This window comes from Haloferax sulfurifontis (assembly GCF_014635105.1).
GTDB lineage: Archaea > Halobacteriota > Halobacteria > Halobacteriales > Haloferacaceae > Haloferax > Haloferax denitrificans.
Map to the genome: position 1 here is coordinate 54,657 of NZ_BMCI01000001.1, position 54,647 is coordinate 109,303.

Genomic DNA, 54,647 nt, shown 5'->3' on the forward strand with positions numbered 1-54,647 from the left:
CCGGCAGACGGGCTACATCCGCGGGGGCGAACTGCTCCCGCTCGGTGACACCCCGCTCGCGGCCCACGAACTCCTCCACGCGGTCGACGTGGTCGCCCGGTCGAACCGCCCCACCGACGACGAACAGCTCTACGTCATCACCCTGCTCCGCCGCGCCGACGAGGGAGAGCGCCCCGACCCCGACGCCGTCCCGGACTCGATGGTCGACGCCCGCGGCCTCGCCTACGCCGAGGCCATCGACGCCTACTGCCGCGACCTCTCGACGTGGCTCGACGACAACCCGAACCCCGAGGGCAGGACGACGCTCGAAACCCTCTCGAACCACCGCAAGCGCGTCGAGGCGCTCGACGGAGCCGTCTCGCTTGCGGAGTCCGAGGCGCTCGTCGAGGCCGCCCGCGAGCTACACACCGCGGTCGTCGACGACGACCTCGACGCGCTCGCGTCGGCCCGCGACACGCTCGCGGCGCTGTTTTGAGGCCGCCCGACCACCGCGCTCACCGAACGTTTTTGCCTCGCGGCGACCCTTCGCCGACGATGACTGCCGGGTTCGACATCCACGAGGTGCGCCATCGGGTGAAACTGCTCCGCGACGACGGCGACACGATGCTCGTCGAGAACCGCGACGACGTGGCCTGTCCGGCCTGCGGCGACGGCTTCTCGCAACTGCTCATCTCCGACCGGGACGCGCACAGCTTCGACGTGGACGCCGGCACTCGATTCTGCGTCCGGCGAGACGGCGATCGACTGCTCGTGGCGACTCACGAGTGAGAAAAAAGCGGGTCGGACGCGCGGCCGGTCAGCGCCCGCGAAGGAACCGAATCAGCCCGCGGTCGAGCGTGTCCGCGGGGAGCGTCTCGAACCACGACACGTCGGCGATGGCCTCGTCTTCGAGGCCGGGGTCGTCGGTGAGGTCGCCCGCGACGGCTGTGTCGTAGATGGCGAAGTGGAACGTCGCGTGGTCGTCGCCGTGTGTGAACGTCTGTTCTGTGACGACCAGCAGTGACCCGACAGTCGCGTCGAGGCCAGTCTCTTCTCGCATCTCTCGGACAAGTGCCTCGGTCTTCGACTCACCGGCTTCGACCCCGCCACCGGGCAGGACCCACTTGCCGTCCTGGCGGACGAGGAGCACCGCCCCGTCCCGTTCGCAGAGGCCCGCGACGCCCCAGTCGAGGCCGTTTCGAATGCGGGACGCGAGGCGGTCGAACGTCTCGCTGTCGAGGTCACGGCGGTTTCGACGCCGGACGACGCCGTCGTTGTCGACGGTCCACTCGCCGTCAATGCCTGGTGGTGCACCCATCTGTCTCTCCATCCGATTCAGGGGAGGTCCACGTCGACGTCCTCGGCCTCGGCGGCGGCCTTCACGGTGTTCCAGAGGAGCATCGCGCGGGTCATCGGGCCGACGCCGCCGGGGACGGGCGTGATGGCGCTGGCCTTCTCCTTCGCGGAGTCGAACTCCACGTCGCCGACGAGTTCGTAGCCCTTCTCGTTGTCCGCGTCGACGCGGTTGACGCCCACGTCGATGACGACGACGCCCTCCGAGAGCATGTCGCCGGTGACGAGTTCGGGAACGCCCGCGGCGGCGACGACGATGTCGGCCTCGCGGGTCTTCGCGGCGAGGTCGTCCGTGCGCGAGTGGCAGACCGTGACCGTGGCGTTGCCGCCCTCGGCCTTCTGGATGAGCAGGTTCGCCATCGGCTTGCCGACGATGTCCGAGCGGCCGACGACGACCACGTCCGCGCCCTCGGTCTCCACGTCGGCGGCGGCGAGGAGCTTCTGGACGCCGTGGGGCGTACAGGGCTTGAAGCGGGCGTCGCCGGCGACGAGGCGGCCCACGTTCTCGGGGTGGAAGCCGTCGACGTCCTTGGCGGGGTCGATGCGGCGGAGGACCGTCCGGTCGTCGACGTGGTCGGGGACGGGCATCTGGACGAGGATGCCGTGGACCTCGTCGTCGTCGTTGAGGTCGTCGACGAGCGAGTACAGCTCGTCGGCGGGCGTCTCGGGGTCGAGCCCGTAGTCGAACGCCTCGATGCCGACCTCCTCGCAGTCGCGCTGTTTCATCGAGACGTACGTCTCGCTGGCGGGGTCGTCGCTCATCAGGACGGTCGCGAGACCCGGCTTCACGCCCGCCTCGTCGAGGGCGTCGATGGCGTCGGCCAGCCCGTCTCGAATCTCCTCGGCGACGGCGTTGCCGTCGATGATGGTCGTCATTGTCTCAGACAGCGCGCCCAGCCCATTTCAAAGATTCGGATTCGTGCGTATTCTCGGCTGAGAATAGACCAAAATATACATCTATGTGCCTATACATTCTCACCCGAACAGCAGGTTCACGGCGGCCACCGCGACGCCCGCCAGCGCCATCCGCAGGCCGGCGACGTACCACCGCTGGTCCGATATCGACCCCATGTACGCGCCGAACGCAAAGAGGATGGCCGTCCCGAGGGCGACCGAGGCGAGCGTCGCCCACGTCATCGACAGGAGGGTGCCGACCGCGAGAAACGGGAGGAGCGGGATGACGATGCCGACGAGCGGGCCGAGCCCGCTGGCGACCGCGTTGATTCCCCGCGCCGCGACCTTGTCGCGTTCGACCGCGGTCCCGTCGAGGTCGGTCAGCATGGCGTCCTCGATGCGGCCCAGTTCGGCCCGCTTCTCGGCGCGCTCTATCTCCCAGACGCTCCAGACGCCGGAGGTGGTCAGCCCCACCGCCGCGCCGACGCCGATTTCGACGACCGTCACCCCGTCCGTGACGCCGGTGAGGTACGCGCCGATGACGAGGCCGATGCAGGTCAGCGCGCCGTCGAAGCCGTTCGAGACGAAGTACCGACGGGAGATGGCGCGGACGCGGTCGTCGCGCAGGAGCGAGGCGAGCCGAGCCGACATCACGACGGCGACGGGTCCTGCGGTTGAGTTCGGTACTCCACCAGCGTCTCGCCGGCGACGACTTCGTCCACCGAGTGGACTGTCCCGCCGAGGTCGCGGACGCGGCGCTCGACCTCGTCGGCGTCGACGGCCTCGCCCTCCACGACGAGTCTGAGGTTCTGCACCTCGCGGTCGGTTTCGAGGAGCGTCGCGTTCACGCCGGCCACGCCGGGCGCGTCGGCGACCTCGCGGGCGACCGCCACCGTCGAGGGGCTGTGCGGTTTCAACACGTCGAGAACGAGCCGACGAATCGGAGCCATGTCGGTCGACGATACGGCGGCGCGGCTAATAGTGTTACTCGGCAGAGGGGTTTGAAAAACCGAACGCGCCGGCCGCCGAACCGCGGCGGTCGCCCGCGGGCGTCGCCTACTCGTACAGCGGGTTGGCGTCGCAGAGTTCCTGCACGCGCTCGGAGACCTCCGCGAGCACGTCGTCGTCCTCGGGGGCGTCGACGACCTTCACGATGAGTTCGCCGACTTCGCGGATTTCGTCTTCGCCGAAGCCGCGGGTGGTGAGCCCGGGCGTGCCGGCGCGGATACCGCTCGGGTTGAACGCCGAGCGCGTCTCGCCGGGGACGGTGTTCGCGTTGAGGACGATACCCGTCGATTCGAGCGCCTCCTCGGCGGTGCCGCCGGTGAGGTCGGGGTGCGAGTCGCGGAGGTCGACGAGCACGAGGTGCGTGTCGGTGCCGCCGGAGACGACGCTGAGACCGTGGTCCTGGAACGTCTCCGCGAGGACCTTCGCGTTGTCGACGACCTGCTGGGCGTACTCCTCGAACTCGGGTTCGAGCGCCTCTTTGAATCCGACCGCCTTGCCGGCGATGTTGTGCATGAGGGGACCGCCCTGCGCGCCGGGGAAGACGGCGCTGTCGATGTCGGAGGCGTACTCCTCGTCGCACATGATGATGCCGCCGCGACCGGCGCGGATGGTCTTGTGTGTCGAGCCGGTGACGAAGTCGGCGACGCCGACCGGCGAGGGGTGGACGCCGGCGGCAACGAGGCCCGTGATGTGGGCGATGTCGGCGAGGTGGAGCGCGTCCACGTCGTCGGCGACCTCCTGAATCGTCTCCCACTCGACGGCCCGCGGGTACGCGGAGTAGCCGGAGACGATGATGTCCGGCTCGAACTCCGCGGCCTTCTCGGCGAGCTGGTCGTAGTCGATGTAGCCGCTTTCGGCGTCGACCTCGTACTGCTCGACGTCGTAGAGCTTGCCCGTGAAGTTCGCGGGGTGACCGTGGCTCAGGTGGCCGCCGTGGGTCAGGTCCAGCGAGAGGATCTTGTCGCCGGGGTCGAGCATGGCGAGGTAGACGCCCATGTTGGCCTGCGTGCCGGAGTGGGGTTGGACGTTGACGTGCTCTGCGCCCCAGAGTTCCTTCGCGCGCTCGACGGCGAGGTTCTCCACGTCGTCGGCGTACTCACAGCCAGCGTAGTAGCGCTTGCCGGGGTAGCCCTCGGCGTACTTGTTCGTCAGCGCGCTCCCCTGTGCTTCGAGGACCGCTTCGCTGACGTGGTTCTCCGAGGCGATCATCGCGAGCGTGTCGCGCTGGCGTTCGACCTCGCCGTCGAGGGCGTCTGCCACGGCGGGGTCGACGTCGCGGACGTGGCTGTAGTCCATACGTAGTATCCGGGCCAATTACGGCATAAATGTGTCCCATTTGGCTACGCCTGCCGGTGTTGTGTTGCACACCCGTGTATATTCTGTGGCGTGCTACCGTGAACAGATACACGAACGCGTGATGCCACCCGTCGCGGACGTGTCTCCGACCCGAGTCGACCGCTCGGGGCGACTCTCGCGGGCGACGACTCCTTCCCGACCGAGTCAGCCGGTTCGAATTCGATTTTCCCACTCTTCTCTTGGAGTAAAATTTCTGAAACGTATCGCTCAATTCGCTCGGTACAGCGTTGGTACAACTCGATTTCGAATACGTTCTGCCGGTCGTCTTGCGTTAATATTAAATATATTACTGGCGATATTCAAGCTATGGCTATTCGTTCTAATCTACTCGCTGAGGGGGTAGAAGACATCATCCAGTCCGTCCTCTCCTCGTCGGAAGACGAGGTGCTGGTCGCGAATCCGACCGCCGAAGTCATCGAGGGGCTCGTCGCCGTGGCGACCGACGTCGACGACGACCTCCCGGAAATCCGTCTCGTCGCCGACGAGGGCATCCTGAAAGACGTCCTCGACGACTTCATCGTCGCCTCGAACGCCGCGAACCTCGTCGCCGACGGCGCGCTCTCGATGCGGACCGCCGCCGACGAGGTCGAGAACACGCTGTTCGTCACGCCGAACTCGGTCGTCGCGCTCGTCGCCGCCGGGGGCAAGGTCGCCGGCCTCGTCACCGACGACGAGGCGTTCGTCGAGACGGCGTTCGAGGCCCATCAGACCCACTGGGAGAACGCGCCCGAGTTCAAGCTCCGGACCCCGCCGCTGTCGCGCGTCCGCGAGACGCTCGGCGAGGACATCGGCGAGGAGACGCTCGCCGACTTCGACGCCATGCTCGCCTCGCTGTCGTCGGCCCGCGGCGACGGCGACGGCCTCGACGAGGTGACCATCTCGCTTCTCGTCGCCGCCCGCAACGAGGTCCTCCTCTACGACATCTCGAAGTGGGGCGAGGACGTGGGCATCGCCAGCAAGGCGACGTTCTCCCGGACGAAGACGAAGCTCGAAGAACTCGGCCTCATCGATACCGAGAAAGTCCCCATCGACGTCGGCCGCCCGCGGCTCCGTCTGAAGCTCGGCGCGGACGAACTCGTCGCCGCCAGCGCGGACGAACTGGCCGACGAGGCCCAGAAACTGCTCGACGCGTAGCCGACCGCGACCCCCTCGCTTTTTCCCTCCGCCTCCCCTCGTCGCGCGCATGGATATCGGACTCGTCGGGAGCGGTCCCGCCGCCGAGTCGATTCGCGCGGCGTGCGCCGACATCGACGCGACGGTCGCAGAGACGGCCCCCGACTCGCTCGGTTCGTTCGACCTCGGCTTCGTCGTCGCCGCGGCCGGAAGCGACGCCTTCGACGCGGCCGACGAAGCCGCCTCGCGCTGGCTCGCGGTCGAAATCGGCGGCGTCGGCGGTCACGCCGTGGCCGACCTCGACGCGGCTGTCTCGGCGTTCGACCCCGGGAGCGCCGACTTCGCGGACCTCCAGGCGCGCGTCGCGTCCACCACGGAGTCGGGCGGCCGGCCCGGGGGCGACCGCGCGGCCGTTCGACTCGCCGGCGCTATCGCCGGACGACGGGGTATCGCGCTCCTCGCGGGCGACGACGTGGCCGGGACCGTCGTCGAAGTCCCGGGTCCCGAGCGGTCGGTTCTCCCGACGCCGTCGCCGACGGAGCGAGACCGGACCCTCGACCGCGACTTCCGCGCCGTCGAGTTAGACGACGCGCTCGCGCGGGCCGAGTCGGCCGTGGACGACCGGGTCGGCATCGTCACGCAGGTCGGCGAGCGCGAGTCGTTCCCGCTTCCGTACTACGTCGCGCAGACGGCGGACACGACGGTGTACGCCGACACTCGGGCGGCCGAACTCGCCGGCGGCGCGGCCGCCGGCTGGGACGAGGCCTACATGAAGGCGCTCGGCGAGGCGCTGGAACGCTACTCGGCGGGCGTCTACCGAACCAGCGAGTTCGCCGTCGCGCCCGCGGCGTCCCGACCGGCCGCGGTGCCGCCGAGTCGCTTCGTCAGGCCCGACTCGTTCCGCGACCCCGACCCCGAAGAGCCGATTCAGTGGGTCGAAGGCGAGGACCTCGCCACCGGGGCGACCGTCTCGCTCCCGGCGGAGTTCGTCCACTACCCGCCGCCGTCGGAGCGGCACAAGCCGTCGATTACGACCGGCCTCGGCCTCGGCAACTCCGGGACCGAGGCGGTTCTCTCGGGGCTGTACGAGGTCGTCGAGCGCGACGCGACGATGCTCGCGTGGTACTCGACGTTCGACCCGCTCGGACTGGACGTGACCGACGAGACGTTCGAGACGCTGGCGGCCCGCGCCCGTTCCGAGTCCTTGGAAGTGACTGCGCTCCTCGTGACGCAGGACGTGGACGTGCCCGTCGTGGCGGTGGCGGTCCACCGCGACGGCGAGTGGCCGGAGTTCGCCATGGGCTCCGGCGCGGCCCTCGACGCGAACCGCGCCGCTCGCTCCGCGCTGGCCGAGGCGCTTCAGAACTGGACCGAACTGCGCGCCATGGGACCGGAGCAGGCCGCGACGCAGGGCGGCGCGATTGCGACTTACGCCGACTTCCCGAAGCCCGCACAGACGTTCGTCTCGCCGGACGCGACCATCCCCGCGGACTCGGTCGGCCCCGACGAGGTTCCGGCGGGCGCGGCCGAACTCGACGCAGTCGTCTCGGCGGTCGCCGACGCCGGCCTCGACGCCTACGCGGCGCGGACCACGCCGCGCGACGTGGAGCGCCTCGGATTCGAGGGGGTCCGCGTGCTCGTTCCGGCGGCGCAACCGCTGTTTATCGGCGAGCCGTACTTCGCCGACCGCGCCGAGTCGGTGCCGCGTGACCTCGGCTTCGAGCCGCGACTGGACCGGGAGTTCCACCCGTTCCCGTAGCTGGCGGGTCACGGGATTCGTGGGGTTCGTGGCTGACAGCCGGCACGGGCGGCCGCGTGGCAGGCGGGCCGAATCGGGTCCGCGCGGCGGTGTGCCGGACACCCGCGAGCCGTCGCGCGGCGTGAGTCACAGAATAGCGATGTTGGCCGCGGCTCCGTACTTGAAGCTTCGTCGGGAGTGCGACCTGAACAAGCGGTTGGAGCGGAAGAGACGGCGGGCCGGTTAGACGCCGAACGTCGCGCGGAGCATGTCGCGGCTCCCCGGTCCGAGCCCGACCGCGAGGACGGCGATGAGAAGCAGAATCGCGTAGCGCGGGCTGTCCTCGAATATCTGCTCGTCGAACACCCAGACGACGGCCGTCGCGGCCACGAGCTTGACGAGCAGGAACGGCCACGCGTCGCCCGTGACCGCGAGCACCGACGCGGGGAGCGTGGAGGCAGTGAAATCGACGACCGCCTGATTCACCGGGTGCTTCGGGACGAGGTTGTTCCCCGCGCCGAGCGCGGTCATCCAGTCGAGGCCGATGACGTTCGCCACGCCGTCGACGGCGTGGCCCCAGATGACGACGAGACCGATGTAGCCGGTCCCCTCGTTGATTTCGGGGGCAAAGCGCTCGACGAGCCACCACGTCGCGGCGGCGGTGAGCGTCGCGCCGACGAGGATGACGACGAGCACCTGCGGGTAGAACGTCGCGCCCTGCGCGCCGGTGAGACCGGCCCACAGGAGATAGCCGAGGGTGACCGCGAGCACCGCGAGGCCGGCTCCGAACAGCGGTTTCACGTAGTCGTCGACGAGGCCCCGACGCTCGGCGAGGACGCTCCCGACGACGGCGACGAGCGTGATTGCGAAGACGGTCACGTAGATGACCGGGCTGATGACGAGCGTGTTCAGCGGGTAGGTGATGAGCGCGTCGGCGACGCCGGGGGCGTCGTTGGCGTCCTCGACCACGCGGAACGCGCCGCCGAACAGCATGAACGGAAAGAGGGCGTAGAAGAACCGCGGGCTCTCACCGATGTCGAGACGGCGGAGGAGGAACACGACGCCCGAGAGGGCGATGACGAGCGTGACCATGTACCCGACCTCGGAGACGAGGGTATAACCGGGGTACGCGACGGGTTCGGCCGCGGCGGCGCAGGCCGACGCCGTATCGAGGTACTGCGTGACGCCGCCCGCCCGAACCGCGCAGACGGCCGAGTTCGCGTCGGCTTGGACGGGGCCCCAGAAGTAGTGCCAGATGAAACCGTCGTAGACGACGCGAGGGAACGCGAGCGACCCGCCGACGAGGGCGACGAGGATGGCCGCGACGCCGAGCCCCCAGAGGCGCTCGGGGTCGAGACCCATTCGCTCTGCTACCGTTGCCATAGCCGATACCCCGACGGCGGGCCTGTTGAGGGTTCCGGTCTCTCGCACGCTTCGCGCAGGTCTCGGCGCGGCGACTCAGTTCCGCGACGGGCGGGGGTCAGTCCTCGTCGTCCGGCTCGCGAATCGGCAACACCGGGTCGTCGTACTCGGTCCCGAGGATGACCATCGTCTGGGACCGCGAGAAGCCGTCGAGCTCGGCGATATGGTCGAACATGAGCTCGCGCAGGGCGTCGGTGTCCTCGGCGTACACCCGGAGCATCACGTCCCACTCGCCGGTGGTGAGGTTGATCTCTTGGACGCCGTCGATGTCGCGGAGCTGTTGGAGCGCCTCCTTCTCGCGGCCCTGCTTGACTCGGAACCCGACCAGCGCGGAGGTGCCCAGCCCGACCTGCCGCGGGTCGACGTGGGCGTGGTACCCCTCGATGACGCCGGCGTCCTCCATCCGACCGACCCGGTCGTGAACCGTCGCGCTCGACATGTCGATTCTGCGGGCGATTTCGCTGAACGGGGTCCGCGCGTCCTCCATCAGAATCCGGAGAATCGCCCGGTCCGTCGCGTCGAGGTCCATGCTATCCCTTCTGATGGGGGGTGACTTCGCACTTGCGGATGGGGATTCGGGTCGTCGACTGCCGTCGGAGGCCAACTCACCTCCCGGCCCGTCGGTGTTACCGGCCGTCGATTTCCCGCGCCGCTTCGAGCACCGCGTCGTGGACGCGCCCGTTCGAGGCGACCAGTCCCTCAGAGTCGTGTCGCCACTCGTCCCCGTCGAGGTCGGTGACCGTACCCCCGGCCATCCGAACGAGGTGCGCGCCGGCGACCGAGTCCCACGGGCTCGCCCGCTTGTTGGTGATAACGCCGTCGAGCGAACCGTCGGCGACGTACGAGAGCACGACCTGCATGCTCCCGTAGCGCCGCAGGTCGCCGAAGCGCGTGACGATGGCGCGGGTCGCCGCCGCGTACTCGTCGCGGACGTCGTAGTCCCACCAGAACGTCGGACAGACCGTACACGTCTCGGGGTCGTCGCGCTGGCTCACCGAAATCTCCTCGCCGTTTCGGTAGGCCGTCTCGTCGTCGGCCGCGTAGCAGTCGTCGAGCGCGGGCAGGTAGTTGGCCGCCGCGATCGGCTCCCCGTCGCGGACGGCGGCGACCGCGGTCGCCCAGACCGGCACGTTGCGCACGAAGTTGTTCGTGCCGTCGATGGGGTCGACGACCCACGCCGGCCCCGACTCGGGAACCGACTTGAGTTCGTCTTCTTCCTCGCCGACGATGGGGTCGTCGGGGAACGCACCGCGGATTCGGTCGACGACGCGGCGCTGGGCGTCTCTGTCGGCCTGCGTGACCACGTCCGTCTTCCCGCTTTTCGTCTCGACGGCGACGCCGGTTCTGAAGGCGCGCCGCGCGACCGCGCCGCCGTCTCGGGCCGCGCGCTGTGCCCGGTCCGCTCGGGCGTCGAGTTCGTTCATGGGCGTGGCAGGACCGGCAGGTGCCTATATCCACCGACCCGACGCCGGCGCGGCCCGGTGGCTTATGTCGATGGACGGTTTACCTCGTGGCGTGTCAGACGCTATCGACCTCCCGGCGCGGGTCCGCGAGTCGCTCGCGGCGTCCTTCGACGACGCCAGAGCGGCGGTCAGAGTCGGCGACGCCGAGGCCGCGCTGGAACACGTCGAAACGGCGTCACGCGTGCTCGGCCACAAGGTACCGCCGAGTCCGCTCAAGGAGAAACTGAAACACGGCGTGGCGGCCGTCGAGCGAACCGCGGCGGACGAACCGCTCGTCGCTTCGGAGTATCTCCGACTGATGAGCCAGTTGGTTCGGCCGTAACGTCGTCGCCGACGCGGCACCGACGTGCCACCGACGCACCGCCGACTCGACGGGTCGTGAACTGCGCGCCCCCGCGAGGCGGACCGCTCGCTCGAAGGGCAGATAACGGAAAAGCCAGAATCCGCAATTAGAACCCGGACGGAAGACGTTTTCCACAACCCTCACGACCGTTTTCGGCTTGCGCCGAGTTCCCGAACTCCGATTCCTCGTGGTCCGGTACTTGGTCTTCCTGCCACTCGCTCGCAGAGCGGTTACGGGGCTGTTTCGGTTCCTCTTCGGCACTTTGACCTCGTCTTCCTGTTACGAAAGACTCGGTGTTCGTGTCGATTCCATTCCTCCGCACCTTGCGATGCGTACCGTCGTCGACGCCTTTCACGTCGCCCGAGGGATTCGGTTTGGTCATCCGGTGCGTCCTTGCGCTTCCGGCAACACTACAGTAGGCCCGATAACATAATGAATGTTTCTGATATATTTTGGACAGTCAGAGAACACTGATAGTCAGTTCGGCCGACAGCCTAGTCGAAGTCGTCGTCGAATGTCGTCCTCGGTCGGCTCCCCTCCGGCCCTTTTCACCGGAAACGTGGTCTGTTCATGATGAATCGTTCGGGATGCCGCTGGAGACGCGTGGCGTCCTGTCGCGGCGGCGTGGCCGAGAAACTCACGGGAGTAGAAACGACGGCGTCGGCGGTCGGTCGGTCGGTTTATATTGGCACGGCGGTCCTCCTCGGCGTCCGTATGCTCACCTGTGGAGGAGGTCCACCACGGTCGCTTCCGCTCCCCGATTCGAATCCCGCAGGGCGTACTCGCCGCTCATCGCGTCGTGTTTCGGCAGAAGTGCGAGGGGAGGGATTTGAACCCACGGACCCCTACGGGAGCGGATCTTGAGTCCGCCGCTTTTTCCTGACTTAGCTACCCTCGCGCGTACTCAAGTACGACAGGGGGACCGCTAAAACGTTGCGAAACGTCAGACGAGGCCGCCGAGCCGCTCGACGACGAGGAGACCGACAACGGCGACGCCGCAGACGAGGCGAACACGGCCCCCGGTCCGGTCGGCCGGACCGGGGCGAGCGGGTCCGGAGACTACTCCGGTCGCCACTCGCAGGACGCTCCGGTCGCGAGCCCCGCCGCGTCGATGTGCGACGAGAGGCACGCGTAGTTGCAGAACGCGCCCGCCGGCACGCGCTCGCCGGCGTCGAGTTCCTCCACGAAGACGGGGTCGTGACGCCGAACGTCGCTCCCGCAGTAGGTGCAGTCTATCGCGTCCGTCACGTCCGACCGTTGTCGCGCCAGCAGGAAAAAACCGCGCGACCGATTGCGCCACCGATGGAGTTACCGGCCTCCCGGTCGCCCTGACTCACATGGACGAACACACCCGCGACCCGAGCGTCGCCCCGCCGCTCGGCAACCCGTCGGGGTGGGACGACGACCTGCGGACGTGGGAGCACGCGACGCTCCGGCGGGCGGTCGAACACGGCGTCCGCCTGTTCAACTCCGGCGACTTCCACGAGAGCCACGACTGCTTCGAAGACGAGTGGTACAACTACGGCGCGGGGACCGCCGAAAGCGCCTTCCTCCACGGGATGGTGCAGGTCGCCGCCGGCGCGTACAAGCACTTCGACTTCGAGAACGACGCGGGGATGCGGTCGCTGTTCGAGACGGCGCTGGAGTACATCCGCGGCGTCCCGAGCGACTTCTACGGCGTCGACGTGGACGACGTGCGCGCGACCCTCCGGGCGGCGCTGGACGACCCGACGGCGCTCCACGGCTGGCAGATCGCCCTCGACGGACACCGCGCGACCGCCTATCCCGCCGACTACGAGTACGCCGAGGAACTCGACCACTGACCGCGTCGGACCCGGAGATGCCGCAGTTCCGAGGCGACTGTCTCGGCTGACGCGTCGGCGAAAGCGGCGCGAACCGGGAGAATCTAAAGGTCCATTAGCGTCCAGTTCTAGGAACCGGCAATGCGAATCTACGAACTCGGTGACGGCACGCCGGAAGTGTCGGTCGTCGGGTCCATCCACGGCGACGAGCCCTGTGGTGCTCGCGCCATCGAGCGATTCGTCGCGGAGGACCCCGACGTCGAGCGGCCGGTGAAGCTCATCGTCGCCAACGAGGAGGCGCTGGCGGCGGACGAGCGCTACCTCGACGACGACCTCAACCGGGCGTTCCCCGGCGACCCAAACGCCGAGAGCCACGAGCGACGCCTCGCCCACGACCTCGGCCGCGAGGTCCGCGGCACCACGGCCTTCTCGATTCACTCCACCCAGTCGTACGCCGAGCCGTTCGCCATCGTGGACACGGTCGACGCCATCTCCCGGTCGATTCTCCCTCGCCTCCCGGTCGACGTGGCCGTCGAGACGAACCACTTCGCGGAGGGCCGCCTCATCGAACACGCCCACACCATCGAGGTCGAAGCCGGCCTCCAGAAGTCCGACGAGGCCGCCGACAACGCCTACTGGCTCATCCGGGCGTTCCTCACCGCGACCAACGCCCTCCCCGCGCCCGCGATTGCGAGCGACGGGGGGAAAGACGGCGGCGCACCCGACGAAACCGCGTCGCAGACCGAAGACGACCGGCTGAAACTCGGCATCCCCGAGGAGCACAGCCTCGACGTGTTCCGCCTGCTCGAACGGCTTCCCAAGCCGCCGGCCGACCAGTACGAGGTCCACGCGACCAACTTCGAACCCGTCTCGGCGGGCGAGACGTTCGCCCGCGCCGACGCCGAGCAGTTCGTCGCCGACCGCGACTTCTACCCCATTCTCCTTTCGGCGTACGGCTACGCGGACATCTTCGGCTACGCCGGCGAGAAGGTCGGCACGCTCCCGTAGTCGGTCGGCTCTCTCGGTTCTCCCGTCTGTTCGTCGCCCTCCCCGAGGATTCGAGTCACCGCGTCGGCGACCGAGAACCGCAGAAAAGCCCTATTCGTCGGCGGGTTCGAACTCGACGAGCGTCAGGTTCCGGTCGAGGTGGCAGTGGTCGTGCGGGGGGTCGCCCAGTACGTCGTGGATGCGGTACTCCTGGTCGAACTCCGCCCCCTCGGGGACGCAGTACTCGTGGCTCGGGCACTCGGTGTGCGGGCAGGGACCCTGCAGGCTGGCCTTGCTCCCGGCGTACGCGCCCTTCGAGGGGACGTTCGCCGTGACCGGGGCCGGCTCGACCTCGACCGCGCGGACGCCCTCGTCGTGGACGGCGCAGTCGAGAACCTGCGTGTTCTCGCGCACGTCGAGGACCCGATAGCGGACGCCCTCGGTGAGGTTGAGACACTGGCGGCGGTACGGACAGCCCTCGCAGGCGCTCGATTCGCCGCGGTAGACGAACTCGGTGCCGGGGTCGGTCAGGCGGGCACCGACGAGAGTGACGGAGGTCATAGCGGTGGTTCTCCTGCGAGGTGGTTAAGGCTCCCGCCCGGTCAGCTCGTCGAGCTTCGCGAAGTAGTCCTCGCGGGGGACCTGGTAGGCGCTCCGGTAGTCTATCTCGCCGTCGGAAAACCGCCCGGCGATGTCGGTCGCCCCCTCGACGGCCGCCTCGCGGGAGTCGAACGCCTCGACGACGACCTCGATTTCGGGTTCGAGATAGAGCACCGCGTGCCACGTCTCGGTGCGTATCTGCGTCGCGCCCGGACGGTTCGCCCGCGACCCGTTCCACACGAAGACGGTCGGCATGCACTCGGCGGGGAAGGCGCTCTCGTTGAACACGTCGGGGCGATACGCGAGGATGCGCCGCCCCTCGGGTTCGTCGTTCCAGAGCGTCCACCCGTCGGGCAGGTCGGTCATGGGCGTGCTAGTCCGCCGCGCGTCCTAAGCCTTCCCGCTTCCGCCGCGCCCCCCGGTCGCGCCCTCGCGTCGCGCTCGCGCGTCGCCGCGACGGCGGCTCGACAGCGGCTTGACGCCGACTCGACGGCGTGGTTCACCCCTCGAAAGTGACCGGACGGAGACGACATGAATCCCAGCCGACGAGATTAACGAGACCGCCAACGGACTGAATCGCCGATTAAATCGACACACGTCGGTCAGTCGAAGGGTCACCCGATGTGGTACGTATCTGGATTGGTTGGCGTTCGAGACAATCAGTTGACTACTTTCACAGAAAGCGTTATATGTTAACGTCTCTCATTGATTGGTAGTCTCGGTCCCCGGGCCGAGCGAGCCGTCACGCATCGTCCGCAAATCGCCGATTCTGTCGCCCGTCGCCGACCCGTCGTGAGCGCGTAGCGGCGGCGACGCACTTCGATTCACCGCCCGCGGTCTGTCGCCGCGGGTCCGTGGCTCTGGGTGTGTCGTCTGCGACCCGCGAACGCGGGCGCGTCGCCCTCGGTCGTCTCCGGACGGCTGGTCCGACGAGGCTCCACGAACAATGACCGGCGAAATTGAAACACTCGCAGACCTGAGCAAGCACTACAAAGACTCCGTGCCCGCGGACCTCCGCGAGGCCAAGAGCTTCGAGTGGTACTTGGAAGAGGTCTACGCTCACCCAAAGATCGCTCGCAACGCCCACCAGCGCGTGGCGGACATGTTCGACTTCTACGGCACCCGTTACGACGAGGACGCGGGCGTCGTGGAGTACCTCATGGCCTCCGAAGACCCCCTTCACGACGGAGAGAACGTCTTCTACGGCCGCGAAGTGCACGAGTCGATACACGAGTTCGTCAACAAGGTGAAATCGGGGGCCCGCGGCCTCGGCCCCGAAAAGCGCATCAAACTCCTCTTGGGCCCCGTCGGCTCCGGGAAGTCGCACTTCGACTGGATTGCCCGCCGCTACTTCGAGGACTACACCATGTCCGACGAGGGGCGGATGTACACCTTCCGGTGGACGAACATCGGCGACGTCATCCGCGACCAGGACCCGTCCGACGACGTGGTCCAGTCGCCGATGAATCAGGACCCGCTCGTGTTGCTCCCGCAGGAACAGCGCGACGTGGTCATCGAGCAGTTGAACGAGAACCTCGACGCGCCCTACACCATCCGGAACGACCAGGCGTTAGACCCCGCCTCGGAGTTCTACATGGACCGACTGCTCGCCCACTACGACGACGACTTGGAGGAGGTCGTCGAGAACCACATCGAAATCGTCCGGCTCGTCGCCTCCGAGAACAAACGCCAGTGCATCGAGACGTTCGAGCCGAAGGACAAGAAGAACCAAGACGAGACCGAACTCACCGGCGACGTCAACTACTCGAAACTCGCGGTGTACGGCGAGTCCGACCCCCGGGCGTTCGACTACGCCGGCGCGTTCTGTAACGCGAACCGCGGCATCTTCTCCGGCGAGGAACTGCTGAAGCTCCAGCGGGAGTTCCTCTACGACTTCCTGCACGCCTCGCAGGAACAGACCATCAAGCCGAAGAACAACCCCCGAATCGACATCGACCAGGTCATCGTCGGGCGGACGAACATGCCCGAGTACCGCGAGAAGAAAGGCGACGAGAAGATGGAGGCGTTCAACGACCGGACCAAGCGCATCGACTTCCCGTACGTCCTCGAATACGAACAGGAGGCCGAAATCTACCGGAAGATGCTCCGGAACGCCGACGTGCCAGACATCCACGTCGAGCCGCACACCCTGGAGATGTCCGGGCTGTTCGGCGTCCTGACGCGCATCGTCGAACCCGACTCCGACACCATCTCGCTCGTTCAGAAGGCGAAGGCCTACAACGGCGAGCTGGACGACGGCGACGACGTGGACGTGCGCAAACTCCGCGAGGAGGGCGAGAAGAAAGCCGACATCGCCGAGGGGATGGACGGCGTTTCCGCCCGGTTCATCGGCGACGAAATCGCCGAGGCCATCATGGACGCGACCCACCGCGGTCGGGGCTACCTCTCGCCGCTGTCCTCGTTCACCCACCTCGAAGAGAACCTCGAAAACCACGGGTCGATTCCCGAGGAGAACCTCGAACGCTACCACCGCTACCTCGAGATGGTCCGCGAGGAGTACAAAGAGCGCGCCATCGAGGACGTGCGCCACGCCCTCGCCTACGACATCGACGAGATTCGCCGGCAGGGCGAGAAGTACATGGACCACGTCATGGCCTACATCGACGACGCGACGGTCGAAGACGAACTGACGGGCCGCGACCAAGAGCCCGACGAGAAGTTCCTCCGCGCGGTCGAAGAGAAGCTCAACATCCCCGAGGACCGCAAGGACGACTTCCGACAGGAGGTCTCCAACTGGGTCTCCCGGCGCGCCCGCGAGGGGACGTCGTTCAACCCGCAGGACAACGACCGCCTCCGCCGCGCCCTCGAACGCAAGCTCTGGGAGGACAAGAAGCACAACATCAACTTCTCGGCGCTCGTGAGCGCGAACGAACTGGACGACGACGAGCGCAACGCGTGGATCGACGCGCTCGTCGACCAGGGCTACTCGCGCGACGGCGCACGGGAGGTGCTCGAGTTCGCCGGTGCGGAGGTGGCGAAGGCCGAACTCGAAGGGTGACCATGCGAGACTACATCCGCGAGGCGGACGAGGCGCTCCGCGGCACCTACGAGGAGCCGATGAGCCTCGGCGAGTACGTCGACGCCGCGTTCGAGTCGCCGTCTATCGCCTCCCACGCGTCGAAGTACCTCTTGGAGGCCATCGAGTCGATGGGGACCCGACAGGTGGTCGAACAGGGCGAGGAGAAACAGCGCTACCGCTTTTTCGACGACCCCGCCAACGACGGCGAGCACGCGGTCCTCGGCAACACGGAGGTGCTCAACGCCTTCGTCGACGACCTGCGGACCATCGCCGCCGACCGCGGCAAAGCCGAGAAAATCGTCTGGTTCGACGGCCCGACGGCCACGGGCAAATCCGAGTTGAAACGCTGTCTCATCAACGGGCTTCGGGAGTACTCGAAGACCGACGCGGGGCGGCGCTACACCGTCGAGTGGAACGTCGCCAACGCCGACGACACCCGCGGGCTGTCCTACGGCGGCGAGGTCGACGCCGACGACGAGGACTGGTACGAGAGCCCGGTCCAGTCGCACCCGCTTTCGGTGTTCCCCGCCGAGGTCCGCAAGCGACTGCTCGCCGACCTCAACAGCAGGAACGGCGACCACATCGCCATCGACGTGGACGAGGACCTCGACCCGTTCTGTCTGGAGGCGTACACCTACCTCGAAGAGGAGTTCCGCCGGGCGGGGAAAAGCGACCTCTTCAGCGCCGTCACGGACCCGAAACACCTCCGGGTGAAGAACTACGTCGTCGACGTCGGCCGCGGCGTCGGCGTCCTCCACTCGGAGGACGACGGCTCGCCCAAGGAGCGACTGGTCGGGTCGTGGATGCCGAGCATGCTCCGCGAGCTGAACTCCCGCGGGCGGAAGAACCCGCAGGCGTTCAGCTACGACGGCGTGCTCTCGCAGGGCAACGGCCTCCTCACCATCGTCGAGGACGCCACCCAGCACGCCGACCTGCTCCAGAAGCTCCTGAACGTCCCCGACGAGGGCCACGTCAAACTGGACAAGGGAATCGGGATGGACATCGACACCCAGCTCGTCATCATCTCGAACCCGGACCTCGACGCCGAACTCGACAAGTACGCCGACCGGAACGGCCGCGACCCGCTGAAGGCGCTCAAGCGCCGGCTCAACAAACACGAGTTCCGCTACCTGACGAACCTCTCGCTGGAGGCCGAACTCATCCGCCGCGAGCTGACGAACGAGACGAGCGTCTGGACCGACGACCCCGAGGCGATGGCCGACCGCGTCGCCGAGGCCGTCTCGCTGGACGTGCGCGAGGGGCCGGGCGAGGTCCGAACCCGCGAACTCGCCCCGCACGCGGTCGAGGCCGCGGCGCTCTACAGCGTCGTGACCCGCCTCGACGGCGACGACGTGCCGCGCGACCCGGACGTCGAGTTCGACCTCGTGGACAAGGCGCTGTTGTTCGACCGCGGCTACCTGCAGGTCGGCGACCAGCGCCACGAGGTGTCGGCGTTCGAGTTCATCGGCGACTCGGAGGGGACCCACGGGATTCCCGTGACGTTCACCCGCGACGTCATCGCCGACCTGCTTCACGACCGCATCGACCGCAGACACCCCGACCTCGACGTGTCGTCGGTGGTGATGCCGACCGACGTGCTCGACGAGATGGTCGCCGAACTCTCCGATGCGCCGGTGTTCTCGCGGGCGGAGTCCTCGGAGTACGAGGGCCGCATCGCGATGGTCAAATCGTACATCTTCGACCGGCAGGAGGCGGACGTGCTCGACGCGCTCCTCGCCGACAAGGGCGTCGAGCGCGAGACGGTCGAGGAGTACGTCGAACACGTCTACGCGTGGGCGTCCGACGGACAGATAGAGACCGAGCGCGGGCCGGTCGACCCCGACCCGCTTCTGATGAAGCTGTTCGAGACCGAGCACCTCGGGCGCTTCTCGCCGGGCGACTACGAGGGCAACGAGCCCTCCGAGTCGGTCGAGGAGTTCCGCAACGAGAAGGTCATCACCGCGCTCAACCGCTACGCGTGGGAGAACCGCGACGAGGGATTCACCGTCTCCGACGTTGACCTCACCGAGATTCCGGTCATCCGGACGGTGCTCGAAACCCACGACTGGGAGGACGTGCGCCGGCTGTTCTCCGACCTCGACCCCCGCCAGTGGGACGACCCGCCGGCGAACACCGAGACGGCGCGGGTGAAAGCCCGCACCATCGACGAACTGGTCGACCGCGGCTACACCGCCGCGTCGGCCGAACTGACCAGCCGCGCCGTGATGAAGGAGGTGAGCCACACATGGGACTGAGAGACGACCTCGAACGATTCCGCGAAGTGGGCGAAGAGCGCCGCGAAGACCTCAAGGAGTTCATCTCCTACGGCGACCTCGGCGCGTCCGGGTCGAAGGACATCAAGATACCCATCAAGGTCGTGGACCTGCCGGAGTTCAAGTACGACCGCCTCGACATGGGCGGCGTCGGACAGGGCAAAGGCGGCACGCCCGACGTGGGCCAGCCGCTCGGCCAGCCGCAACCCGGCGACGGCGACGGCGAAGACGGCGAACCGGGCGAGGAGGGGGCCGAACACGAGTACTACGAGATGGACCCCGAGCAGTTCGCCGAGGCGTTGGACGAGGAACTCGGCCTCGAACTCGAACCGAAGGGCAAGGAGGTCGTAGAGGAGGTCGAAGGCGACTTCACCGACATCACCCGGAGCGGCCCCCACAGCACCCTCGACTTCGAGCGCCTGTTCAAGGAGGGCCTGAAGCGCAAGCTGGCGATGGACTTCGACGAGGAGTTCGTCCGCGAGGCGATGAAGGTCGAGGGTACCACCGCCCGCGAGGTGTTCGAGTGGTGCCGCGAGCAGAACATCCTCGTCTCGATGGCGTGGATAGAAGACGAGTGGGGCCGCATTCCGGACGACGAGCGCGGGACGTGGGCCTCCTTCGCAGAGATGGAGGAGAACGTCGAGCGGACGACGGCAATCCAGCGCATCCGCCGGGAGGGGCTCCGCGAGATTCCGTTCCGCCGCGAGGACGAGCGCTACCGCCACCCCGAGGTCGTAGAGAAGAAGCAGTCGAACGTCGTGGTCGTCAACATCCGCGACGTGTCGGGGTCGATGCGGGAGACGAAACGCGAACTCGTCGAGCGCACGTTCACCCCGCTCGACTGGTATCTCACGGGCAAGTACGACCACGCCGAGTTCGTCTACATCGCCCACGACGCCGAGGCGTGGGAGGTCGAACGCGACGAGTTCTTCGGCATCCGTTCGGGCGGCGGGACGCGCATCTCGTCGGCCTACGAGCTGGCCAAGGAGGTCTTGGACGAGCGTTACCCGTGGCGCGAGTGGAACCGCTACGTCTTCGCCGCGGGCGACTCCGAGAACTCCTCGAACGACACGAAAGAGCGTGTCGTCCCGCTCATGCAGGAGATTGACGCGAACCTCCACGCCTACGTGGAGACCCAACCCGGCGGGACCGCAATCAACGCCACGCACGCAGAAGAGGTCGAGCGGAGCCTCGGCGAGCAGGGTAACGTCGTCGTCGCGTACGTCTCGGAGCCCGACGACGTCATCGACGCCATCTACACCATCCTCAGCACGGAGGCGACAGCAGAATGAGTTTCAGACGACACCGCAGAGACGCACAGCGCGAGGCCGCTAGACTCGACGAGCCCGTCCGGGAGGCCGGCGCGCTCGCCAAGAAGCTCGGACTCGACCCCTACCCGGTGAACTACTGGGTGGTCAACTACGACGAGATGAACCAGCTCATCGCCTACGGCGGCTTCCAAGAGCGGTATCCGCACTGGCGGTGGGGGATGACCTACGACCGCCAGCGGAAGACCGACCAGTTCGGCATGGGCAAGGCGTTCGAAATCGTCAACAACGACGACCCCGCGAACGCCTTCCTCCAGGAGTCGAACTCGCTGGCCGACCAGAAGGCCGTCATCACGCACGTCGAGGCGCACTCGGACTTCTTCAAGAACAACCAGTGGTTCGGGCTGTTCTCCGACGAGGGGCAGTTCGCCGCCGCGGCGATGCTCGAACGGCACGCCCAGACCATCGAACGGTACGTGGAAAACCCCGAAATCAGCCGGGACGACGTGGAGAAGTTCATCGACGCCGTCCTCTGTCTGGAAGACACCATCGACCAACACCGGACCATCCGCGAGGCCGCCGCCGACGAGGACGGTCGTATCCCCGGAGACATTCGCGCCCAGTTGGACAGTCTCGACATCTCCGACGACGTGCGCCGCGAGGTGTTCGACGAGGCGTGGCTCGAAGGGGTCGAAGAGGCCGAACGCGAGGCCGCGAAGCTCACCGACCCCCGGAAGGACGTGCTCGCGTACGTCCGCGAACACGGGATGCGGTACGACGAGGAGACGGGCAAGGCCGAAGAGATGGAGCCGTGGCAGAAGGACGTCCTCGATATGCTCCGCGAGGAGGCGTACTACTTCGCCGCCCAGAAGATGACGAAGGTGATGAACGAGGGCTGGGCGGCCTACTGGGAGTCGCTCATGATGGCCGACGAGCGGTTCGCCGGCACGGACGAGTTCATCACCTACGCCGACCACCAGTCGCGCGTCCTCGGGTCGCCCGGGCTCAACCCCTACAAGCTCGGCAAGGAGCTGTGGGAGTACATCGAGAACTCGACGAACCGCGCGGAGGTCGCCGACAAGCTCCTGCGCGTGAAGGGCGTCACGTGGCGCAACTTCCGCGAGACGGTCGACTTCGACGAGGTGCAGGAACTCCTCCGGGCGGACCCCGCCATCGACGGCGTCAGCGCCGACTCCCTCGACGAACTGTCCGAACTCGGCCCGGACGACCCCAGAGTCGACCACGAGACGCTCGACCGGGCGCTTTCGGGCGACGAGTCGCTCGACCTCGACGCCTACCCGTGGAAACTGCTCACTTACGAGGGGCTCGCGGAGCGTCACTACTCGCTGGTCAAGTCGCAGAACCGCGGGTTCCTCAGTCGGATACGGCGCTCCGAGCTCGAACAGCTCTCGCGGTACATGTTCGACGACGAGGTGTACGACAGCGTCGCGGAGGCCGTCGCCGACGTGGACAAGACCGCCGGCTGGGACCGCATGCGCGAGATTCGCGAGAGCCACAACGACGTGACGTTCCTCGACGCGTTCCTCTCCGAGGAGTTCGTCCGCGCGAACCACTACTTCGCCTACGAGTTCTCCCAGTCGTCGCGGCAGTTCCGCGTCTCCTCGTCGGAGTATCAGGACGTGAAAAAGAAGCTCCTGTTCCAGTTCACCAACTTCGGGAAGCCGACCATCGCGGTGTACGACGGCAACTTCGACAACCGGGGGGAACTCCTGTTGGGACACCAGTACAACGGCGTCATCCTCGACATGAAGCAGGCCAAGGGCGTCTTGGAGCGCGTCTACCACCTCTGGGGCCGCCCGGTGAACCTGATGACCATCACGAAGGAGTTCGACGAACACGAGGTCGAAGTCGCCCGGCGACGGGGGCGCGAGCCGACGCCCGAAGAGCGGGCCATCCGGATTCGGTACGACGGCGAGTCGTTCGAGGAACACGACCTCGCCCCCGAACTGGAAGCGCGCATCGCCGCCGGCGAGGTCGACTACGACACGAAGCCCGATGACTGGCTCTGAGCGGGGCGTGGTCGACGCTGAGCCGCCGGCGGTGGACGACTCTCCGGACGACTCGCTCGACGAGGCCGACATCCACGACGTGCTCAGAAACGAGCGGCGACGGCTCGCGCTCGAACGACTGCGAGACGCGGCGGGGCCGGAGTCGGTCGGCGACCTCGCGGAGTACATCGCGGTCGCGGAGTCCGGCGAGTCGCCGCCGCCCAAGAACGTCCGGCAGAGCGTCTACATCTCGCTTCACCAGACGCACCTCCCCAAACTCGATTCGCTCCGCATCGTCGCGTACGACTCGCGGGGGAAGACCGTCTCGCTGGGCTCGGCCGCGGCGGAACTCGACCACTTCTTGGCCGACCCGGAGCCGACACAGCCGCCGCTGGCGCTCCTGTCGCTCGCGACGTGTCTCGCCGGCCTCGCGCTCCTCGTCGCCGGGTGGATGGGCGTCCCCGTCATCGGCGGCGTGGACCCGCGGCTGGTCGCCGGCCTCGTGCTCACCGCGGTCGCGGTCGTCGCCGGCGCGGAACTCGGCTTACAGACGCGAAGCCGGACGTAGGTCGGGCGGCGCGGTCGAGGGTCGTCACATTCTCTCAGCCCCGAATCCGCCGTTCGACTCAAGTCACCCCCATCCTAAGCGCCGCCGACGATGTCCGAGTCAACTTCGCTCGCGTGGTTCCGCCGCGACCTCCGCCTGCACGACAACGCGGCGCTCGCGGCCGCCTGTGACGCCGACCGCGTGGTCCCCGTCTACTGCGTGGACCCCCGCGAGTACGGCGACCGACCGTTCGGCGGTCCCGACTCCTTCGTGTTCGAGAAGACCGGCGCGCACCGCGCCCGCTTCCGCCTCGAAGCGCTGTCCGACCTGCGGGCGTCGCTCCGCGACCGCGGAAGCGACCTCCTCGTCCGCGAGGGGACGCCCGAGTCCGTCCTCCCCGAGGTGGCCGCAACCGTCGACGCCGATGTCGTGACGGTCCACACGCGCCCGACGCCCGAGGAGTCGAGCGTCGAATCGGCGGTCGAAACGGAGCTCCGGGACGACGGGGTCGAACTCCGGCGCTTCTGGGGGCACACGCTCACCCACGTCGACGACCTCCCGATGGCGCTGTCGGCGCTCCCGGACACGTACACGACGTTTCGGAAGGCGGTCGAGTCGGCCGCCGAAGACGCCGACGCAGACGCGGAGACTGGGCCGGGAAGCGCGCGCGGCGGCGACCCCGCCGGCGGCGACCCGCTTTCCGAACCGACCGTCCCGCCGCTCCCCCGAGACGCGCCCGACGCGGGCGACCTTCCCGCGGTCTCGGACCTCGCCGGGAACTCGGACGCCGAGTTCGACCCCGCACCCGACGACCGCGGCGTCCTCCCGTTCGACGGCGGCGAGACGGCCGCGCTCGACCGCGTGGAGTCGTACGTCTGGGCGGGTGACCACCTCCGCGAGTACAAGGAGACGCGGAACGGACTGCTCGGAGCCGACTACTCCTCGAAGTTCTCGCCGTGGCTGAACGAGGGCTGTCTCTCGCCGCGATACGTCAAGGCAGAGGTGGACCGCTACGAGGACCGCCGAGTCGCCAACGACTCGACGTACTGGCTCGTCTTCGAACTCCGCTGGCGCGACTTCTTCCAGTTCCAGTTCGCCAAACACGGGAGCGACTTCTTCCGCCGTGAGGGCATCCGCGAGCGGACCGACATCGACTGGCGACGCGACGACGCGCGGTTCGAGCGCTGGGCGGCGGGGGAAACGGGCATCCCCTTCGTCGACGCGAACATGCGGGAGCTGAACGCGACGGGCTACATGTCGAACCGCGGGCGACAGAACGCCGCGTCGTTCCTCGCCAACGACCTCCGACTGGACTGGCGACGCGGCGCGGCCTACTTCGAGACGCGACTGGTCGATTACGACCCCGCGTCGAACTACGGCAACTGGGCCTACATCGCGGGCGTCGGCAACGACTCGCGGGACCGCTCGTTCGACGTGCGCTGGCAGGCGAAGCGCTACGACGAGAACGCCGAGTACGTGACGACGTGGCTCCCCGAACTCGACGCGTTACCCGCCGAGTACGCCCGCGAACCGTGGAAACTGAGCGAGGACGAACAGGCGTCCTACGGCGTCGAGCTGGGTGTCGATTACCCCGAGCCGATGGTCGACCTCGACGAGAGGTAGAGAGACGGCGGCGCTCGGAGCGCGGTCCCGACCGCGGTCACGTCATCCCCCACGCGTCGTCGGCCTCGCCGCCGATTCGGGCCACGGCGACCGCGAGGACCGTCACGAGCGCGAACCCGATGAACGCGAGTCGCGGAATCGTCAGAAGCCCGCCGAGCATCGAATACTGGATGGACGTACACGGGCCGCCGACGGTGCACGTCGCGCCCGGCGCGACCTGCAGATAGGAGTGGTACCCCGAGAGCGCGAGGCCGCCGAGCGAGAGCGGCAGGACCGTCTTCCAGACGCCGGGCCGGTCTTCGACCGCGGCGACCCCGAGCACCACGACGAGCGGGTACATCAGGATGCGCTGGTACCAACAGAGGTCACAGGGCGTCAGTCCGAGGCCGAGGCTGAAGTAGAGACTCCCGCTCGTCGCGGCGAGCGCGACGAGGGTTCCCGCGGCGAGCGCGGCGCGCGTCGCGTCCGACACGCTCAGGCGCTCCCGAGGACGTTCCTCGTTCCGTTCGGTTTGGGAGCCGACCGCTGTCGCTCCCCGCGCGGTTCGCCACGGTCTCGTCGAGTCGAGTCGAGTATCATCGCTTGTTGGACGTGGAGCGACGATAGCCCTCGGCGTACCTCAAGCCATCGGCTCGCCCGGCGACCGGTCGGCGCGCCGCTCACACGCCCGCGTCAGGCGTCGGTTGCACGCCCGTGTCGATGCCGACCGCTCAGGGCTGAACGCCGACGGTGGTGACGATGACGACCCCGACGAGGCCGGCGGCCACGAGGAGCGCGCTCCGGCGGGCCACCGGCCCGAGGAGTTTCCGGTCGACGCTGGCCGCGAGCGCGACCTTGACCGCGATGCTCGCGGCGGTGCCGGCGAGGACCCCGACGACGGCGGTCGTCTCACCGATGGTACCGCCGCTGTAGAGCGTGACGGCGGTCGTGACGACCGACCCGCTCGACACGAGCCCGCCGAGGAAGCTCGTCACGACGAACCCGGTCGCGCCGAAGTACTCCTGTGCCGCCGCGGAGGCGAGCAGGACGAGGAGGAAGAAAACGCCGAACCGAAGGGCGCTTTCGAGGCTGAACGGCGACTCGAACGCCACGTCGAGGTCGACGTCCCATTCGAGGGAATACAGCGCGTAGCTCACCCCGACGAGCACGATGAGTCCGAGGGGGACGCCCACCTCGACCGCGAGTTCCGGGACGAACACGGCGACGAGCGAGAGGTTCCGAAGCGCCATCGCCGCGTCGGCCATCAGAATCGCGCCGGCCGCGAGCGGCCGAATCGACGGGTTTCGAGTGGTCCGACCGGATATCTCGCCGATGACGGCCGTCGAGTTCACCAGCCCGCCGAAAAAGCCCGTGATGGCGATGCCCCGCTCGCCGTACCGCCGGATGATGACGTAGTTGACGAAGCCGATGGCGCTCACCGCGACGACGAGTAGCCAGACGGTCCGGGGGCTGACGGCGTCCCACGGGCCGACCTGCCCCTCGGGGAGCAACGGGTAGACGACGAACGCGATGATGGCGAACTCGACGGCGCTTCGGACCTCGTCCGTCGTCAGTCGCCGCGCGAACCCGTGGAGTTCGCGCCGCAGGACCAACAGGAGCGACGAGGTGAGCGCGACGACGACCCCCTCGATGACGAAGCCGCTTACGACCGCCGCGCCGACCGCGTAGGCGACCAGAAGCGACGTGGACGTGGTGAGAGAGAGGCTCACGCCGCGGTCGTCTACCCGGGGGACTCCGGCGTCGTCGCGGCGGGCGTCGTTGGCTTCGGTGTCGGTACCGGTGGTGAAACCCGCGTCGGGTTCGGCGTCGCCGTCGCCATGCCGAACGTTCGTCCGATGTTCGAACAGCCCGCGACTCCCGAGCAACACCGCCTGCGCGACGACCAACAGCCCGCCGACCGCGAGGAGGATGTCGCTCCCGACCGCGACGGCGATGCCGCCGAGGAGGCTCATCAGCGTGAACGTCCGAACGCCGGCGCTCTTTTTCGACCGCTCGCGCTCCAAGCCGAGGAACATCCCCAACGCCGCCGCGACGAACAGGCGGGCGACCACGGGGTCGAGTTGCGAGACGAACTCTTCGAGCATCACCGACTCCTCGTCTCGGGACGGTCGGGTTCCATGCTATCGTCCATATTTTAATTGCCATCGTTAAAAACGTGCAAGCTAATCGGGTCGGTCCGCGGGCGACGGGTCGGTCGGGGACGTGCAACGCAGTCGTTCACTCTCCGAAGATAGTTCAGCAGGGGGCTGATCAGTCAGGGAGTTGAACGCCACCCGCAACACGTTGCTCGCTAGTTCAAATCCCCTCTGCTCCGATCTCTCTTCGTCACGTTGTTTCCCAGAGAAGTGCTCGGGAGGGGATTTGAACCTCTGTCCTCGGCTCGAAAGGGCTCCCTCGTTCGCCGGGAACTCTCCCACACCGAGTGCACCCACTTCCGCGCAACCGCGGTTTCCGGCCGCCTGACTAGACGCGCGCGGGCCACCTACTCAACTCACCAGACGCTTGTCCACCGGCCAAGTTCGATTCGGCGGTATTTCGGTGTTGCCAGACGAACGACTGCTACTCCGACGCGCATCGAAGTACACAGCCTACGTATGATACTTCAAAGTATCATACTCTAAAGTACGATAACGACAAGAATTATCATGTGCGACATCGTGAGCCGGGTATGGACAGGTTCGTGGATCGAACCGAGGAACTCCTCCGACTTCGCTCACTGTACGAGTCCGAGTCCGCGGAACTCGCCGTCGTGTTCGGTCGGCGGCGACTCGGAAAGACGGCGCTGGTCAAGCACTCGCTCCAGGAGTACGACGACGCTGTCGTCTACCAGGCGCGACAGAAGACGCGCGCACTGCAACTCGAACAGTTCGTCGAGGTCGCCGCGGACACCTACCCGGGCGTCACGCGCATTCGTGACGACTGGGAGTACGTTCTCGGCTATTTGGCAGACCAAGACGCGACCGTCGTCCTCGACGAATTCCCGTATCTCGTAGCGCAAGACGAGAGTCTGCCGTCAGTCCTGCAAGCTCTGTTCGACCACGAACTCGATGACTCGGCGGCGACGTTCGTGCTCGTCGGGTCGTCGATAAGTATGATGGAAGAGGCGGCGTTGCTCGGGAACAGTCCGCTGTACGGTCGGTCATCTCTCAAACTCGACATCAGACAGCTTCCGTTCGACGCCGCAATGGAGTTCTTCGACGATGCCTACACACCGGCGGAACAAGTGCTGACGTGGAGCGTGTTTGGCGGCGTTCCGTACTACCTCGAAGAAGTCCTCCCCGACGCAACACTCGCTGAGAACGTTCACCGAACGATTCTGTCTCGACACGGCACTCTCCACGACGAACCGGATTACGTGCTCCGAACGGAACTCACCGAGCCGACCCGCTACTTCTCCATCCTCGAATCTATCGCGGGTGGGAACACGAGCCGAAACGAGATTGCAGGTACCACCGGGATCGACTACAATCAGTTGTCGAAGTACCTGAATCGTCTGTCCCGGCTCCGACTCGTCGATCAACACGTCCCAGTTACCGAGCAGAAAACCCGCAGTAAACGGAGTCGGTACCGTATTCGAGACCCATTCTTCCGCTTCTGGTTCAATTTCGTGTACGGGTCGGGCGAGCAGTACGGCGCACTCGGCGAAGACGCGTTCGAGGCGCTCATCGAACCGGAGCTTCCGAACTTCGCGTCCGGGTCGTTCGAAGAGCTCTGCGGTGGCGCGCTCCGGACGTTGTACCCGCAATACACGATTTCCGACGTCGGTCAGTGGTGGTACAATGAGCACGAGATCGACGTGGTCGGCCTCACGACCGGTGACACACTACTCGTCGGCGAGTGCAAGTTTCAGCAGTCACCACTCGGGTACGGTGCGCTCGCGTCTCTGGAACGACACACCGAAGAGCTCCGCTGGACGCCGGACAGCGGTGGTCCTCGTGAAGAAGTCTACGCGCTCTTCTCGCGGAGCGGGTTCAAAGCATCCGTCGAGGAAGCAGCTGCGGAACGAGACGACTTGCGACTGTTCACGGTCGAAGACGTCGTCGAAGCACTTGGGTCATAGCCAGAACCGAGAGACACGGAGACCTCTCGGAGGATTGTGTTCGTGAGAAGTGCTCGGTCAGGGATTTGAACCCTGGTCCTCGGCTCGAAAGGCCAAGATGATTGGCCGGACTACACCAACCGAGCGTCTGCATTCACGAGTGGTCGTTGGACTATTTTAAGCGTTGCGTTCCATCGCGGGTGAGTGAGAGGAACCCACCCACGACGGCCGATTACTCGCCCGTGAACTCGGGGTCGCGGTCGCTCGTGAAGGCGGCGACTCCCTCCATCAGGTCAGTGGTCGTGAACACCAGTCCGAACGCCTGTGATTCGACTTCGAGACCGGCGTCGCTGTCTTCCCACGCGCTGTGCATGGCGCGTTTGGTGAGTCGCTGGGCGACGGGCGGTCCCTGTGCGAACTGTTTGGCGTACTCGAACGCGTCGGTCTCGAAGTTCTCGCTCTCGAACAGTTCGTTGACGAAGCCGTAGTCGGCCATCGTCTCGGCGTCGTACCGGTCGGCGGTGAAGATGATCTCCTTCGCTCGACCCGTGCCGACGATGCGCTGGAGTCGGACGGTGCCGCCCCACCCGGGGACGAGACCGAGGTTGTGTTCCGGTTGGCCGAACTCGGAGCGTTTCGTGGCGATTCGGAGGTCGGCGCACATGGTGAGTTCCATGCCGCCGCCCAGACAGAAGCCGTCGATGGCGGCGACGACGGGCATATCGCTCGCTTCGAGTTTGCCGAACGTCTGTTGGCCCGTCCGGGAGAGTTCGGTGCCGGTCAGGGCGTCGGGGCCGCTCGCGGCGATACTGGTCACGTCCGCACCGGCGGAGAAGGCGCGTTCGCCGGCCCCCGTGAGGAGGACGGCGCGAACGTCGTCGTCGTCGGAAAACAGGTCGATGGCTGTCGACAGCTCCTCGATGAGCTCCGTGCTGATGGTGTTGAGTCGGTGCGGGCGGTCGAGCGTGATGTGGCCGACGCCCTCGCGCACGTCAACCGAGATGGTGTCGAACGCGGGGGCGTCGTCGGACCCCTCGTCGCCGTCGCCGTAGAAGCCCTCGCCGGACTGGGCGAGGTCGCGGAGGTACGCGACCGCCTCGTAGCGCGCTTCGCCGGTCTCGTCGTGCAGGTCGTCGAGCGCGTCGACGAGGGGGGCGATACCGGCGCTGTCGGCCATCTTCGCCGGGCCGTCGGGGAAGCGTCCGCCGAGTTTGACCGCGCGGTCGATGGCGGCTGGGTCGGCCACGTCGTTTTCGACGAGGCCCGCGACCTCGTTCGCCATGACGCCCAGCAGGCGGTTTTTGACCCCCTCGCTCCCCTCGTCGTGGGGGACCTCAGCGCCCTCGCCGTCCTCGTAGTCGTAGAAGCCCTGCCCGGTCTTCTGGCCGAGGTCGCCCGCCTCGACTTTCTCGGAGAGGAGCGGACAGGGTTCGTAGGCGTCGCCGAGCACCTCGTGCATGTATTCGAGGACGTGGAAGCCCACGTCGATGCCGACGTAGTCGGCGAGTTCGAAACTCCCCATCGGGAGGCCCATGTCGTACTTCGTCGTGGAGTCGACTTCGGCCATCGTCGCGTCGCCGGCGTGGACGATCCACGCGGCCTCGTTCATCAGCGGGACGAGGATGCGGTTCACGATGAAGCCGGGGCTGTCCTTGCGGACGCGGACGGGCGTCTTGCCCATCGACTCGGCGAGGTCTTCGACGAGGTCGAGCGTCTCGTCGTCGGTGTGCGCGCCGGAGATGACTTCGACGAGGTCCATGCGGACCGGCGGGTTGAAAAAGTGCATCCCGCAGAAGCGCTCGGGTCGCTCCGTCACCTCGGAGAGTTCGGTGATAGAGAGACTGGAGGTGTTGGTGGCGAAAACTGTGTGGTCGGGGGCGTGTTCCTCCAACTCGGTGTACACCTCCTTTTTAATCGACATTTTTTCCGGGACGGCCTCGATGACTACGTCGGCGTCGGCGACGGCGTCGGCGAGGTCGACCGCGGTCGACACGCGGGCGAGCGCCGCGTCGGCGTCCTCCTGCGAGAGTCGGTCCTTCTCGGCGAGTTTGTTCAGCGACCACTCGATTTTGTCGTAGCCCTGCTGGACGAACTCGTCTTCGATGTCGCGCAGGACGACGTCGTAGCCGGCGAGCGCCGCGACCTCCGCGATGCCGTGGCCCATGTTGCCCGCTCCGAGAACGGTGATACTGTCGACGTCATCTACGTTCATGGAAGAACGTTATACTGCGTCGCGGTTTCAACGTTTCCCTCGTCTGAGATGTAAACGTAAGCACTGTTTATTCCCCCGCCGAACAACATCGCCGCAGTCAGTCGATTAACTGGGTCAGTTCGGCTTTCCACCCATTCGCCGTTAGTCCACGCACCGCCAGAGATACCGGCTGGCGTAGCTCCGATACGGTGCCCATCGCTCGGCGCGCTCGCGCATCTCGCCGCGGGAGACGGCGTCGCGCTCGAAGCCGAAGACGTGCTCCATGCCGCGTCGAATCCCGAGGTCTTCGACCGGGAACACGTCCTCGCGGGCGAGCACGAAGATGAGAAACATCTTCGCGGTCCAGTCGCCGACGCCGCGAATCTCTGTGAGCGCCGCGACGACCTCGTCGTCGTTCATCGCCCGAAGCGATTCGGCCGACAGGCCGTCTCGGAACGCGTCGGCGACGTTGCGGACGTAACCGACCTTCTGGTTCGAGAGGCCGCAGTCGCGGAGGACGGCCTCGTCGGCGGCGAGTATGCCCTCGGGGGTGACTTCGACGCGGTCGAACAAGCGGTCCCGAATCGTCGCCGCCGCGGTCGTCGAGAGCTGTTGGTTGACAATCGAGACGACCAGTCGCTCGAAGGGGTCGTCGGCGGGGTCGAGCGAGAGCGGGCCGTGCTCTTCGACCACGTCGCCGAGATGCGGGTCGGCCCGGAGTTCGCGGTAGGCGTCGTCGCTCATCGACTCGTGGTTGGGCCGTCGGGGAGAAAAGTGCGCGTTTCTCGGGGGCGGTCGCGGGCACGCGCGACCGAGGCGAATGCGTCGGGCGCGGTCGCGCCGGCGGCCGACTTACTCTTCGAGGAGTTCCTCTTCCTCGTCGTCGCTGTCGTTGCGGTCGGCGTTGGCGCGGCGGCGCACGTCCACGCGGTAGTGTTCGAGGATGTCGCGCCCGAGGAGAAGCGGGTAGTCCATGTGCGAGCGGTCCTCGACGCTGGCGGTCACGGTGTGCTGGGTGCCGCCGATACCGATGACGAGGTCGACCACGGGGCGGGCCTTCCCGCTCTTGAGGCTCCCGGACTTCACGCGCGTCATGCTCTTGATGGGCCCCGCGCCGATTTCGGCGGCGAGGCTCGTGTCGATGCTCGTCCGGGTCGCGCCGGTGTCCGACTTGGCGAGGGTCTGCTGGGAGCCGCTGGTCCCGTTGACGACGACCTCCTCGATGTAGCCGATGATGGGCGCTTCGCCGTCGAAAATGGGCGACTCGTTGGGGGCACACGAGGGGACGGAGTCGTCGAGCGTCGCCGACAGTTCCTCGACGCGCGTCTCGTCGACCTCGCCGCCCGCGCGCTCGATTGCGAGCTTGGCGATGTGCGGGGCGGGGCTCTTGCCCGTCGCCTGATACAGACCTTTGAAGCCGGCGGTCGGGTTGGCTTCGAGGACGAACCAGCCGTCTTCGCCCTCGACGAGGTCGACGCCGACGTAGTCCATCTCCATCACTTCGGCCGTGTAGAGCGCCGTTTCCCGCGCTTCCTCGGGCATCTCGTCGGTCGCGTTGAGCACGTCGCCGCCGAGAGCGACGTTGGTCCGCCAGTCACCCTCCGGGGCGTAGCGGTACATCGCGCCAATGATTTCGCCGTCGACGATGTAGACCCGCAGGTCGCGGTGGCGGTCGCCGTCGCGGTCGATGAGCTTCTGGAGGAACGCCTGCCGGTTGCCGACCTTCGGGTTGACGGGCTCGGTCAGGTCGACCTTCCACGTCCCGCCGCCGTGGGTACCGATGGCGGACTTGTAGACGCCGACGTCGCCGAAGCGCTCGCGGCCCTTGTTGAGCCGGTCGTTCGAGAGCGCGAGGAGCGCGTCGGGCACCTGGATGTTCCAGTTGGCGAGCGTCGCGGCGGTGGCGAACTTGTGGATGGCCGCGAGGACCGCGTTCGGCTCGTTGAGCATCGGCCGGATGCGGTTGAACGTCGTCGCCAGCCCGAGCAGTTCCGCGGGTTCCTCGGTGTTCGACAGGAGCAGTCGGTTCGCGATGATGTCCACCTCAGGCTCGACTGTCACCTCGCCGTCTTCGATGCTGACCGCCGCGTTCTCCCGACGGAGCCACACCGGCTCGTGACCGAGGTCTTCGACCGCGTTGAGGATTGCCTTCGTCTCCTTGCTGTTGTGCAGAGAAAGCACGCCGACACGCACGGCGTCGTCTGTGGTGGACATACTCAGTTGATGTCCTCCGGGTTTCAAAGGCATGACGGTCGAGAACCGGAGGCCCCCGGTTCGCAACTGCGAGGGCGGCGTCGGGCGGTCCGTCGCGACCGTTTATAACCCCGGCCCTCCCATCGCATCACATGGCCGACAACGAGGCCTTCACCTACAACGGCGGGAAGGTCGAGCCGGGCGAGACACAGGACATCCGGTACGGCATCTCCGAGACGTATCTCGGCGACCCGGTTCGTATCCCCGTCACCATCATCAACGGGGAGCGGGCGGGGCCGACCGTGTTCCTCTCCGCCGCCGCCCACGGCGACGAACTGAACGGTATCGAGGTCGTCCGCGAGGTGGCCTACGAGTGGGACCTCGCGGACCTCGCGGGCACGCTCGTCTGCATGCCGGTGATGAACGTCCCCGCCTTTCTCGCTCAACAGCGGTACCTCCCCATCTACGACCGCGACCTGAACCGGTCGTTCCCCGGGTCCGAGACCTCGACGGGGGCAAAGCGGATGGCCCACCGCATCTACCAGAACTTCATCGCGCCCTGCGACCTCGGCATCGACTTCCACACGTCGACGCGGGGGCGGACCAACATGCTCCACGTCCGCGCGGACATGTCCGACCCCGCGGTCGCGCGCCTCGCCAACGCCTTCGGCTCGCACGTCATCATCGACAGTTCCGGGTCCAGCGGGATGCTCCGCACCGAGTCGTCGGCGAGCGGAACGCCGGCCATCACCGTCGAGATGGGCGAGGCCCACCGCTTCCAGCGCGAACTCATCGACGAGGCGCTCGCGGGCGTCGAGAGCGTCTTCGCCGAGTACGGCCTCCGGGAGACCTCGACGGTCAACTGGCCGGGCTGGCGGACCGTCATCTCGGACGAAAACGAAAAGACGTGGCTCCGCGCCGACGCGGGCGGCATCGTCGACATGCACCACGACCGCGGCGCGCTCGTCCACGAGGGCGACCGCATCTGCACGATTACGAACCCGTTCAAGGACGACAACGTGACCGTCGTCGCCCCCTTCACGGGCCTGCTCGTCGGCGTCCTCGAAAACCCGGTCGTCTACCCCGGCAACCCGCTTTGCCACCTCGTCGAACTGAAGGACAAGGTGCGGCGCGTCGTCGAGCGCGAGCAGTCCGGCGCTCCCGAAGCGACGCGCTGAGACCGGCCGCCCCGACCCGAGACAGCCGTGGGGCCGGCGATTTTTGCCGACCCTCACGAAACTCCATACACGTAAGTTCTATACCCTCCCCTTCCCGACACTCACAGGAGCATGAGTCAGTCTTACAATCGGGGCCTCATCGAGGACTTCAGCAGATGGCGGGAGTTCTCGGCCGGCATGTGGGCCTGGATATTCCACAAGTTCACCGGCTGGGTGCTTGTGGGCTATCTCTTCACCCACATCGCCGTGTTGTCGACGGCCCTCTCGGGCGCGGCGGCGTACACGAACACGATTCAGGCGCTGGAGAGCCTCCTGGTCGTGCGTATTCTCGAAGTCGGACTGCTCGCGGTGGCGGTGTTCCACATCCTCAACGGACTGCGACTGCTGTTCGTCGACCTGGGCGTCGGGCTGGAAGCGCAGGACAGGAGCTTCTACGCGTCGCTCATCCTCACGGGTGTCATCGTCGTCGCGAGCGTCCCCACGTTCCTCTCGGGGGTGAGCATCTGATGGCGGAGCGATACACGTCCTTCGAGCCCGGCGGCCGGCGGTGGCTCTGGCAACGGTTGACCGCCGCGTTCCTCGTCGTGGTGCTGGCGTTCCACTTCTTCCTGCTCCACTTCCTCAACCACGCCGACGAAGTGACGTTCGCGCTCTCGCAGGCGCGCATGGAGCAGTTGACGTACTTCTCGCTGATGATCCTGTTCCTCGTCACCGCGACGTTCCACGGGGTCAACGGCGTCTACAACGCCCTCGTCAACCAGGGCCTCTCGGGCACCCGGAAGACGGCGGTCAAGGCGATTCTCGGTCTCGCGAGCGTCCTCCTCATCGTGCAGGGCGTCCGCACGGCCCTCGCGTGGGCCGGAGGTGTTCCCATCTAATGAGCACGCAAGTTCCCGAATCAGTCGAAGAGGAATCGGCCACCGAAACCGCGTCCGCCGGCAAGCAGAAGCGCGACGCGAAAAAGCGCGAGCGCGCCGAGCGCGTCCAAGAACAGCGCGAGGCCGAGGCGGCCGAGAAAGCGCGTTCCGCGGACGACACCTACCACCTCAAGGTCTTCCGCTACGACCCCGAGGTGCCGGAGAAACAGGAGCCCCGCTTCGACGACTTCCACGTCCCGTACAAACAGGGGATGACGGTCCTCGACGCGCTGATGTGGGCGCGGGACCACTACGACTCCTCGCTGACCTTCCGGCACTCCTGCCGGCAGGCCATCTGCGGGTCCGACGCGCTGTTCGTCAACGGTTCGCAACGACTCGGCTGTAAGACCCAGTTGTCGGACCTCTCGGAGCCGATTCGAGTCGAACCGCTCCCGCACTCCGACGTGGTCAAGGACCTCGTCGTCGACATGGAGCACTTCTACGACCAGATGGAGTCCGTCGAGCCGTACTTCCAGACGAACTCGCTTCCGGACGGCGAACTCGACGAGCAACGCCAGACGCGCGAGAACCGCGAGAAGGTCAAGATGTCCACCCGTTGCATCTGGTGTAGCGCGTGTATGTCCTCGTGTAACATCGCCGCCGGCGACAACGAGTACCTCGGTCCCGCGGCCATCAACAAGGCCTACCGCTTCGCCATGGACGAACGCGAGGGCGAGGACATGAAACAGCGCCGCCTCGAAATCCTCGAACAGGAACACGGCGTCTGGCGCTGTCAGACGCAGTTCTCCTGTACCGAGGTGTGCCCGAAGGACATCCCCCTCACGGAGCACATCCAGGAGCTCAAGCGCGAGGCGATTAAGAACAACCTGAAGTTCTGGTGAACTTCCCGGTGAAACCCTGAAGTTCGACCAACCCTACGACACACCCAAACACACCATGTACGAACACGACGTTATCGTAGTCGGCGCGGGCGGGGCGGGCCTGCGCGCGGCGATTGCGGCACACGAGGAAGGAGCCGACGTGGCCATCGTGTCGAAGCTCCACCCGGTCCGAAGTCACACGGGCGCGGCGGAGGGCGGCATCAACGCCGCGCTCCGCGAAGGCGACTCGTGGGAGGACCACGCCTACGACACGATGAAGGGCTCGGACTATCTCGCCGACGCGCCGGCGGCCGAGACCCTCTGTAAGGACAGTCCGAAAGAGACCATCAAGCTCGAACACTGGGGAATGGCGTTCTCCCGGGACGACGACGGCCGCGTCAGCCAGCGGCCGTTCGGCGGGCTCTCGTTCCCGCGGACCACCTACGCGGGCGCGGAGACGGGCCACCAGTTGCTCCACACGATGTACGAGCAGCTCGTCAAACGCGGCATCAAGGTGTACGACGAGTGGCACGTCACCCGGCTGGCCGTCTCCGACGAGGAGACGCCGGAGGACCGAACCTGCCACGGCATCGTCGCCTACGACGTCCAGACCGGACAGGTCGAGGGCTTCCGCGCCCGCAACGGCGTCATCCTCGCCACCGGCGGTCTCGGACAGGTCTACGACCACACGACGAACGCGGTCGCCAACACCGGCGACGGCGTCGCGATGGCCTACCGCGCGGGCGCGCCGATGGAGGACATGGAGTTCATCCAGTTCCACCCGACGACGCTCCCCTCGACGGGCGTCCTCATCACCGAGGGCGTTCGCGGCGAGGGCGGCATCCTCTACAACGAAAACGGCGAGCGCTTCATGTTCGAGTACGGCTACGCGAACAACCTCGGCGAACTCGCCTCCCGCGACGTGGTCTCCCGCGCCGAACTCACGGAGGTCAACGAGGGCCGCGGCATCGAAGACGAGTACGTCCACCTCGACATGCGCCACCTCGGCGAGGAGCGCATCATCGACCGCCTCGAGAACATCGTCCACCTCTCGGAGGACTTCGAGGGCGTCAACCCGCTCGACGCGCCGATGCCGGTCAAGCCCGGCCAGCACTACGCGATGGGCGGCATCGAGACCGACGAGAACGGCGAGACGTGCATCTCCGGCCTGTACGCGGCCGGCGAGTGCGCCTGCGCCTCCGTCCACGGCGGCAACCGCCTCGGCGGCAACGCGCTCCCCGAACTCATCGTCTTCGGCAAGCGCGCCGGCCACCACGCCGCGGGCAAGGACATGGAGGACGCTAGAATCACGACCGGCAAGGAAGGCGAGTACGAACTCGGCGAGGTCGACTCGCCGGTCGAACTCGGCGAAGCGGGCATCGGCGAGGACGCCGTCGCGGACGGCGGGACGGCCGCCGACGCCGGCGCGTCCGTCTCCGGGACCGACCTCGTCCAGCGCGCCGTCGAAGACGAGCGCGAGACCATCGAGACGCTCCTGGAGCGAGACGACGGCATCCAGCAGGCCGAGATTCGCGAGCGCGTCCAGAAGTCGATGACGCGCAACGTGAACGTCTTCCGCGAGGAGTCGGCGCTCAAGGACGCGCTCCGCGACCTCCGCGAGGCGCGCGAACTCTACCAGCAGGTGTTCGTGGCCGACAAGTCGCGGACGTTCAACACGGACCTCCTGCAGACGCTGGAGATGCGCAACATCCTTGACATCGCGGAGGCAATCACGCTCGGCGCGCTCGCGCGCAACGAGTTCCGCGGTGCCCACTGGCGCAAGGAGTACCAAGAGCGCCGCGACGAGGAGTGGCTCAAGCACACGATGCTCTCGTGGAACGACGGCCGCCCGGAACTCTGGTACAAGCCGGTCATCCTCGAAGGCGAGAACAAGACCTACGAGCCGAAGGTCCGGAGCTACTGAGTCGACTCCGACCGCGCCGGTCGCGTCGTCGCAGGCGACATTTCTTTCGACGCCGCCAGCCGCCCAGCGGCGCATCGACGGGCGCTCGACCCGCCGAACCGCGTGCCCGTGACCGAACCCACCAACGGCTATTTGCCCGCTCGACACCTACGCCCGGCCGGAAGGGTGGCTCAGTGGTAGAGCACACCGGCACAGGCCCTCGCGGTCGGACCGGTGGTTTTCAATGGCTTCGCGTGGTTCGACTCCCGCCCCTTCCGTCTCGAAACCGCGACGCCCGGAGCGTTCGGGACTCGACGACCCGCGACTCGCGCTCTTCGACTGTCGTCGAAGTCGGAGGCGTCGAACGCCGGGTTTCGTGCGATGTACGTTCGTGACGAATTCGACGATTCTCCCGAATTCGAGACGTTCGACGCCTCATTCCCGGCCCCCGTTCTTCGACGATTGTTGTAAGAGAGTTTTATTATCGTCGAAGCAAAGAGGATGACAACGACCATGCAACAGACGGTTCCGACCATCGAAGTCCCCGGCGAACTCGAATCGCCCTCGGCCAAACTCGTGTACCTCTATCTCACCACGCACGACGGCGCGTCCATCACCGACCTGCAAAACGGGCTGGAGATGAAGAAAATCGCTCTCTACAGCATTCTCAGCACGCTCTCGAAGCGCGGCTTCGTCCGACAGGACGCCGAGCACTACCACGTCGCGCAGTAACGGCTCGGACCGTTAGTGATTTCTCGGTGAGCGGGCCGCCCGCACCTGTGCGCCGTCGCGGACCATATCCTCGCAGTTCGGACAGACGCGCGGGTCCTCCATGCCATCGGGGGTGAAGACTCGAGCGTATGCGGGCGTCACGAACGAACCACAGTTCTGACATTCCGGCATGGTAACTAGTATCCTCCATGAATATCACATAAGTTTTCTCCCTACACGAGTGCGAGAAGCAAGCCGACGAGGAGGAGCGCGAAGAGGAGGAGCGTCACGGCGAGCATGAACTGGTCGGTCGCGTGCATACCGAACGAGACGCTCCGGGTGAAGATAAAATCCCGTCTCGACGGCGGTCCAGCGCCGCGCAGGGCGGCGTTCTCTAATTTTCTCCCGCGATAACGAGGGGGGTAGAACTAAATTCCCCGCACTCGTCGGGCCCGTAACGGTCCTCCAATGGAGTTCGTGTACGCGCTGTCTGGGTTGTTCGCCGGGCTCTTTCTCGGAGCGGTGGCTGTCGTCACCGCCCTCACGTACACGCCCTACGGCGCGTCGCTGTTCGACACCGCGATAACGGCGCTGACCGGCGTCACGCTCCAACTGGGAAACCTCCTTTTCATCTCGGCGCTCACCGCCCTCGCGTTCGAGGCGCTGGCGATGCTCGGGGTTCGGTATCCGGTCGTCGTCCCCGCGGCGTTCGCGTACGTGTTGACTCACGTCACGGTCTACTACTCGTGTATCCGCATCACGGACCTCCAGTCGGAGCCGCTCGACCCCGACGTTATCATCAAGCATAACCCGTTCCGCGCGCTCGTCCTCGGCGTTCCGGGGTCCCTTCTCCTCATTCGCGTGCGGTCGCCCGCCCGCCGGAACTGACGGCGCGCGTCGAGGCACCGACTGCGACGGTGGCTGGGTGACGACGAGACTCGGGAAGAACGAACGAAACGCCGAAAGAAGCCAGGAGTGGGATTCGAACCCACGAAGTCTCGATTACAAGTCGAGTGCATGAACCGCCCATGCTCTCCTGGCGCGTCTGTCGATTACCCGTCCTCCTTTGAGTGTGTATCGCTTCGCATCGATTTCTCCAGTTCGACGCGGTGGGGTCGATAGCCGTGTCGTCGGTAGAACCGACGGGCGGCGTCGTTGGCCGCCAGCACGTCCAGCGCGACGGTGTCGGCTCCAGCCGCTCCGAGGGCGTTCTCCGCGGCCTCCAGCAGTCGCGTGCCCACGCCGGCGTCTCGGGACGACGGGCGAACGAACAGGTTCCGAATCATCCCGCGGGTCACGTCCTGTTCGTACGCCCCCGCCTCGATGTCGAACATGACGAAGCCGACGAGGCCGCCCGCGCCCGCGGCCTCCGTGTCGCTTCCGGCCCCTGTCTCACCCTCCGTGCCACCCTCCGTACCGCCCGCCGAATCGCCTTCGCGGGCGACGAGCACCCCGTCGGCGGCGACGTGCCGAGCCAGCGCCTCCCGAATCGGCGTCCGGTTGGCGTCGGCGCGGAGGTGCGACCCGAACGCCCGCTGGTCCGCGGCGAGTTCGACCCACAGGTCGGCGAGGTCGTCGAGGTCCGAAAACGCCGCCGAACTGACGCGCATGGGGTCTGTCGTGGCTCTATCCGCATTTAAGTGTCGCCGATTCGACTCCAAATCGGGGAATCGCATTCCTGCGGGATGCCGAGTAGGGTCAGTAAAGACGACCGATGGGGAAAGATTTATCTATGTTTATGGTCCGCACATATCATGAGGATAGTTATCAATGGGTATTGCCGAAACCTACTCCCGTGGAAGGCAGTTCGCCATCGAGCGTCCGTTCGCGCTCGTCTTGGCGGTCATCGTAGTCGTACTACTCGGTGACTTACTTCGCGGGTTAGCAACGGGGCAGACGCAGTTTGCCGACATTGGCACGCTCGTCTGGGATGGTCTGATGCGGGGGCTCGTAATCGGCCTCGCGGGCATCGGGTTGTCGATGACGTACAGTATTCTAAACTTCGCTAATTTCTCGCACGGCGACTACATCACGGCCGGTGCGTTCTCGGGGTGGGCGACGACGTACCTCATCGCCGGGTTGGGCCGCGCCGATATCGGCGCGCTCCTGCTCGTCGGGGCCGGGGGGTCGGTCTACGGTGGGACGCTCGGTATCGGGGTACTCTCGACGCCGCTGGCGGTCGTCGCCGGCATCGTCGTCTCCGGCGCCTTCTCCATCGCGCTGTCGCTCGCGGTCGACCGAACCATCTTCAGGCCGATTCGAAACGAGGACGGCATCACGCTTCTCATCACGAGCGTCGGCGTCGCGTTCGCGCTCCGCTACCTGATGCAGTTCGTCTTCGGTTCCGACGTTCGCGGCACGACCGCCCAGCCGCCCTCGGTATCGCTGTACTTCATCGACGGCACGGTCTTCATCAACGCCCACGACATCACGCTCCTCGTCGTCGCCTCGGCGCTGATGCTCGGGGTTCACGTCCTCTTACAGCGGACGAAACTCGGGAAGGCGATGCGCGCGATGGCCGACAACAAGGACCTCGCGCTCATCACCGGTATCTCCACCGAGCGCGTCGTCCGCGCGACGTGGATTATCGGCGGCGGACTGACCGGCGTCGCTGGGTACATGTTCATCCTCTGGAAGGGGACACTCGGGTTCAACGACGGGTGGCTCCTGTTGCTTCTCATCTTCGCCGCGGTCATCCTCGGCGGCATCGGCTCCATCTACGGGGCCATCGCCGGTGGCCTCGTCATCGGGCTGACGGCGTCCATGTCGGTCCTGTGGATTCCCTCGGCGTTCTCGCGGGCCGCCGCCTTCGTCGTCATGATCGTCATCCTGCTCGTGAAACCGTCCGGGCTGTTCAGCGGGAGGGCGACCGCATGAGCGTCCGCGACGACTTCACCGACCGCATTCCGGGCGGCGACGCGGGCCTCATCGTGCTGGTCCTCCTCGCGACGTACCTCGCGTACGTCCTCGCCGGGTTCGTCCTCGGCTACACGCTCCGCGGACAGCTCAACTCCATCGCGACGCTGACGTTCTACATCGGCGTCTTCGCCATGCTGTCGCTCGCGCTCAACCTCCATTGGGGGTACACCGGGCTGTTCAACATCGGCATCGTCGGCTTCATGGCCGTCGGCGTCTACGTCACGGCAATCGTGACGAAACCGACGTACGTCGCCGGCGGCGCGGCGCAGGTCGGCGGTCTCGGTCTCCCGCTTTGGGTCGGCATCCTCGCCGGGATGCTCGCGGCCGCGCTGTTGGGGCTCGTGGTCGCGCTCCCGGCGCTCCGGTTGCGGGCCGACTACTTGGCTATCGTCACCATCGCCATGTCGGAAATCGTCCGGTTCAGCTTCCTCTCGGGCGAACTCCAGCAGTTCCAGCTGTTCGGCAACCGCGTCGGCTTCGGCGGCGGGTCGGGACTCATCCTCGACTTCGCCCCGCCGCTTGAGGCGTTGCTCCGCGGCGTCGGCCTCTGGGACGCGTACCTCGGCTTCGTCGACGCCTTCCAAGTGGTGGTGCCGAGGAACCCCAAGCCGGTCGTCGACGGCCTCATCTACGGGCTGTTGCTCCTCGGCTTCGTCGCGGCGTTCTACTGGTTACTCAAGCGCACCGGCGAGTCGCCGTTCGGCCGCGTGCTGAAGGCCATCCGCGAGGACGAGGACGTGGCGAACGCCCTCGGCAAAAACACGGACCGGTTCAAAATCAAGTCGTTCATGCTCGGCTGTGCGCTGATGGGGCTCGCCGGCATCCTCTGGCTCGTCCCGCAGGGCGCGGTGACGCCGAACTTCTTCCGGCCGCGCGTGACGTTCTTCGTCTGGATTGCCCTCATCATCGGCGGGGCCGGCTCGAACACGGGGAGCGTCCTCGGCGGGGCCGTCTTCGCGGCGGTGCTCTATCAGGGGCCGCGGTACTTCCAGAACCTCGTGACGGCGGTGTTCCCCAACCTCGACTCGCCGTCCGGCTTCGGACAGGCCATCTCGCCGCTCATCTCGCAGTTCGACCCCGTGCCGTTCCTCCTGTACACGGTCGACAGCATCCGACAGCTCCAACTGGTCGTGATGGGCCTCGTGCTCATCTGGCTGATGCACAACCGGCCGGAGGGGATGCTCGGCTACCGCAAGGAGACGGCGTCGGTCATCCCGCTGTCGCGGCCGAAGTCGATGACCGCCGACGGCGGGGACGACGATTCGGTCCGCACCGACGGCGGTGTCGACGCCGCGGCCGAAGGGGGTGAGACCGATGAGTGACGCCGCCGACCAGCCCGTCGAAGACGTGGCGAACAAGGTCGACGAGGGGGCGCTCGGCGCGTTCGCCTCCGGGGTCGACACGTCGGTCGACTACCCGCTTCAGGTCGAGGGACTGGAGAAGTCCTTCGGCGGCATCACCGCCGTCGACGGCGCGACCTTCGAGGTCGAATCCGGGACGCTCACGGGCCTCATCGGCCCGAACGGGGCCGGCAAGTCGACGACGTTCAACCTCATCACGGGCATGCTCAAGCCCGACGCCGGCACGGTCACGTTCAACGGCGAGGACATCACCGGCGAGGAGCCGCACCAAATCGCCAACCGCGGGATGGTCCGGACGTTCCAAATCGCCCGCGAACTGAGCGAGATGACCGTCCTCGAAAACATGATGCTCGCGCCGAAACACCAGCGGGGCGAGACGCTGTGGCGCTCGGTCATGCCGGGCGTCCGCGACGACGTCCGCGAACAGGAAGAGGAACTGCTCGAACGCGTCTGGGAGGTGCTCGACTTCTTCGACATCGCCCACATCGCAGAGGAGTACGCGGGCAACCTCTCGGGCGGCCAGCGCAAACTCCTCGAAATGGCGCGGGCGCTTCTGACCGACCCCGACATGCTACTCTTGGACGAACCGTTCGCCGGGGTCAACCCCACGCTCGAGAAGAAGCTACTCGAACACGTACACGAACTCCGCGAGCAGGGCTACACGTTCCTGCTCGTCGAACACGACATGGACCTCATCATGAACAACTGTGAACACGTCATCGTCCTCCACCAGGGCTCGGTGCTCACCGAGGGGACGCCAGACGAGATTCGGAGCAACGAAGAGGTCATCGAGGCCTACCTCGGAGGCAACGTATGAGCGTCGACGCCAACACCGACGCGACGAGCGGCGCGGGCGTCGAGGGCCGCGACGACGTGCTCCTGCGCGTCCGCAACCTCGACGCCGGCTACGGCGACCTCCAGATTCTCACCGACGTCGACATGGACGTGTTCGACGGCGAGTACGTCACCATCGTCGGGCCGAACGGGGCCGGCAAATCGACGACGATGAAGTCCGTCTTCGGACTGACCGTCCACATGGGGGGCAACGTCCGGTTCAAAGACGAGGACATCACCGGCCGCCGGCCCGAGGACATCATCCACGTCGGCATCGGCTACGTCCCGCAGAACGACAACGTCTTCCCGACGCTGACGGTCGAAGAGAACCTCGAAATGGGCGCGTACATCCTCGACGAGGTACCGAAGGACGCCATGGAGGCGGTCTACGAGCGGTTCCCCATCCTCAGAGAGCGGAAAGACCAGAAGGCGGGCACCATGTCCGGCGGGCAACAGCAGATGCTCGCGATGGGTCGCGCGCTCATGCTCGACCCCGACCTCCTGCTCTTAGACGAGCCGTCGGCGGGCCTCGCGCCCGACCTCGTCGAGGAGATGTTCGACAAAATCGACGAAATCAACGAGGCCGGCACGGCCATCCTGATGGTCGAACAGAACGCCAAGGAGGCGCTCCGGCGCTGTGACCGCGGCTACGTCCTCGCCAACGGACAGAACCGCTACATGGACACCGGGACGGCGCTCCTCGAAGACGAACAGGTCCGGCAGGACTTCCTCGGCGGATAGCCCGCCTCGAAATCCGGCGTTATTTTTCGGCGATCACTCGCAGACGTACTGGAACGACTCGACTGACGGACCGTCGTCTCCGCCGTTCGAACCCCCCGCCGAGTTACCGCCGACCGTTACTTCCGCAGTCGTGCTCCAGCAGTAACACGCCGGGTAGTCGACCGTCTCCGACCCCGCGGCCGTCTCGACGGTTAGCTCGTACTCGTCGCCGATGGGGATGTCGACCGCCACGGTCGACTCACCGGGTGGGACAGTCTGCGCCGTCTCCGAGACGACCGTACCACCAGAGTCGGTGCCGGTCCCGCCGGCGTCGTCACCGCCGGCATCAGCGTCGTCGGGTCGGACGAGCGTCAGCGTCAGGTCGCGTTCCGTCTCGTCCTCGTTCGTCACGCGAACCGAGGCCATCTCGGGCCATCCAGAGCCGACCCGGAGCGAGCCGTCGTCCGCGACGAGTACCGCGAGCGTCGGCCACGCCCACTTCTCCGGGATGTGCCACTCGTGAGTCGCGGTGCGGCCGTCGTCGGCCTCCACTAACACCTCGTAGGTGCCGTGGGACTTCACGAGCGCCGGCGTCGAAATCTCTCTGTCGGTCGCCGCGTCGAACGCGTGCTCGAAAAAGCGGGTCCCGCCGTGTTCGATGGCGACCGTCAGCCGGGCGTCGGCGTCGCTCCGGTTCCGAATCCCCGCGGTCGGCGGCGAGAAGATGTCCGTCGCCCCCGGCACCGAGTACGGCAGGTCGGCGTCGTCGAGTGCCGGCGTCACGCGCTGTCGCGGTTCGAGGCCGGCGTCGGACGTGACGACGAGTTCGAGGCGGCGCGTCTCGTTCGTGACCGTCCACTCGTAGTCGAGCGTCGCGCCCGTGTCGAGTTCCGCGACGACGCGGTAACGACCGGCGTCGACGAGGTCGTTCGCGACGTTCCGACCGTAGCCGGGGCCGGCACCGACGTCGAGCGAACTGTCGACGCGCGTCTCGTCGCCGTCGGTCACTCGGACCGACAGCGCGTGCGGCTCGTCGTCCTCGTTGACGACCGAGAGACCGGCGCCGGACTCGGAACCCGGCCCCGGCGTGTCTGACTCGGCCGGGCCGTCAGTCGCGGCCGTGGTGGTCTGCGGGTTCGTGGGTGTGTCGGTCGGGGCGTCGGTGTCGGAGAGACAGCCGCCGGCGAGTCCGAGAGCCGACCCGGCGACGGTCGAGAGGAGGGCGCGTCGCTTCATCGACTCGAATCTGTCAGTGGTCGTATGTATATCTTGTGTCCCCCGGAGGCGTGCGGCGGGAAGGCGGAACGGAATAGACGGAAACGGAATAGCTGGAACTGAAACGGACGGAAACGGAACAGGAACGGAGACGCGAACTGGTACGTGGGCGCGGCGACAGAGCGCAGTCGCTCGCGTCGGCGGCGACGAAAGAAAATTCGGGGTTGTCGTCGGGTTAGTTCTCCGGACCGGACAGCGCCGTCTCGATGACGGAGGAGTACGAGGACTCGCCGATGTTGAACGCGACCTGGTTGTACACCTCGCCGTCGAACGAGTCGCTGAACACGTTCGCGAAGCGCTCGGAGAGCTGTTGGCCGTAGTCGTTGTTGACGTACAGCGTCGAGACCGAGTTGACTTCGAGGCGCTCGGACATGACCTGCGCCATGACGCGGCCCTGCAGGAAGTCCGAGGGTGCGGTCCGGAAGATGAAGTCGTTGTCTTCGAGGTTCGAGACGGACAGCGCCGTCGAGGACGGCGAACAGCCGACGATTTCGTTCGGGATGAACGCCTGCTGTGAGACGGGGACGTTCACGCCGGACGACGCCGACCCACAGACCGAGGGAACGCCCGCGGAGACGAGCGACTGCGCGGCGGAGACACCGGCGTCCGGGGACGTCTGGGTGTCTTCGATCTGCGCGTTGACCGAGAGGCCGGCCGGGTTGGCGTCGTTGACCTGCATGACCGGAATCTGACCGGCCTGAATCATCGGCGCACCGACGGCCGCGAGGTCGCCGGTCTCGGGCAGGAGGATACCGACCGACATCTCGCGGTCGGAGCCGCCCGGGCCGCTGTCCGCCGACGGGCCGTTCCCGTCGGGGTTCTCACCGGCGAACGACTGCGTCTCGACGCTCGACGTGGCGTTGTTCTCGGCGTCGAACTCCCAGATGGCGTACGCGGCTTCCGCCGGGTCGCCGTTCTCGTCGAAGTTGACGGACGACGACGCGCCCTGGTAGTCGATGTCTTCGCCGTTCGCGGCGGCCTCGATACCCTCTACGAGGTTGTCCGGTCCGACGGTCATCCCGCCGGGGTTCGCCATCCGGCGCATCTGATCTTTGATGGCCGGCCCGGAGTTCTCCCCGGCGGCGGCGTTCGCGAGAAGCTGAATCGCGACCGAGTCGTACGTCTGCGACGTGAAGACGCCCGGTGCCGCATCGTACTCGTCTTCGAACAGCTGATTGAACGTCTCTTGGTTCGGACCGCCCGCCGCGGGTGCCGTCCCGGTCACGTTCGCCATGTCGTTGCCGACCTGCCCGGGCATCGAGCCGGAGCGCATCCCGTCGGGCACGAGAATCTCCTCGCTCCCGTCGGACGCGCTGTAGTAGTCACGGAACAGTTGAATACCGCTTTCGGGGTAGCCGATGACGACGAGCCCCTCGGGGCCGCCGCCACCGCCGCCGCCACCGATACATCCGGATAAGCCAGTCAAGCCTGCCGCGCCCGCGGCTCCCACTCCCTTGAGGAAGTCGCGGCGTACGATATCACGTACCATGTGAAAGCCAATGGCAACTCCCACTTATAAAACTTACTTCCCGCGTTTGAAAAGCCATGATAATTGCGACCGACGGCGGTGCGAGAATCGGTTGTGTGAAACTGCCTGTCAACGTGTTTTATATACTCGTCCGCTGAAGCCGGCGAACCGCTGCGTTCAAACCCGTTCGCGGGCGTCTTTGGGACAATGACCATCCCGTCGTTCGTCATCGGTATCGCGGGGGGGAGCGGTGCCGGGAAAACCACCGTGTCCCGACTCATCACGGAGAACGTCGGCGAGTCCGTGACGCGGATTCCGATTGACAACTACTACAAGGACCAGAGCCACTTGGAGATGGACGAGCGCGAGCAGGTGAACTACGACCACCCCTCGGCGTTCGAGTGGGACCTCCTGTACGAACAGCTCTCGGAGTTGCTGGAGGGGAGAGCGGTCGAGATGCCCCGGTACGACTTCGAGATTCACAACCGAAAGCCCGAGCGGGAGACCGTCGAGCCGACCGACGTCATCATCCTCGAAGGGATTCTCGCGCTCTACGACGAGGACGTAAACGAGATGCTCGACCTCCGGCTCTACGTGGAGACCGACGCCGACGTCCGCATCCTCCGGCGCATCCAGCGCGACGCCATCGACCGCGGACGCGACCTTCAGGGCGTCATCGACCAGTATCTCTCGACGGTCAAGCCGATGCACGAGCAGTTCATCGAGCCGACGAAGAAGCACGCGGACCTCATCATCCCCGAGGGAGCCAACAGCGTCGCCGTCACGCTCCTCGAAGAGAAGGTGCAAGCCGAAGTGGAGGGCGACGAGACGCGCACCTGGGAGCGCGACGCTATCGAGCAGAAAGTCCAAGAGCGGACCTCGTTTCGCGGGTCCGGCAACTAGCTCGCCGTCGCGGGCCGAAAACAGATGTCCCGAAGGTTACGCGTTCTTGCCGGTGACGAACTGGTCTGCGCCCTCGTAGAACCAAAAGCCGTTTTCGCGCATCGCCTTGCCGATGGCCTTGTGTAGCTCGACGAAGTCGCCGAACTCCTCGCCTTCGACGTGCTCGAAGATGTCCGCGAGCGAGACGACGCGCTCGTAGTCGAGTCGGATGGGGTGGTCGCCGAACTCCTCGACGAACTCCGCTTTGTTCAGCGGGAAGTCCTCGTCTTCGTCGACTTTCTTCGCGATGACCGCCTGGCCGTACTTGCGTCCGCCTTCGCTCCCCTCTTCGCCGTCCGGGTCGTGTGGCCAATCCATACCCGAGTGTTGGCAGGCCGATTCAAAGCCGTTACGCATCTGTGGGGATTTGTCACGCGGCGCGTCGCCGCCGCGTCGGCGTCAGGTCGGCGTCAGGTCGCCGTCACAATCTCATGTGGCTTGCTACCGATAAACAAGAAATATACGCGTGGCACGCCATCGTTCTCGGAGTCATGCGAGCGACCGAGCGGCCGACGTTCGAATCCGAGGCCAGCAAGCTGATTTACGAGTACGTCGAGCGGCACGGCACCGCCAAGCGAAACGTCCTCCTCGACGTCGCGCCCGTGTCCTCCGACGAGTTCCAGAGCGAACTCGACCGGCTGAAGTCCCGCGGCTACCTCGAAGAGGACGGCGGGACGCTCCAGTTGGCGCTCGACGTGGGCGCTATCGAGGAACACGAGACCGACGCCGGCATCGTCACCATCCGGCCGGGCCGCCAGCGCGACTTCGAGGGCCTCATCGACGCGATTCGCGACGTGACCTCCGAGGAGACGTACGTCGTCGCCGAGACCATCGCCGAGCAACTCCTCTACGACGAGGCCGTCACGCGCCACAACCGCGTCGAGTCCCGCGTGTTCTTCGTCGCCACTCTCGGCGAGGAGGTCGTCGGCTGGACGCACCTCGACCTCCCGCAGGTGTCGCGCATCCGCGAGACCGCCCAGCAGACCGTCGGCGTCAAGGAGGACTACCGCGGGTCGGGCATCGGGAGCCTGCTCCTTCGCCGCGGCCTCGACTGGGCCGAGGCCAACGGCTTCCGGAAGGTGTACAACAGCGTCCCGATGACGAACGACCGCGCGCTGGAGTTCCTCGGCGACCACGGCTGGGAGACCGAGGCGATTCGCAGAGACCACTACACCATCGGCGACGAACACGTCGACGAGGTGATGATGGCGTACCGGTTCTGAGCGGGTCGCAGTCCGTCGGTCGTGTTTTATCGGTTGTCGGTATGGGTTGTGCGGTTGGACTGGGATTTGAACCCCACTCGCTCCGCTCACGTCGTTCGCTCCGCTCCCTGCTTCAAATCCCAGTCCGTTTCCGCGTCACGCGTTCACCGGAGACGCACAGATAAACCTGCGCGTCTCGGTTCTCTGAGAATGCGGTGGGACTGGGATTTGAACCCAGGATTCCGTGAGGAAACCTGCTTTCAAGGCAGGCGCGTTAGGCCACTCCGCCATCCCACCTTCACACGGGAATTTTGAGTCGGATACCTAAGTGTTGTCGCTTCGCTCAGTCGTGGACGAGCTCCAACACGCCGTCGGTCGATTCGACCCGAAGCCCCTTCTCGAAAACGAACGTCGTCGTGTGCTCGGGGACGAGCCGCTCGGATTCGACCCGCGAGCGGAGCATCGGCACGACCGTCGCGAGGTCCGCGCCCGTTTCGAGGACGGGCAACATCGGGACGTAGTCGAGGCCGTGGCCCGCGTCGTCGGCGCGCTCGGCGAGCGTCTCGACCTCCGGCTCCGCGTAGGCGTCGGTGAAGTCGATGGGGTCGAGAAAGCCCGAGAAGTAGACCCGACCCTCCGTCGAGGGACCGAGGACGACCGGCGTGCTCCGGAGCTTCATCGCCGCGCTGTCGATGTGGGTGCGGCCGAGAAGCGGCGCGACCGGGCGGACGACGGCGACCGAGTGGACCTCCTCTTCGTTGAGGAGGTGCGAGACGGTGTTGCCCGCGCGGGCGGAGAACGTCGAGCCGACCTGCGGTTCGAACCGCGCGTCGTCGGTGCCGCCGAGGGCGTCGGCGACGACGCTCCGAACCTCGGCTTCCGACTCGTGGTCCCCGGCGAACCCGTCGGGGATGTCGTCCTCGGCGCGGTAGTTGACGAGGAGGTCGCCGCCCGACCGCTCGACGGCGATACAGACGTCTTTGAGCATCGCGGCGTAGAGCTCCGCGGCTTCGGACTCGGAGAGCGGACTCGTCTCCGCGAGTTCCGAAAGCACCAGTCCCGGCCGCGGCGGTTCGGCGAGTACGGCGATGACCGTCATACCCTCCCTCGCTTCGGGGAACCCTTGAACCCGCCGCTTGCGAGGCGTGGTCGCGGACGCCTCGAACCCCGCGGGCCGCCTCAGCGACTCTGCCGGCCCTTCGTCTGCCGGTAGTCCCGGGCGAAGACGGACTCGCTGACGTGTTCGACGAACGCCTCGGCGTCGTCGTCGGTCAGGCGCTCCGGTTCCTTCATCGGGACGAGTTCGAAGCCGCGGCCGCGGATGGTCGTCGCGTGCTCCGCGTCGACGTCGAAGCTGTCGGCCGCACGCGTGGTGTAATCGAACGCGAGCGCCTCCAGTGCGGCCTGTCCGACGGGGACGATGATGTGCGGGTTTATCATCCGAATCTCCGCGTTCAGATACGGCTCGCAGGTCGCAACTTCGTTATCGGTCGGCCCTCGGTCGGGATGTCGACAGCGCGTGAGATACGTGAAAAAGACGTTCTGCACGTCCGGCTCGTCGGCGTCCGGGTCGGACCGGACGAACCCGAGGTCGCCGAGGATGCGCTGGACGCGCTTTCCGGTCTCGTCGCCGGTGAAGGGGACGCCCGTCCGCTCCGCGGCCGCGGTCGGGGCCTCGCCGACGAACAGGAACTCCGCGCCCACGTCGCCGTAGCCGTGGACGACCCGCTCGCGCGTCTCGCAGAGCGCCGAGCAGTTCGTGCAGTCGGTGTCCATCGAGAAGGGGTTCCGGAACTGGCGTTGGTGTGCGTCCACACCCTCGAATTCGGCTCCGGAACCAAAACCCGCCCGGTCCGCGCAGGTTCAGCGTCCCCCGGCGTCCAGTCCGTGGTGAAAGTGAACACGAGGCGGATAGGCGGGCGAGTCGACGGAGGCGGCGCTGGCGGTCGAACCGCGGACTCAGAGAAAGCGGAAGTGAAGCCGCTGGAGGCGGACACCAGCCGGGGACTGGGGAGGCGTGGGTTCCGACGGTTCAGCGGTCGATGCCGCCCTGCGCCTTGATGTCCATGATGTGGCGGACGTTCAGGTAAATCTCCTCGGGCGAGGTGTCGCCGTCGGGGTCGTAGAGGTCGCTGACGCGGTAGAGGATGGCCGACACCTGCCGGCTCTCGGAGGACTCGCCGTAGATGTCGTCGGCGATTTCACGGAGGAACGCGACGCGTTCGGGGTCCGCGGGGAAGTCGGCGTCCGAGTCCGGGGCCATCTCCCAGTCGACTTCGTCGGCGTCGGTATCGGAGTTCGAGTCCGCGTCGGGTCGTCCGCCGTCGCTCATCGCTCGCTGACGGTTCGCCGCTGGACGACACCGACCATGTCGGCGATGTTCTCGGTCATCACGCGGAACGCGTCGGCGGTTTCGTCGTCGTCTTCGAGGACGATGGGCTTGCCGCCGTCGCCGCCCTCGCGGACGGCCGGGTCGAGCGGGAGCGCCCCGAGGAACGGCAGGTCGTTCGACGCGGCGAACTCGCGGCCGCCGCCCGCGCCGAAGATGTCGTGGCGGTTGCCGCAGTCGGGACACCGGAACGTGCTCATGTTCTCGACGATGCCGAGGACGTTCGTGTCGTGCTTGCCGAACATGCGGAGGCCCTTGTTGGCGTCGTCGAGGGCGACGTTCTGCGGGGTCGTGACGATGACCGCGCCCGTGAGCGGGAGCGTCTGGAGGATGGAAAGTTGCGTGTCGCCCGTGCCCGGCGGCAGGTCGAGGATGAGGTAGTCGAGACTGCCCCACTCGACGTCCTCGACGAGCTGGGTGAGAAGCTGGTGGACCATCGGGCCGCGCCAGATGACGGGGTCGTCGTCGCCGACGAGGAAGGCCATCGACATGAGCTTCATCCCGTACTTCTCGGGCGGGACGATGGTCTGGTCTTGGGTCGCCTGCGGGGCCTCCTCGGCGGCGACCATCCGCGGGACGTTCGGCCCGTAGATGTCGGCGTCGAACAGGCCGACGCGCGCGCCGAGTTTCGAGAGCCCCGCCGCGAGGTTCACGGCGACCGTCGACTTGCCGACGCCGCCCTTGCCGGAGGCGACGGCGATGATGTTCTTCACGCCCGGGAGCACCTCCTCGTCGGGGTCGCGGTCGGTCGGAACCTTGGCGGTGAGGTCGGCCTCCAGTCCGTCCTCGGCGAGGACCTCGCGGATTCGACGGCCGATGTCCGTCTCCGCCGGGGAGTACGGGGCACCGAGCGCGAGCGAGATACGGGCGGTGTCGCCGTCGACCTCGACGGCGTTCACCAGTCCGAGCGAGACGATGTCGTCTCCGAGTTCGGGGTCCTCGACCGCACGCAAGCGGTCGCGTACGTCGGCTTCGTCCATGTCCGTCACTCCGGCGGTGCGGCCGATAAGGGTTTTGTAAGGTCTCGTCGCGCGGTGACGGTCGCCGTTAACGACCCGGCCCGCGTGCGGCCCGCGTCGGGCTCCGACCGCCGTCGGTGCGTCGCCGACCCAACCCGCACCGACTTCGAGACGCCGCGTCCGTAACGAAATACGGTTACCACGCCCCGGCTATCGACAGCGAATTTATCAACGTACACTCCCAGGATTCGGTATATGGTGCTGGTGGACGACTTCGGCCGCGAGGTAACTGGCGTTCGAATCTCTCTGACCGACCGGTGTAACTTCGACTGCGTCTACTGCCACAACGAAGGGTTGGGCGACACGCGCGGGCCGATGGACGCCTCCGACGCGGAGATGAGCGCCGACGACGTGGTCCGCTTTCTCGAAGTCGTTGAGGAGTACGGCGTCGAGAAGGTGAAGTTCACCGGCGGCGAGCCGATGCTCCGCGCGGACCTCGAAGAGATTATTCGCCGGACGCCGGATTCGATGGAGACCTCGCTCACCACCAACGGGACGTTCCTCGGTGACCGCGCCGAGGACCTCGTCGCGGCCGGACTCGACCGCGTGAACGTCTCGCAGGACGCCCTCGACCCCGAGGCGTTCGCCCAAATCACGAAGTCCGGCGCGTACGACAAGGTGATGGAGGGCGTCAAGGCCGCGGTCGACGCCGGCCTCACGCCCGTGAAGCTCAACATGGTCGTGTTCACGAAGACCGCCGGCCACGTCGAGGAGATGGTCGAGTACGTCGCCGAAAACGAGGGGCTTCAGCTCCAACTCATCCAGTACATGCCCGAACTGACGGGCCGCCCGGAGTGGAACATCGACATCGAGCGCGTCCACCGGTGGCTGGCCGACCTCGCCGACGAGGTCGAGGTTCGCGACATGCACCACCGCCGCCGCTACTACGTCGGCAAGGGCATGGTCGAAATCGTCGACCCCGTCGAGAACCCCGAGTTCTGCGCCAACTGCCACCGCGTGCGCGTGACGCACGAAGGGTACCTGAAGGGCTGTCTCAACCGCAACGACGACCTGCGCCCGATGGGCGAGATGACGCGCGCGGACATCCGCGAGACGTTCGAGGCTGTCGTCGAAAACCGCGTGCCGTACTACGGCGAGTACCTCGTCCGCGACGGCGACGACGGCTGGACGATAAACGAGGAGTACATCGGCGCTTGAGCGCCGGTCGCCCCGACGCGCGAGCTTTTCTCCTCCGACGACCTCTCGGGTCGCATGACTGTCACCGTCGAGCGAGTGGTTCTCGCGACGGACGGAAGCGCCCCCGCGGCGACCGCCGCGGCCCACGCGCTGTTTCTCGCCCGCGTCCTCGACGCGCCGTTCCACGTCGTCTCCGCGACCGGCGTGCAACCGACTCACGCGACCGAGACGTCCGGACCCGAGACCGCCGGACCGTCCGCTAGCGCCGCCGTCGAAGCGGAGGAAGCCGTCGGCGCGGTCACGCGTCGGGCGCTCCTCGCGGGCGTCCGTCTGACCTCGGAAGTCGTCGGCGGGCCGGCCGCGACCGCGGTCGAACGCGTCGTCGGCGACGGCGACCTACTCGTCCTCGGTCGCCACGGCCGGTCCGGTCCCGGTCGGTTCCTCGTCGGGTCGGTCGCAGAGCGCGTCCTTGACGCGTCGCCGGTCCCGACGCTCGTGGTTCCGTCGGCGTCACCCCAGCCGACGTACCGGCGAATCGCGCTCTTCGCCGACGACGCGCCGTCGTCGGGGTCGGCCGCGACGCTCGCTCGCCGCATCGTCGCGGCGACTC

The 54,647-nt window shown here is 66.7% G+C and carries 54 protein-coding genes and 5 tRNA genes (2 of these 59 cut by a window edge); 30 read left to right on the plus strand and 29 right to left on the minus strand.

Going from position 1 to position 54,647, the window contains the following annotated elements:
- A protein-coding gene (locus tag IEV64_RS00280; RefSeq protein WP_007273289.1) for a DUF7117 family protein crosses the window boundary here: on the plus strand, positions 1-475 show its 3' portion. Its footprint begins 236 nt before the window's first position; only the last 475 of its 711 coding nucleotides appear in the window; its start codon lies off the left edge, out of view; it ends in the stop codon at positions 473-475.
- A 59-nt stretch (positions 476-534) separates the two neighbouring features.
- Positions 535-768 (plus strand): DUF7385 family protein, encoded by a 234-nt coding sequence (locus IEV64_RS00285; RefSeq protein WP_188422876.1) that lies wholly within the window; start codon positions 535-537, stop codon positions 766-768.
- 28 nt (positions 769-796) lie between these two features.
- On the opposite strand, the gene IEV64_RS00290 is transcribed toward IEV64_RS00285, so the two are convergent.
- From IEV64_RS00290 to glyA, 5 genes are all read right to left on the minus strand, one after another.
- On the minus strand, positions 797-1,309 hold the full coding sequence (locus tag IEV64_RS00290; protein WP_188422877.1) for an NUDIX domain-containing protein: 513 nt from the start codon (positions 1,307-1,309) through the stop codon (positions 797-799).
- A gap of 5 nt (positions 1,310-1,314) precedes the next feature.
- Complete coding sequence (gene folD / locus IEV64_RS00295) at positions 1,315-2,208, minus strand: bifunctional methylenetetrahydrofolate dehydrogenase/methenyltetrahydrofolate cyclohydrolase FolD (RefSeq protein ID WP_007273286.1); 894 nt, start codon at positions 2,206-2,208, stop codon at positions 1,315-1,317.
- Between the two features lie 99 nt (positions 2,209-2,307).
- On the minus strand, positions 2,308-2,877 hold the full coding sequence (locus IEV64_RS00300; protein WP_007273285.1) for a VIT1/CCC1 transporter family protein: 570 nt from the start codon (positions 2,875-2,877) through the stop codon (positions 2,308-2,310).
- Positions 2,877-3,176 (minus strand): DUF211 domain-containing protein, encoded by a 300-nt coding sequence (locus IEV64_RS00305; RefSeq protein WP_007273284.1) that lies wholly within the window; start codon positions 3,174-3,176, stop codon positions 2,877-2,879. The genes IEV64_RS00300 and IEV64_RS00305 overlap by 1 nt, the downstream gene beginning before the upstream one ends.
- A 106-nt stretch (positions 3,177-3,282) precedes the next feature.
- On the minus strand, positions 3,283-4,530 hold the full coding sequence (glyA, locus tag IEV64_RS00310; protein WP_007273283.1) for a serine hydroxymethyltransferase: 1,248 nt from the start codon (positions 4,528-4,530) through the stop codon (positions 3,283-3,285).
- A 366-nt stretch (positions 4,531-4,896) separates the two neighbouring features.
- Between glyA and tbsP the strand changes: the two genes are divergently transcribed.
- Together tbsP and IEV64_RS00320 are read left to right on the plus strand one after the other, a co-directional pair.
- A complete protein-coding gene (gene tbsP / locus IEV64_RS00315) occupies positions 4,897-5,724 on the plus strand; it encodes a transcriptional regulator TbsP (protein WP_049920349.1) in 828 nt (275 codons plus the stop codon).
- Positions 5,725-5,773: 49 nt separating this feature from the next.
- Positions 5,774-7,462, plus strand: a complete 1,689-nt coding sequence (locus IEV64_RS00320; RefSeq protein WP_188422878.1) for a YcaO-like family protein — start codon at positions 5,774-5,776, stop codon at positions 7,460-7,462.
- A gap of 222 nt (positions 7,463-7,684) precedes the next feature.
- Here the strand turns inward: IEV64_RS00320 and IEV64_RS00325 are convergent, their stop codons facing one another.
- The 3 genes from IEV64_RS00325 to IEV64_RS00335 all read right to left on the minus strand — a co-directional run bounded on the left by IEV64_RS00325 (position 7,685) and on the right by IEV64_RS00335 (position 10,287).
- Positions 7,685-8,803 (minus strand): DUF63 family protein, encoded by a 1,119-nt coding sequence (locus IEV64_RS00325; protein ID WP_007273280.1) that lies wholly within the window; start codon positions 8,801-8,803, stop codon positions 7,685-7,687.
- A 118-nt stretch (positions 8,804-8,921) separates the two neighbouring features.
- Positions 8,922-9,392 (minus strand): Lrp/AsnC family transcriptional regulator, encoded by a 471-nt coding sequence (locus IEV64_RS00330; protein ID WP_004044674.1) that lies wholly within the window; start codon positions 9,390-9,392, stop codon positions 8,922-8,924.
- 97 nt (positions 9,393-9,489) lie between these two features.
- On the minus strand, positions 9,490-10,287 hold the full coding sequence (locus IEV64_RS00335) for an inositol monophosphatase family protein (RefSeq protein ID WP_188422879.1): 798 nt from the start codon (positions 10,285-10,287) through the stop codon (positions 9,490-9,492).
- Positions 10,288-10,378: 91 nt separating this feature from the next.
- Between IEV64_RS00335 and IEV64_RS00340 the strand changes: the two genes are divergently transcribed.
- The gene (locus IEV64_RS00340; protein ID WP_188422880.1) at positions 10,379-10,648 is read left to right on the plus strand and encodes a DUF8101 family protein; all 270 of its coding nucleotides are present in this window, start codon (positions 10,379-10,381) and stop codon (positions 10,646-10,648) included.
- Between the two features lie 835 nt (positions 10,649-11,483).
- Here the strand turns inward: IEV64_RS00340 and IEV64_RS00345 are convergent.
- Positions 11,484-11,567, minus strand: a tRNA-Leu gene (locus tag IEV64_RS00345).
- Between the two features lie 161 nt (positions 11,568-11,728).
- Positions 11,729-11,917 (minus strand): hypothetical protein, encoded by a 189-nt coding sequence (locus tag IEV64_RS00350; protein ID WP_007273277.1) that lies wholly within the window; start codon positions 11,915-11,917, stop codon positions 11,729-11,731.
- Between the two features lie 89 nt (positions 11,918-12,006).
- Between IEV64_RS00350 and IEV64_RS00355 the strand changes: the two genes are divergently transcribed.
- A complete protein-coding gene (locus IEV64_RS00355; protein ID WP_007273276.1) occupies positions 12,007-12,492 on the plus strand; it encodes a DUF309 domain-containing protein in 486 nt (161 codons plus the stop codon).
- Between the two features lie 120 nt (positions 12,493-12,612).
- Complete coding sequence (locus IEV64_RS00360) at positions 12,613-13,479, plus strand: M14 family metallopeptidase (RefSeq protein WP_188422881.1); 867 nt, start codon at positions 12,613-12,615, stop codon at positions 13,477-13,479.
- 90 nt (positions 13,480-13,569) lie between these two features.
- On the opposite strand, the gene IEV64_RS00365 is transcribed toward IEV64_RS00360, so the two are convergent.
- On the minus strand, positions 13,570-14,019 hold the full coding sequence (locus IEV64_RS00365) for a UPF0179 family protein (RefSeq protein WP_007273274.1): 450 nt from the start codon (positions 14,017-14,019) through the stop codon (positions 13,570-13,572).
- Positions 14,020-14,043: 24 nt separating this feature from the next.
- Entirely contained in the window at positions 14,044-14,424 is a 381-nt protein-coding gene (locus IEV64_RS00370; RefSeq protein WP_007273273.1) for a DUF5820 family protein, read from the minus strand.
- Positions 14,425-15,004: 580 nt separating this feature from the next.
- Between IEV64_RS00370 and IEV64_RS00375 the strand changes: the two genes are divergently transcribed.
- The 6 genes from IEV64_RS00375 (at position 15,005) to IEV64_RS00400 (ending at position 24,818) form a co-directional block, all read left to right on the plus strand.
- Positions 15,005-17,077 (plus strand): PrkA family serine protein kinase, encoded by a 2,073-nt coding sequence (locus IEV64_RS00375; RefSeq protein WP_007273272.1) that lies wholly within the window; start codon positions 15,005-15,007, stop codon positions 17,075-17,077.
- Between the two features lie 2 nt (positions 17,078-17,079).
- Positions 17,080-19,353 carry a PrkA family serine protein kinase gene (locus tag IEV64_RS00380; protein WP_049920347.1) on the plus strand — a complete coding sequence of 758 codons (2,274 nt, stop codon included), beginning with the start codon at positions 17,080-17,082 and terminating at the stop codon, positions 19,351-19,353.
- Positions 19,344-20,663, plus strand: coding sequence for a YeaH/YhbH family protein (locus IEV64_RS00385; RefSeq protein ID WP_007273270.1), 1,320 nt, complete (start codon positions 19,344-19,346; stop codon positions 20,661-20,663). The genes IEV64_RS00380 and IEV64_RS00385 overlap by 10 nt, the downstream gene beginning before the upstream one ends.
- Positions 20,660-22,669 (plus strand): SpoVR family protein, encoded by a 2,010-nt coding sequence (locus IEV64_RS00390; protein WP_188422882.1) that lies wholly within the window; start codon positions 20,660-20,662, stop codon positions 22,667-22,669. Before IEV64_RS00385 ends, IEV64_RS00390 begins: the two co-directional genes overlap by 4 nt.
- Positions 22,656-23,216, plus strand: a complete 561-nt coding sequence (locus tag IEV64_RS00395; RefSeq protein ID WP_425433181.1) for a DUF7344 domain-containing protein — start codon at positions 22,656-22,658, stop codon at positions 23,214-23,216. The genes IEV64_RS00390 and IEV64_RS00395 overlap by 14 nt, the downstream gene beginning before the upstream one ends.
- A gap of 90 nt (positions 23,217-23,306) precedes the next feature.
- On the plus strand, positions 23,307-24,818 hold the full coding sequence (locus IEV64_RS00400; RefSeq protein WP_188422883.1) for a DASH family cryptochrome: 1,512 nt from the start codon (positions 23,307-23,309) through the stop codon (positions 24,816-24,818).
- Positions 24,819-24,855: 37 nt separating this feature from the next.
- Here the strand turns inward: IEV64_RS00400 and IEV64_RS00405 are convergent, their stop codons facing one another.
- Both IEV64_RS00405 and IEV64_RS00410 read right to left on the minus strand, forming a co-directional pair.
- Complete coding sequence (locus IEV64_RS00405) at positions 24,856-25,290, minus strand: disulfide bond formation protein B (protein WP_004969325.1); 435 nt, start codon at positions 25,288-25,290, stop codon at positions 24,856-24,858.
- 238 nt (positions 25,291-25,528) lie between these two features.
- Positions 25,529-26,902 carry an MgtC/SapB family protein gene (locus IEV64_RS00410; protein WP_007273266.1) on the minus strand — a complete coding sequence of 458 codons (1,374 nt, stop codon included), beginning with the start codon at positions 26,900-26,902 and terminating at the stop codon, positions 25,529-25,531.
- Positions 26,903-27,486: 584 nt separating this feature from the next.
- Between IEV64_RS00410 and IEV64_RS00415 the strand changes: the two genes are divergently transcribed.
- On the plus strand, positions 27,487-28,878 hold the full coding sequence (locus tag IEV64_RS00415; protein ID WP_188422884.1) for an ATP-binding protein: 1,392 nt from the start codon (positions 27,487-27,489) through the stop codon (positions 28,876-28,878).
- A gap of 50 nt (positions 28,879-28,928) precedes the next feature.
- Here the strand turns inward: IEV64_RS00415 and IEV64_RS00420 are convergent.
- The 4 genes from IEV64_RS00420 to IEV64_RS00435 all read right to left on the minus strand — a co-directional run bounded on the left by IEV64_RS00420 (position 28,929) and on the right by IEV64_RS00435 (position 33,262).
- A tRNA-Glu gene (locus IEV64_RS00420) sits at positions 28,929-29,003 on the minus strand.
- A gap of 86 nt (positions 29,004-29,089) precedes the next feature.
- Positions 29,090-31,069 carry a 3-hydroxyacyl-CoA dehydrogenase/enoyl-CoA hydratase family protein gene (locus tag IEV64_RS00425; protein ID WP_188422885.1) on the minus strand — a complete coding sequence of 660 codons (1,980 nt, stop codon included), beginning with the start codon at positions 31,067-31,069 and terminating at the stop codon, positions 29,090-29,092.
- A 141-nt stretch (positions 31,070-31,210) separates the two neighbouring features.
- Complete coding sequence (locus IEV64_RS00430; RefSeq protein ID WP_007273263.1) at positions 31,211-31,792, minus strand: DNA-3-methyladenine glycosylase family protein; 582 nt, start codon at positions 31,790-31,792, stop codon at positions 31,211-31,213.
- A 108-nt stretch (positions 31,793-31,900) separates the two neighbouring features.
- Entirely contained in the window at positions 31,901-33,262 is a 1,362-nt protein-coding gene (locus IEV64_RS00435; RefSeq protein WP_007273262.1) for a putative ATP-dependent zinc protease, read from the minus strand.
- 131 nt (positions 33,263-33,393) lie between these two features.
- Between IEV64_RS00435 and IEV64_RS00440 the strand changes: the two genes are divergently transcribed.
- From IEV64_RS00440 to IEV64_RS00470, 7 genes are all read left to right on the plus strand, one after another.
- Positions 33,394-34,419 carry a succinylglutamate desuccinylase/aspartoacylase family protein gene (locus IEV64_RS00440; protein WP_004969332.1) on the plus strand — a complete coding sequence of 342 codons (1,026 nt, stop codon included), beginning with the start codon at positions 33,394-33,396 and terminating at the stop codon, positions 34,417-34,419.
- 111 nt (positions 34,420-34,530) lie between these two features.
- Positions 34,531-34,926 carry a succinate dehydrogenase, cytochrome b556 subunit gene (sdhC, locus tag IEV64_RS00445; protein ID WP_004969333.1) on the plus strand — a complete coding sequence of 132 codons (396 nt, stop codon included), beginning with the start codon at positions 34,531-34,533 and terminating at the stop codon, positions 34,924-34,926.
- Entirely contained in the window at positions 34,926-35,297 is a 372-nt protein-coding gene (locus tag IEV64_RS00450) for a succinate dehydrogenase hydrophobic membrane anchor subunit (RefSeq protein WP_004969334.1), read from the plus strand. Before sdhC ends, IEV64_RS00450 begins: the two co-directional genes overlap by 1 nt.
- Complete coding sequence (locus IEV64_RS00455) at positions 35,297-36,178, plus strand: succinate dehydrogenase/fumarate reductase iron-sulfur subunit (RefSeq protein WP_004969335.1); 882 nt, start codon at positions 35,297-35,299, stop codon at positions 36,176-36,178. The genes IEV64_RS00450 and IEV64_RS00455 overlap by 1 nt, the downstream gene beginning before the upstream one ends.
- Positions 36,179-36,233: 55 nt before the next feature.
- Positions 36,234-38,081: an FAD-binding protein gene (locus IEV64_RS00460; protein ID WP_007273261.1), complete on the plus strand. Its 1,848-nt coding sequence runs from the start codon at positions 36,234-36,236 to the stop codon at positions 38,079-38,081.
- 159 nt (positions 38,082-38,240) lie between these two features.
- Positions 38,241-38,338, plus strand: a tRNA-OTHER gene (locus IEV64_RS00465).
- Positions 38,339-38,573: 235 nt separating this feature from the next.
- Positions 38,574-38,792, plus strand: a complete 219-nt coding sequence (locus IEV64_RS00470; RefSeq protein ID WP_004969337.1) for a helix-turn-helix domain-containing protein — start codon at positions 38,574-38,576, stop codon at positions 38,790-38,792.
- A 12-nt stretch (positions 38,793-38,804) separates the two neighbouring features.
- Here the strand turns inward: IEV64_RS00470 and IEV64_RS20070 are convergent, their stop codons facing one another.
- Complete coding sequence (locus IEV64_RS20070; protein ID WP_004969338.1) at positions 38,805-38,963, minus strand: DUF7563 family protein; 159 nt, start codon at positions 38,961-38,963, stop codon at positions 38,805-38,807.
- Positions 38,964-39,239: 276 nt separating this feature from the next.
- Here IEV64_RS20070 and IEV64_RS00475 point away from each other — a divergent pair, with 276 nt between their 5' ends.
- Positions 39,240-39,659 (plus strand): DUF8133 family membrane protein, encoded by a 420-nt coding sequence (locus tag IEV64_RS00475; RefSeq protein WP_004969339.1) that lies wholly within the window; start codon positions 39,240-39,242, stop codon positions 39,657-39,659.
- A 79-nt stretch (positions 39,660-39,738) separates the two neighbouring features.
- Here IEV64_RS00475 and IEV64_RS00480 read toward each other — a convergent pair.
- Positions 39,739-39,812 (minus strand) — tRNA-Thr (locus IEV64_RS00480).
- A gap of 11 nt (positions 39,813-39,823) precedes the next feature.
- Positions 39,824-40,381 carry a GNAT family N-acetyltransferase gene (locus tag IEV64_RS00485; RefSeq protein ID WP_007273260.1) on the minus strand — a complete coding sequence of 186 codons (558 nt, stop codon included), beginning with the start codon at positions 40,379-40,381 and terminating at the stop codon, positions 39,824-39,826.
- Positions 40,382-40,709: 328 nt separating this feature from the next.
- Between IEV64_RS00485 and IEV64_RS00490 the strand changes: the two genes are divergently transcribed.
- Genes IEV64_RS00490 through IEV64_RS00505 form a run of 4 tightly spaced genes read left to right on the plus strand, consistent with a single transcriptional unit; the run spans position 40,710 to position 44,626 of the window.
- Positions 40,710-41,648, plus strand: coding sequence for a branched-chain amino acid ABC transporter permease (locus IEV64_RS00490; protein WP_007273259.1), 939 nt, complete (start codon positions 40,710-40,712; stop codon positions 41,646-41,648).
- Complete coding sequence (locus IEV64_RS00495) at positions 41,645-43,012, plus strand: branched-chain amino acid ABC transporter permease (RefSeq protein ID WP_007273258.1); 1,368 nt, start codon at positions 41,645-41,647, stop codon at positions 43,010-43,012. Before IEV64_RS00490 ends, IEV64_RS00495 begins: the two co-directional genes overlap by 4 nt.
- Positions 43,005-43,868: an ABC transporter ATP-binding protein gene (locus IEV64_RS00500; protein WP_007273257.1), complete on the plus strand. Its 864-nt coding sequence runs from the start codon at positions 43,005-43,007 to the stop codon at positions 43,866-43,868. The genes IEV64_RS00495 and IEV64_RS00500 overlap by 8 nt, the downstream gene beginning before the upstream one ends.
- Positions 43,865-44,626 (plus strand): ABC transporter ATP-binding protein, encoded by a 762-nt coding sequence (locus IEV64_RS00505; protein WP_004969344.1) that lies wholly within the window; start codon positions 43,865-43,867, stop codon positions 44,624-44,626. The genes IEV64_RS00500 and IEV64_RS00505 overlap by 4 nt, the downstream gene beginning before the upstream one ends.
- A 33-nt stretch (positions 44,627-44,659) precedes the next feature.
- Here the strand turns inward: IEV64_RS00505 and IEV64_RS00510 are convergent, their stop codons facing one another.
- Both IEV64_RS00510 and IEV64_RS00515 read right to left on the minus strand, forming a co-directional pair.
- Positions 44,660-45,841, minus strand: a complete 1,182-nt coding sequence (locus IEV64_RS00510; protein ID WP_188422886.1) for an Ig-like domain-containing protein — start codon at positions 45,839-45,841, stop codon at positions 44,660-44,662.
- A gap of 214 nt (positions 45,842-46,055) precedes the next feature.
- Entirely contained in the window at positions 46,056-47,369 is a 1,314-nt protein-coding gene (locus tag IEV64_RS00515; RefSeq protein ID WP_188422887.1) for an ABC transporter substrate-binding protein, read from the minus strand.
- A gap of 186 nt (positions 47,370-47,555) precedes the next feature.
- Between IEV64_RS00515 and udk the strand changes: the two genes are divergently transcribed.
- A complete protein-coding gene (gene udk, locus IEV64_RS00520; protein WP_007273254.1) occupies positions 47,556-48,251 on the plus strand; it encodes a uridine kinase in 696 nt (231 codons plus the stop codon).
- Between the two features lie 36 nt (positions 48,252-48,287).
- Here udk and IEV64_RS00525 read toward each other — a convergent pair whose 3' ends face one another.
- Positions 48,288-48,608: a DUF5785 family protein gene (locus IEV64_RS00525; protein ID WP_004969348.1), complete on the minus strand. Its 321-nt coding sequence runs from the start codon at positions 48,606-48,608 to the stop codon at positions 48,288-48,290.
- A 173-nt stretch (positions 48,609-48,781) separates the two neighbouring features.
- Between IEV64_RS00525 and IEV64_RS00530 the strand changes: the two genes are divergently transcribed.
- Complete coding sequence (locus tag IEV64_RS00530) at positions 48,782-49,513, plus strand: GNAT family N-acetyltransferase (RefSeq protein WP_007273253.1); 732 nt, start codon at positions 48,782-48,784, stop codon at positions 49,511-49,513.
- A gap of 192 nt (positions 49,514-49,705) precedes the next feature.
- On the opposite strand, the gene IEV64_RS00535 is transcribed toward IEV64_RS00530, so the two are convergent.
- The 5 genes from IEV64_RS00535 to IEV64_RS00555 form a co-directional block, all read right to left on the minus strand.
- A tRNA-Ser gene (locus tag IEV64_RS00535) sits at positions 49,706-49,789 on the minus strand.
- Between the two features lie 46 nt (positions 49,790-49,835).
- A complete protein-coding gene (locus tag IEV64_RS00540) occupies positions 49,836-50,591 on the minus strand; it encodes a hypothetical protein (RefSeq protein WP_188422888.1) in 756 nt (251 codons plus the stop codon).
- Between the two features lie 80 nt (positions 50,592-50,671).
- Positions 50,672-51,307, minus strand: coding sequence for a uracil-DNA glycosylase (locus IEV64_RS00545; protein ID WP_007273251.1), 636 nt, complete (start codon positions 51,305-51,307; stop codon positions 50,672-50,674).
- 217 nt (positions 51,308-51,524) lie between these two features.
- Positions 51,525-51,824: a DUF7976 family protein gene (locus tag IEV64_RS00550; protein WP_007273250.1), complete on the minus strand. Its 300-nt coding sequence runs from the start codon at positions 51,822-51,824 to the stop codon at positions 51,525-51,527.
- The gene (locus IEV64_RS00555; protein WP_188422889.1) at positions 51,821-52,861 is read right to left on the minus strand and encodes an Mrp/NBP35 family ATP-binding protein; all 1,041 of its coding nucleotides are present in this window, start codon (positions 52,859-52,861) and stop codon (positions 51,821-51,823) included. Before IEV64_RS00555 ends, IEV64_RS00550 begins: the two co-directional genes overlap by 4 nt.
- A 234-nt stretch (positions 52,862-53,095) precedes the next feature.
- Between IEV64_RS00555 and moaA the strand changes: the two genes are divergently transcribed.
- Entirely contained in the window at positions 53,096-54,058 is a 963-nt protein-coding gene (moaA, locus tag IEV64_RS00560; RefSeq protein ID WP_188422890.1) for a GTP 3',8-cyclase MoaA, read from the plus strand.
- 54 nt (positions 54,059-54,112) lie between these two features.
- Positions 54,113-54,647, plus strand: the 5' portion of a protein-coding gene (locus IEV64_RS00565) for a universal stress protein (protein WP_188422891.1). Its footprint extends 374 nt past the window's final position; only the first 535 of its 909 coding nucleotides appear in the window; its start codon is at positions 54,113-54,115; its stop codon lies beyond the right edge, outside the window.

Coding starts and splice junctions, on each gene's coding strand:
- IEV64_RS00285 (WP_188422876.1), top strand. CDS start 535: ATGACTGCCGGGTTCGACATCCACGAGGTGCGCCATCGGGTGAAACTG.
- IEV64_RS00290 (WP_188422877.1), bottom strand. CDS start 1,309: ATGGAGAGACAGATGGGTGCACCACCAGGCATTGACGGCGAGTGGACC.
- folD (WP_007273286.1), bottom strand. CDS start 2,208: ATGACGACCATCATCGACGGCAACGCCGTCGCCGAGGAGATTCGAGAC.
- IEV64_RS00300 (WP_007273285.1), bottom strand. CDS start 2,877: ATGTCGGCTCGGCTCGCCTCGCTCCTGCGCGACGACCGCGTCCGCGCC.
- IEV64_RS00305 (WP_007273284.1), bottom strand. CDS start 3,176: ATGGCTCCGATTCGTCGGCTCGTTCTCGACGTGTTGAAACCGCACAGC.
- glyA (WP_007273283.1), bottom strand. CDS start 4,530: ATGGACTACAGCCACGTCCGCGACGTCGACCCCGCCGTGGCAGACGCC.
- tbsP (WP_049920349.1), top strand. CDS start 4,897: ATGGCTATTCGTTCTAATCTACTCGCTGAGGGGGTAGAAGACATCATC.
- IEV64_RS00320 (WP_188422878.1), top strand. CDS start 5,774: ATGGATATCGGACTCGTCGGGAGCGGTCCCGCCGCCGAGTCGATTCGC.
- IEV64_RS00325 (WP_007273280.1), bottom strand. CDS start 8,803: ATGGGTCTCGACCCCGAGCGCCTCTGGGGGCTCGGCGTCGCGGCCATC.
- IEV64_RS00330 (WP_004044674.1), bottom strand. CDS start 9,392: ATGGACCTCGACGCGACGGACCGGGCGATTCTCCGGATTCTGATGGAG.
- IEV64_RS00335 (WP_188422879.1), bottom strand. CDS start 10,287: ATGAACGAACTCGACGCCCGAGCGGACCGGGCACAGCGCGCGGCCCGA.
- IEV64_RS00355 (WP_007273276.1), top strand. CDS start 12,007: ATGGACGAACACACCCGCGACCCGAGCGTCGCCCCGCCGCTCGGCAAC.
- IEV64_RS00360 (WP_188422881.1), top strand. CDS start 12,613: ATGCGAATCTACGAACTCGGTGACGGCACGCCGGAAGTGTCGGTCGTC.
- IEV64_RS00365 (WP_007273274.1), bottom strand. CDS start 14,019: ATGACCTCCGTCACTCTCGTCGGTGCCCGCCTGACCGACCCCGGCACC.
- IEV64_RS00370 (WP_007273273.1), bottom strand. CDS start 14,424: ATGACCGACCTGCCCGACGGGTGGACGCTCTGGAACGACGAACCCGAG.
- IEV64_RS00375 (WP_007273272.1), top strand. CDS start 15,005: ATGACCGGCGAAATTGAAACACTCGCAGACCTGAGCAAGCACTACAAA.
- IEV64_RS00380 (WP_049920347.1), top strand. CDS start 17,080: ATGCGAGACTACATCCGCGAGGCGGACGAGGCGCTCCGCGGCACCTAC.
- IEV64_RS00385 (WP_007273270.1), top strand. CDS start 19,344: ATGGGACTGAGAGACGACCTCGAACGATTCCGCGAAGTGGGCGAAGAG.
- IEV64_RS00390 (WP_188422882.1), top strand. CDS start 20,660: ATGAGTTTCAGACGACACCGCAGAGACGCACAGCGCGAGGCCGCTAGA.
- IEV64_RS00395 (WP_425433181.1), top strand. CDS start 22,656: ATGACTGGCTCTGAGCGGGGCGTGGTCGACGCTGAGCCGCCGGCGGTG.
- IEV64_RS00400 (WP_188422883.1), top strand. CDS start 23,307: ATGTCCGAGTCAACTTCGCTCGCGTGGTTCCGCCGCGACCTCCGCCTG.
- IEV64_RS00410 (WP_007273266.1), bottom strand. CDS start 26,902: ATGCTCGAAGAGTTCGTCTCGCAACTCGACCCCGTGGTCGCCCGCCTG.
- IEV64_RS00415 (WP_188422884.1), top strand. CDS start 27,487: ATGGACAGGTTCGTGGATCGAACCGAGGAACTCCTCCGACTTCGCTCA.
- IEV64_RS00425 (WP_188422885.1), bottom strand. CDS start 31,069: ATGAACGTAGATGACGTCGACAGTATCACCGTTCTCGGAGCGGGCAAC.
- IEV64_RS00430 (WP_007273263.1), bottom strand. CDS start 31,792: ATGAGCGACGACGCCTACCGCGAACTCCGGGCCGACCCGCATCTCGGC.
- IEV64_RS00435 (WP_007273262.1), bottom strand. CDS start 33,262: ATGTCCACCACAGACGACGCCGTGCGTGTCGGCGTGCTTTCTCTGCAC.
- IEV64_RS00440 (WP_004969332.1), top strand. CDS start 33,394: ATGGCCGACAACGAGGCCTTCACCTACAACGGCGGGAAGGTCGAGCCG.
- sdhC (WP_004969333.1), top strand. CDS start 34,531: ATGAGTCAGTCTTACAATCGGGGCCTCATCGAGGACTTCAGCAGATGG.
- IEV64_RS00450 (WP_004969334.1), top strand. CDS start 34,926: ATGGCGGAGCGATACACGTCCTTCGAGCCCGGCGGCCGGCGGTGGCTC.
- IEV64_RS00455 (WP_004969335.1), top strand. CDS start 35,297: ATGAGCACGCAAGTTCCCGAATCAGTCGAAGAGGAATCGGCCACCGAA.
- IEV64_RS00460 (WP_007273261.1), top strand. CDS start 36,234: ATGTACGAACACGACGTTATCGTAGTCGGCGCGGGCGGGGCGGGCCTG.
- IEV64_RS00470 (WP_004969337.1), top strand. CDS start 38,574: ATGCAACAGACGGTTCCGACCATCGAAGTCCCCGGCGAACTCGAATCG.
- IEV64_RS20070 (WP_004969338.1), bottom strand. CDS start 38,963: ATGCCGGAATGTCAGAACTGTGGTTCGTTCGTGACGCCCGCATACGCT.
- IEV64_RS00475 (WP_004969339.1), top strand. CDS start 39,240: ATGGAGTTCGTGTACGCGCTGTCTGGGTTGTTCGCCGGGCTCTTTCTC.
- IEV64_RS00485 (WP_007273260.1), bottom strand. CDS start 40,381: ATGCGCGTCAGTTCGGCGGCGTTTTCGGACCTCGACGACCTCGCCGAC.
- IEV64_RS00490 (WP_007273259.1), top strand. CDS start 40,710: ATGCGGGGGCTCGTAATCGGCCTCGCGGGCATCGGGTTGTCGATGACG.
- IEV64_RS00495 (WP_007273258.1), top strand. CDS start 41,645: ATGAGCGTCCGCGACGACTTCACCGACCGCATTCCGGGCGGCGACGCG.
- IEV64_RS00500 (WP_007273257.1), top strand. CDS start 43,005: ATGAGTGACGCCGCCGACCAGCCCGTCGAAGACGTGGCGAACAAGGTC.
- IEV64_RS00505 (WP_004969344.1), top strand. CDS start 43,865: ATGAGCGTCGACGCCAACACCGACGCGACGAGCGGCGCGGGCGTCGAG.
- IEV64_RS00510 (WP_188422886.1), bottom strand. CDS start 45,841: ATGAAGCGACGCGCCCTCCTCTCGACCGTCGCCGGGTCGGCTCTCGGA.
- IEV64_RS00515 (WP_188422887.1), bottom strand. CDS start 47,369: ATGGTACGTGATATCGTACGCCGCGACTTCCTCAAGGGAGTGGGAGCC.
- udk (WP_007273254.1), top strand. CDS start 47,556: ATGACCATCCCGTCGTTCGTCATCGGTATCGCGGGGGGGAGCGGTGCC.
- IEV64_RS00525 (WP_004969348.1), bottom strand. CDS start 48,608: ATGGATTGGCCACACGACCCGGACGGCGAAGAGGGGAGCGAAGGCGGA.
- IEV64_RS00530 (WP_007273253.1), top strand. CDS start 48,782: ATGCGAGCGACCGAGCGGCCGACGTTCGAATCCGAGGCCAGCAAGCTG.
- IEV64_RS00540 (WP_188422888.1), bottom strand. CDS start 50,591: ATGACGGTCATCGCCGTACTCGCCGAACCGCCGCGGCCGGGACTGGTG.
- IEV64_RS00550 (WP_007273250.1), bottom strand. CDS start 51,824: ATGAGCGACGGCGGACGACCCGACGCGGACTCGAACTCCGATACCGAC.
- IEV64_RS00555 (WP_188422889.1), bottom strand. CDS start 52,861: ATGGACGAAGCCGACGTACGCGACCGCTTGCGTGCGGTCGAGGACCCC.
- moaA (WP_188422890.1), top strand. CDS start 53,096: ATGGTGCTGGTGGACGACTTCGGCCGCGAGGTAACTGGCGTTCGAATC.